45 protein-coding genes, 1 tRNA gene and 1 pseudogene are annotated in these 49,070 nt (G+C 71.0%); 20 read left to right on the forward strand and 27 right to left on the reverse strand.

What is annotated here, in order from left to right; translation table 11 throughout:
- Positions 1–527, forward strand: a pseudogene (locus G6045_RS11110) (hypothetical protein); the annotation flags it as partial.
- Positions 528–548: 21 nt separating this feature from the next.
- Here G6045_RS11110 and G6045_RS11115 read toward each other — a convergent pair.
- The gene (locus G6045_RS11115; RefSeq protein ID WP_165331714.1) at positions 549–1,088 is read right to left on the reverse strand and encodes a type III secretion system chaperone family protein; all 540 of its coding nucleotides are present in this window, start codon (positions 1,086–1,088) and stop codon (positions 549–551) included.
- Positions 1,089–1,269: 181 nt separating this feature from the next.
- On the opposite strand from G6045_RS11115, the gene G6045_RS11120 reads away from it, so the two are divergent.
- Entirely contained in the window at positions 1,270–1,713 is a 444-nt protein-coding gene (locus tag G6045_RS11120) for a hypothetical protein (protein WP_165331715.1), read from the forward strand.
- Between the two features lie 57 nt (positions 1,714–1,770).
- Here G6045_RS11120 and clpB read toward each other — a convergent pair whose 3' ends face one another.
- The gene (gene clpB / locus G6045_RS11125; protein ID WP_165331716.1) at positions 1,771–4,356 is read right to left on the reverse strand and encodes an ATP-dependent chaperone ClpB; all 2,586 of its coding nucleotides are present in this window, start codon (positions 4,354–4,356) and stop codon (positions 1,771–1,773) included.
- A gap of 196 nt (positions 4,357–4,552) precedes the next feature.
- Between clpB and G6045_RS11130 the strand changes: the two genes are divergently transcribed.
- Positions 4,553–4,957: a pyridoxamine 5'-phosphate oxidase family protein gene (locus G6045_RS11130; RefSeq protein WP_165331717.1), complete on the forward strand. Its 405-nt coding sequence runs from the start codon at positions 4,553–4,555 to the stop codon at positions 4,955–4,957.
- A 95-nt stretch (positions 4,958–5,052) separates the two neighbouring features.
- Complete coding sequence (locus tag G6045_RS11135) at positions 5,053–5,550, forward strand: O-methyltransferase (protein ID WP_165331751.1); 498 nt, start codon at positions 5,053–5,055, stop codon at positions 5,548–5,550.
- Positions 5,551–5,684: 134 nt separating this feature from the next.
- Here the strand turns inward: G6045_RS11135 and G6045_RS11140 are convergent, their stop codons facing one another.
- Entirely contained in the window at positions 5,685–6,008 is a 324-nt protein-coding gene (locus G6045_RS11140; protein ID WP_165331752.1) for a (2Fe-2S)-binding protein, read from the reverse strand.
- A complete protein-coding gene (locus tag G6045_RS11145; RefSeq protein WP_165331718.1) occupies positions 6,005–6,214 on the reverse strand; it encodes a hypothetical protein in 210 nt (69 codons plus the stop codon). The genes G6045_RS11140 and G6045_RS11145 overlap by 4 nt, the downstream gene beginning before the upstream one ends.
- Positions 6,215–6,344: 130 nt before the next feature.
- On the opposite strand from G6045_RS11145, the gene G6045_RS11150 reads away from it, so the two are divergent.
- Positions 6,345–7,346: a helix-turn-helix transcriptional regulator gene (locus tag G6045_RS11150; RefSeq protein WP_235967796.1), complete on the forward strand. Its 1,002-nt coding sequence runs from the start codon at positions 6,345–6,347 to the stop codon at positions 7,344–7,346.
- On the opposite strand, the gene G6045_RS11155 is transcribed toward G6045_RS11150, so the two are convergent.
- Positions 7,343–8,323 (reverse strand): helix-turn-helix transcriptional regulator, encoded by a 981-nt coding sequence (locus tag G6045_RS11155; RefSeq protein ID WP_165331719.1) that lies wholly within the window; start codon positions 8,321–8,323, stop codon positions 7,343–7,345. The genes G6045_RS11150 and G6045_RS11155 overlap by 4 nt on opposite strands.
- A gap of 263 nt (positions 8,324–8,586) precedes the next feature.
- On the opposite strand from G6045_RS11155, the gene G6045_RS11160 reads away from it, so the two are divergent.
- Positions 8,587–9,501 (forward strand): class I SAM-dependent methyltransferase, encoded by a 915-nt coding sequence (locus tag G6045_RS11160; protein WP_165331720.1) that lies wholly within the window; start codon positions 8,587–8,589, stop codon positions 9,499–9,501.
- Here G6045_RS11160 and G6045_RS11165 read toward each other — a convergent pair.
- The 8 genes from G6045_RS11165 to G6045_RS11200 all read right to left on the reverse strand — a co-directional run bounded on the left by G6045_RS11165 (position 9,480) and on the right by G6045_RS11200 (position 20,140).
- Positions 9,480–12,500: an AfsR/SARP family transcriptional regulator gene (locus G6045_RS11165; RefSeq protein ID WP_165331721.1), complete on the reverse strand. Its 3,021-nt coding sequence runs from the start codon at positions 12,498–12,500 to the stop codon at positions 9,480–9,482. The two genes, G6045_RS11160 and G6045_RS11165, sit on opposite strands and share 22 nt — an antisense overlap.
- A 187-nt stretch (positions 12,501–12,687) precedes the next feature.
- Complete coding sequence (locus tag G6045_RS11170; RefSeq protein WP_165331722.1) at positions 12,688–13,134, reverse strand: heat shock protein transcriptional repressor HspR; 447 nt, start codon at positions 13,132–13,134, stop codon at positions 12,688–12,690.
- 1 nt (position 13,135) lies between these two features.
- Positions 13,136–14,323: a molecular chaperone DnaJ gene (gene dnaJ / locus G6045_RS11175; protein WP_165331723.1), complete on the reverse strand. Its 1,188-nt coding sequence runs from the start codon at positions 14,321–14,323 to the stop codon at positions 13,136–13,138.
- 42 nt (positions 14,324–14,365) lie between these two features.
- A complete protein-coding gene (gene grpE, locus G6045_RS11180) occupies positions 14,366–15,040 on the reverse strand; it encodes a nucleotide exchange factor GrpE (protein ID WP_165331724.1) in 675 nt (224 codons plus the stop codon).
- Positions 15,037–16,902, reverse strand: a complete 1,866-nt coding sequence (gene dnaK / locus G6045_RS11185; protein WP_165331725.1) for a molecular chaperone DnaK — start codon at positions 16,900–16,902, stop codon at positions 15,037–15,039. The genes grpE and dnaK overlap by 4 nt, the downstream gene beginning before the upstream one ends.
- A gap of 103 nt (positions 16,903–17,005) precedes the next feature.
- Positions 17,006–17,569, reverse strand: a complete 564-nt coding sequence (locus G6045_RS11190; protein WP_206343609.1) for an arsenate reductase/protein-tyrosine-phosphatase family protein — start codon at positions 17,567–17,569, stop codon at positions 17,006–17,008.
- Positions 17,570–17,630: 61 nt separating this feature from the next.
- A complete protein-coding gene (locus G6045_RS11195; RefSeq protein ID WP_165331727.1) occupies positions 17,631–19,133 on the reverse strand; it encodes a polysaccharide biosynthesis tyrosine autokinase in 1,503 nt (500 codons plus the stop codon).
- Between the two features lie 74 nt (positions 19,134–19,207).
- Entirely contained in the window at positions 19,208–20,140 is a 933-nt protein-coding gene (locus G6045_RS11200; protein ID WP_328707730.1) for a GDP-L-fucose synthase family protein, read from the reverse strand.
- 123 nt (positions 20,141–20,263) lie between these two features.
- Between G6045_RS11200 and G6045_RS11205 the strand changes: the two genes are divergently transcribed.
- The 9 genes from G6045_RS11205 to G6045_RS11245 are packed head-to-tail and all read left to right on the forward strand — an operon-like array spanning position 20,264 to position 30,311.
- Entirely contained in the window at positions 20,264–21,067 is an 804-nt protein-coding gene (locus tag G6045_RS11205) for a glycosyltransferase family 2 protein (RefSeq protein ID WP_165331755.1), read from the forward strand.
- Complete coding sequence (locus G6045_RS11210) at positions 21,064–22,368, forward strand: hypothetical protein (RefSeq protein ID WP_165331728.1); 1,305 nt, start codon at positions 21,064–21,066, stop codon at positions 22,366–22,368. Before G6045_RS11205 ends, G6045_RS11210 begins: the two co-directional genes overlap by 4 nt.
- Positions 22,341–23,369 (forward strand): GDP-mannose 4,6-dehydratase, encoded by a 1,029-nt coding sequence (gene gmd, locus G6045_RS11215; protein WP_165331729.1) that lies wholly within the window; start codon positions 22,341–22,343, stop codon positions 23,367–23,369. Before G6045_RS11210 ends, gmd begins: the two co-directional genes overlap by 28 nt.
- Before the next feature lie 14 nt (positions 23,370–23,383).
- A complete protein-coding gene (locus tag G6045_RS11220; RefSeq protein WP_165331730.1) occupies positions 23,384–24,505 on the forward strand; it encodes a glycosyltransferase family protein in 1,122 nt (373 codons plus the stop codon).
- Entirely contained in the window at positions 24,502–25,407 is a 906-nt protein-coding gene (locus G6045_RS11225) for an FkbM family methyltransferase (protein WP_165331731.1), read from the forward strand. Before G6045_RS11220 ends, G6045_RS11225 begins: the two co-directional genes overlap by 4 nt.
- The gene (locus tag G6045_RS11230) at positions 25,404–26,888 is read left to right on the forward strand and encodes an oligosaccharide flippase family protein (RefSeq protein WP_165331732.1); all 1,485 of its coding nucleotides are present in this window, start codon (positions 25,404–25,406) and stop codon (positions 26,886–26,888) included. Before G6045_RS11225 ends, G6045_RS11230 begins: the two co-directional genes overlap by 4 nt.
- Complete coding sequence (locus G6045_RS11235; protein ID WP_165331733.1) at positions 26,873–28,045, forward strand: glycosyltransferase family 4 protein; 1,173 nt, start codon at positions 26,873–26,875, stop codon at positions 28,043–28,045. Before G6045_RS11230 ends, G6045_RS11235 begins: the two co-directional genes overlap by 16 nt.
- A complete protein-coding gene (locus G6045_RS11240) occupies positions 28,042–29,097 on the forward strand; it encodes a glycosyltransferase family protein (protein WP_165331734.1) in 1,056 nt (351 codons plus the stop codon). Before G6045_RS11235 ends, G6045_RS11240 begins: the two co-directional genes overlap by 4 nt.
- Positions 29,094–30,311, forward strand: coding sequence for a hypothetical protein (locus G6045_RS11245; protein WP_165331735.1), 1,218 nt, complete (start codon positions 29,094–29,096; stop codon positions 30,309–30,311). The genes G6045_RS11240 and G6045_RS11245 overlap by 4 nt, the downstream gene beginning before the upstream one ends.
- A 54-nt stretch (positions 30,312–30,365) precedes the next feature.
- Here the strand turns inward: G6045_RS11245 and G6045_RS11250 are convergent, their stop codons facing one another.
- From G6045_RS11250 to G6045_RS11280, 7 genes are all read right to left on the reverse strand, one after another.
- Positions 30,366–31,415, reverse strand: coding sequence for an LCP family protein (locus tag G6045_RS11250; RefSeq protein ID WP_165331736.1), 1,050 nt, complete (start codon positions 31,413–31,415; stop codon positions 30,366–30,368).
- 3 nt (positions 31,416–31,418) lie between these two features.
- Complete coding sequence (locus G6045_RS11255; RefSeq protein WP_165331737.1) at positions 31,419–32,270, reverse strand: FkbM family methyltransferase; 852 nt, start codon at positions 32,268–32,270, stop codon at positions 31,419–31,421.
- A 33-nt stretch (positions 32,271–32,303) separates the two neighbouring features.
- Positions 32,304–33,455 carry a glycosyltransferase family 4 protein gene (locus tag G6045_RS11260; RefSeq protein ID WP_165331738.1) on the reverse strand — a complete coding sequence of 384 codons (1,152 nt, stop codon included), beginning with the start codon at positions 33,453–33,455 and terminating at the stop codon, positions 32,304–32,306.
- Positions 33,452–34,189, reverse strand: coding sequence for an FkbM family methyltransferase (locus G6045_RS11265; RefSeq protein WP_165331739.1), 738 nt, complete (start codon positions 34,187–34,189; stop codon positions 33,452–33,454). Before G6045_RS11265 ends, G6045_RS11260 begins: the two co-directional genes overlap by 4 nt.
- Positions 34,186–34,995 (reverse strand): WecB/TagA/CpsF family glycosyltransferase, encoded by an 810-nt coding sequence (locus G6045_RS11270; protein ID WP_165331740.1) that lies wholly within the window; start codon positions 34,993–34,995, stop codon positions 34,186–34,188. The genes G6045_RS11265 and G6045_RS11270 overlap by 4 nt, the downstream gene beginning before the upstream one ends.
- Positions 34,996–35,109: 114 nt before the next feature.
- Entirely contained in the window at positions 35,110–36,606 is a 1,497-nt protein-coding gene (locus tag G6045_RS41385) for an MraY family glycosyltransferase (protein ID WP_235967794.1), read from the reverse strand.
- 14 nt (positions 36,607–36,620) lie between these two features.
- Positions 36,621–37,661 (reverse strand): NAD-dependent epimerase/dehydratase family protein, encoded by a 1,041-nt coding sequence (locus tag G6045_RS11280; protein ID WP_165331741.1) that lies wholly within the window; start codon positions 37,659–37,661, stop codon positions 36,621–36,623.
- Positions 37,662–37,839: 178 nt separating this feature from the next.
- Between G6045_RS11280 and G6045_RS11285 the strand changes: the two genes are divergently transcribed.
- Both G6045_RS11285 and G6045_RS11290 read left to right on the forward strand, forming a co-directional pair.
- On the forward strand, positions 37,840–39,126 hold the full coding sequence (locus G6045_RS11285) for a nucleotide sugar dehydrogenase (RefSeq protein WP_235967795.1): 1,287 nt from the start codon (positions 37,840–37,842) through the stop codon (positions 39,124–39,126).
- A gap of 159 nt (positions 39,127–39,285) precedes the next feature.
- Complete coding sequence (locus G6045_RS11290; protein ID WP_165331742.1) at positions 39,286–41,568, forward strand: (Fe-S)-binding protein; 2,283 nt, start codon at positions 39,286–39,288, stop codon at positions 41,566–41,568.
- Between the two features lie 157 nt (positions 41,569–41,725).
- Here G6045_RS11290 and G6045_RS11295 read toward each other — a convergent pair whose 3' ends face one another.
- The gene (locus G6045_RS11295) at positions 41,726–42,406 is read right to left on the reverse strand and encodes a hypothetical protein (RefSeq protein WP_165331743.1); all 681 of its coding nucleotides are present in this window, start codon (positions 42,404–42,406) and stop codon (positions 41,726–41,728) included.
- A gap of 293 nt (positions 42,407–42,699) precedes the next feature.
- On the opposite strand from G6045_RS11295, the gene G6045_RS11300 reads away from it, so the two are divergent.
- Positions 42,700–43,623 (forward strand): Yip1 family protein, encoded by a 924-nt coding sequence (locus tag G6045_RS11300; RefSeq protein ID WP_165331744.1) that lies wholly within the window; start codon positions 42,700–42,702, stop codon positions 43,621–43,623.
- 77 nt (positions 43,624–43,700) lie between these two features.
- On the opposite strand, the gene G6045_RS11305 is transcribed toward G6045_RS11300, so the two are convergent.
- The 3 genes from G6045_RS11305 to G6045_RS40855 all read right to left on the reverse strand — a co-directional run bounded on the left by G6045_RS11305 (position 43,701) and on the right by G6045_RS40855 (position 45,051).
- Complete coding sequence (locus G6045_RS11305) at positions 43,701–44,198, reverse strand: phosphoribosyltransferase (RefSeq protein WP_165331745.1); 498 nt, start codon at positions 44,196–44,198, stop codon at positions 43,701–43,703.
- A gap of 19 nt (positions 44,199–44,217) precedes the next feature.
- Positions 44,218–44,793 carry a dCTP deaminase gene (gene dcd, locus G6045_RS11310; RefSeq protein ID WP_165331746.1) on the reverse strand — a complete coding sequence of 192 codons (576 nt, stop codon included), beginning with the start codon at positions 44,791–44,793 and terminating at the stop codon, positions 44,218–44,220.
- A gap of 96 nt (positions 44,794–44,889) precedes the next feature.
- Positions 44,890–45,051, reverse strand: coding sequence for a hypothetical protein (locus tag G6045_RS40855; RefSeq protein ID WP_206343604.1), 162 nt, complete (start codon positions 45,049–45,051; stop codon positions 44,890–44,892).
- A gap of 239 nt (positions 45,052–45,290) precedes the next feature.
- Here G6045_RS40855 and G6045_RS11315 point away from each other — a divergent pair.
- A tRNA-Gly gene (locus tag G6045_RS11315) sits at positions 45,291–45,364 on the forward strand.
- A 52-nt stretch (positions 45,365–45,416) separates the two neighbouring features.
- Here the strand turns inward: G6045_RS11315 and G6045_RS11320 are convergent.
- Both G6045_RS11320 and G6045_RS11325 read right to left on the reverse strand, forming a co-directional pair.
- Positions 45,417–45,767 carry a hypothetical protein gene (locus G6045_RS11320; protein ID WP_165331747.1) on the reverse strand — a complete coding sequence of 117 codons (351 nt, stop codon included), beginning with the start codon at positions 45,765–45,767 and terminating at the stop codon, positions 45,417–45,419.
- Positions 45,768–45,990: 223 nt separating this feature from the next.
- Positions 45,991–46,170 carry a hypothetical protein gene (locus tag G6045_RS11325; RefSeq protein ID WP_165331748.1) on the reverse strand — a complete coding sequence of 60 codons (180 nt, stop codon included), beginning with the start codon at positions 46,168–46,170 and terminating at the stop codon, positions 45,991–45,993.
- 368 nt (positions 46,171–46,538) lie between these two features.
- On the opposite strand from G6045_RS11325, the gene G6045_RS11330 reads away from it, so the two are divergent.
- Positions 46,539–47,522 (forward strand): helix-turn-helix transcriptional regulator, encoded by a 984-nt coding sequence (locus tag G6045_RS11330; protein WP_165331749.1) that lies wholly within the window; start codon positions 46,539–46,541, stop codon positions 47,520–47,522.
- A gap of 18 nt (positions 47,523–47,540) precedes the next feature.
- Here G6045_RS11330 and G6045_RS11335 read toward each other — a convergent pair whose 3' ends face one another.
- A complete protein-coding gene (locus G6045_RS11335; RefSeq protein WP_165331750.1) occupies positions 47,541–48,992 on the reverse strand; it encodes a class I tRNA ligase family protein in 1,452 nt (483 codons plus the stop codon).
- Between the last annotated feature and the right edge of the window lie 78 nt (positions 48,993–49,070).

Raw genomic sequence — 49,070 nt, forward strand, 5'->3', positions numbered from 1 at the left:
GGCGAGGACGGGGGCGGGGACATCCGCGCGTCTGGCTCGGCGCCCTGCTCGCGCCCACCGGCTGGTGCGCGTACGTGCTCTGGGTCGGGTGGCGCGAGGGCGACCTGCTCGGCGGGTACTTCGGGGTGCAGGACGGCTGGGGTTCGCGCTTCGACCTCGGGCTCGCGTCCCTGCGCTTCACGCGGCACATGCTGGTCGACGGGGAACGCTTCGTGTTCCCGATGGCGCTGGTGATCGCGGCCGCCGCCGTACTGCTCTTCGCGCTGCTCGTCGCGGACCGGGCGCCGCTCGCTCTGATCGTCTACAGCGGCGTGCTGCTCCTGATCGTGCTCGGCGGCTCGGGCTTCTTCGAGTCCAAGGCCCGTTTCCTGCTGCCCGCGTTCCCGCTCCTGATCCCGCTCGCGCGCGCCCTGGCCCGTACGGCGAAAGCCCGGCCCTGGCACGCGACCGTGGTGGTCGCGGCCCTGGCCGGGCTCTCCCTCGGCTATGGGGCGTATCTCGTGGCCGTGGCCCGGATGCCGCTCTAGCCGACTGCTCGCCGCGGGCAGCTACTCGTCTTCGGGCTTCTCCGCCGAGTCGACTTCCTCGACCAGGCCGAGGTGCTCGACCAGCCAGCGGTCGAACTCGATCGCGGCGCGCACCCAGCTGACCGTGGACGACACGAAGTGCTCGAGGAGCACACCGGTGCCGATCAGGGTCTGGGCCTCACCGATGAGGCGGAGGGTGGCGGTGCCGTCCTCGTCCTCGTGGGTGTGGCTGTAGACCTTGGGCCACAGGGTGCGGCGGTTCCAGTCGTCGATCGCGTCGAGGATCTGGGTCTTGGACTCGATGGGGTGCGGACGGTCGTAGAACGTACGCACGGAGAAGACGGCCTGGTCGCCTTCGCCGCGGAACATGAAGTACGTACGGAACTCCTCCCACGGCGCGACGAGGTCACCCTCTTCGTCCACGCCGTGCTTGAGCTCCATCTGGTCCAGAAGCTGCTTGACGAGGTCCTGGTCCGGGACGACGGCGCCCGCCGGTCCTTGGCCCTGCTGCGGCTCGGGCTGGCCCCCGAAGTTCGGAATCGAGGACGGGTCGATGCTCACCGTGTATTTCCCTTCGTACGGATTGGCCCATCCTCTCCCATGCCGGGCGGGGCTTGTAAAGGCCCGCCCCGGGCGGGTCCGGGGGTTCCGCTGCGGGCTGACATGATCTGGCCGTATGGGGGTGGCGATGCGTCGTGCCGGGTGGGTGATCTGGGGGGCGTGCGGGGTTTTCGCTCTGTGCGTGGCGGGTTTTTTCGTGTGGTTTCTCGCGGAGGCCGCGCGGGAGGTGGACAAGGCGCAGGAAGATCCGTTCCGTACCACGTCGAAGATCAGCTGCGGCAAGGCGCTGACCTGGGCGCATGGCCGACTGCCGGACAAAGCGCGCGATCAGGACTGCGAGTACGCGGACTGGATGGACGACCTCGCGTCGGGCACCTTCCGGATGGAACGCGCGGAGGTCGACGCGTGGATACGGGATTCCTGGCCCGCCGCGGAGCCCGGACCGTCCTGCACCGATGCCGACCGCTGCGTGCACGTCGAGTTCGTCACAGCGGACGGTGTGCCCGCCGAGGGGTACGCCTCGCCCACGCCGGACGACGTGGTGCAGCCGGTGGCGCTCACGATCGAGGTGGTCCACGAGGACGGCAAGACCTCGCTCGTACGGTTCAGGGCCTGGACGTCGTGACGGTGGTGGCCGCCCCGGGCGCGCTGCCCGGACCGGCCACCACTGTCCGTAAGGCGCTTACTGCGCCGGCCCCACAAGCAGCCCGTCACCCGCGAGGTCCACCCGCACCGTGTCCCCGTCCTTGACCTCGCCCGCGAGGATCTCCTTCGCGAGGCGGTCGCCGATCGCGGTCTGGATGAGGCGGCGCAGCGGACGCGCGCCGTACGCCGGGTCGTTGCCCTCTTCGGCCAGCCACGCGAGCGCGGCGGGCGTGACGTCGAGCGTGAGCTGCCGCTCGGCCAGGCGCTTGGCCAGGCGGCCGATCTGCAGTTCGGCGATATGCGCGAGCTCGTCCTTGGTCAGGGCCGAGAAGACGACGAGATCGTCGAGCCGGTTCAGGAACTCCGGCTTGAAGGAGGACCGTACGACCTCGAGGACCTGCTGCTTCTTCTCTTCCTCGCTCGTCGTCGGCTCGACCAGGTACTGGCTGCCGAGGTTCGAGGTGAGCACCAGGATCGTGTTGCGGAAGTCGACCGTGCGGCCCTGCCCGTCGGTCAGGCGCCCGTCGTCGAGCACCTGGAGCAGGACGTCGAAGACCTCCGGATGCGCCTTCTCGACTTCGTCGAGCAGCACGACGGAGTACGGACGCCGGCGTACCGCTTCCGTCAGCTGTCCGCCCTCCTCGTATCCGACGTAGCCGGGAGGCGCACCCACGAGCCGGGCGACGCTGTGCTTCTCCCCGTACTCCGACATGTCGATACGGACCATCGCCCGCTCGTCGTCGAAGAGGAAGTCCGCCAGCGCCTTCGCCAGCTCGGTCTTGCCGACACCGGTCGGGCCGAGGAACAGGAACGATCCGGTGGGGCGGTCGGGGTCGGCGATTCCGGCGCGGGTGCGGCGTACGGCGTCGGAGACCGCCTGGACGGCCTCGCTCTGGCCGATCAGCCGCTTGCCCAGCTCCTGTTCCATGCGCAGGAGCTTCTGCGTCTCGCCTTCGAGGAGGCGCCCGGCCGGGATGCCGGTCCAGGAGCCGACCACGTCCGCGATGTCGTCGGGGCCGACCTCCTCCTTGACCATGGTGTCCTTGGTGACCTCCTGCTCGGCCTCGGAGGCCTCGGCCAACTCCCGCTCCAGGGCGGGGATCTCGCCGTACAGGAGCTTGCTCGCGGTGTCGAAGTCGCCGTCGCGCTGGGCGCGTTCGGCCTGGCCGCGCAGGGCGTCCAGCTTCTCCTTGAGCTCACCGACGCGGTTGAGGGAGGTCTTCTCCTTCTCCCAGCGCGCGGTCAGGCCCCGCAGCTCCTCCTCCTTGTCGGCGAGGTCGCGGCGCAGCTTTTCGAGGCGCTGCCGGGAGGCGGGGTCCGTCTCCTTGTCGAGCGCCAGCTCCTCCATCCTGAACCGGTCGACAGCGCGCTGGAGTTCGTCGATCTCGACGGGCGAGGAGTCGATCTCCATACGGAGCCGGGACGCGGCCTCGTCGACGAGGTCGATGGCCTTGTCGGGCAGGAAGCGCGAGGTGATGTAGCGGTCGGAGAGGGCGGCCGCGGCCACCAGCGAGGCGTCCGCGATGACGACCTTGTGATGGGCCTCGTAACGCCCCTTGAGTCCGCGCAGGATCGCGATGGTGTCCTCGACGGACGGCTCGGCGACCAGGACCTGCTGGAAACGGCGCTCCAGGGCGGGGTCCTTCTCGATGCGCTCGCGGTACTCGTCGAGGGTCGTGGCACCGACCATGCGCAGCTCGCCGCGGGCGAGCATCGGCTTGAGCATGTTGCCCGCGTCCATCGCGGAGTCGCCGCCGGCGCCCGCGCCCACGACGGTGTGCAACTCGTCGATGAACGTGATGACCTGGCCGTCGCTCTCCTTGATCTCGGAGAGGACGGTCTTCAGCCGCTCCTCGAACTCACCGCGGTACTTGGCGCCCGCCACCATCGCACTCAGGTCGAGCGAGACGAGCCGCTTGTCGCGCAGGCTCTCGGGGACGTCGCCCTTCACGATGCGCTGGGCGAGGCCCTCGACGACGGCGGTCTTGCCGACGCCGGGCTCGCCGATGAGCACGGGGTTGTTCTTGGTACGGCGGCTCAGGACCTGCACCACGCGGCGGATCTCCTGGTCCCGGCCGATGACCGGGTCGAGCTTGCCCTCGCGCGCGGCGGCGGTGAAGTCGGTCCCGAACTTCTCCAGTGCCTTGTACGAGCCTTCGGGATCAGCTGTGGTCACGCGGCGCGCACCCCTCGTCTTCTGAAAAGCGTCGAGCAGGCGCTTGGCAGTGGCGCCCTCCTTGGACAGTACGGCCCCGGTCTGACCGCCCTTGTCGGCGATCCCGATCAGCAGGTGCTCGGTCGACAGGTACTCGTCGTCCAGCTCCTTGGCCTGCTTCGCGGCCTCCGCGACCACGGCGAGCATGTCGCGGTCGGGCTGCGGCGGCGAGACCGTCGAACCGGTCACGCTGGGCAGGGCGCTCAGCACGCGCTCGGCCCCGTTCCGTACGGCGACCTGGTCGGCGTCGACGGCCGCGAGCAGGTCGGTGATGTTCTCGTTGTCCTGACCCTCGAGGAGTGCGAGCAGCAAGTGCGCAGGGGTCAGATCGGGGTGCCCGGCGGACACGGCGCGGCTGGTGGCCGCATTGATCGCGTCCCGGCTCCTGTTGGTCAGCTCGGCATCCACGTGTGGGGTTCCTCCTGGTGCGTCTGGTCTCTGTCTCCGGGGTCGGACTCTGACTCATCCAACGTACACAAAGTTGAGTCTATTCCGCTCAAGGTGAGGGCGGAAGGCCGGGTGGGGCCCGGGTGAGGCCCGCTGGGGCCCGTGACGGGGCACCCGGAGGCCGGTGGGTCATGCCCATGCCTTAAGTTCCCGATTCATGGCCATCGATCCGCGGAACCCCGACGCCGCCTATCTCAGCTTCTGGCGCGAGCGGCACATGTGCACCCTGACGACGCTCCGCCCCGACGGCACCCCGCACGTGGTGCCGGTCGGCGTGACGTACGACCCGGACGCCGGGGTGGCCCGTGTGATCACCAACAAGTCCAGCGCCAAGGTCGGCAACATCCTCGCGGCGGGCCCGGCCGGGGCGCGGGTGGCGCTGTGCCAGGTGGACGGCGGCCGCTGGGCCACGCTGGAGGGCATCGCGTACATCCGCACCGACGCGGAGCGGATAGCGGACGCGGTCCAGCGCTACGCGGAGCGCTACACCCGGACCCCGGCACCGAACCCGGACCGGGTCCTCATCGAGGTGTCCCTGTCACGGGCGATGGGGCGGGCCTGACGGTGGGGGCTCGCCCGGGGCCGCCGACGACGCGGCGCCCCGTCCCGGAGCGGGTGGCGGCGGCCGAGCGTTTCGCGGCGGCGTCCGGCTTCGCGATGAGCTGCACACGCGAGGTCGGCCGCCTGCTCGCCTCGGCCGCCGCGGCGAAGCCGCAGGGGGTCGTCGCCGAGAGCGGCACGGGCGCGGGCGTGGGGACGGCGTGGCTGCACAGCGGTCTTGGCGCGCAGGCGCGGCTGGTCACGGTGGAGCACGACATGGCCCTGGCCGTCCACGCGTCCGACGCCTTCGCGGACGACCCGAACGTGACGGTCCTCGCCGGTGACTGGCGCCTGCTCGGCCCGCACGCGCCGTTCGACGTCTTCTTCTGCGACGGCGGCGGCAAACGGGACGACCCCGACCTCGTCGTCGACCTGCTGGCCCCGGGCGGCATCCTGATCCTCGACGACTTCACGCCCTCCACGGACTGGCCGCCGCACTTCGAGGGCGAGACGGACGAGCTGCGCCTCTTCTACCTGACCCACCCGGCACTCACCACAACCGAGATCCTGACCACTGCGTACGCGTCGACGGTCATGGCCGTACGGCGGGACTGAAGCCGGCCGCGGACGCGAGGCGGCAACACCGCTGCACGCGAGGCAAAAACACAGCGGCGCCACCGTGTTCAGGTCCACGGTGACGCCGCTGCGGGGGGAAGCGCCTGAGCGATGTTTGACGACGGGGGATCGCGTCAGGCACTGCGGGGGGTGGCGGAAATTGGTTCGGGTTCGACCAGTTGGTGGTCGCGCTGATCGAGATTGACGAAGATCATTCCGTAGCGCACCGCACACCGCACGGGCTGCGGCGCGCCACGGGGCCGGCGCAAGCACCGGTAGGCCCGGACGTCGTCGTCCTCGTCGTCGCGCACGACCACCACGGGTTCGCCGAACAGGGTGACCATCAGCGAGTCGCCAGGGCGGGGGATGGCCGTGACGAGATCGATGAAGTGCCAGCCCGAGCGGTAGGCGGTGGCCATTTCGCGTCGGAAGGTTCTGTCGTCGGGCGGGGTTGTCACGCGCGCCCGCTCGGGGAGGCGGAGCCCCACGTCGGCTCACCCGCGAGCACACTGCCTGCAGGCGCGCTGCCCCACGTCGGTTCGCCGACGGCGGCGTTGCCCGCGGGAGCGCTGCCCCACGTCGGCTCACCATTGGCGACAAGCACACCGAGGGCGGCTGCCGCCGCGATGGCCAGAGCGCTGAGTGCACGAACCATCCTGGTCATGGCCGTTTCTCCACCTCGTTTGATCAAACTCCTTGACTCCTGCGTTTAAGACGATGGCTCAGACAGAACCCTTCCACCAGCAGATACAGGCATCATGTTCCTGTAATTCAGGACCCTGAGGGGGGTGGAAATGACGCTAAAGCGGGACGATTCAGGAAGGCATGGGAGCGAAGAAGAGCCGTGCACCGGTGCCGATCTGTGCACCAATGGCAAAGACCTGTACGCCCAGGCACTGCGTGCGGGGCGCATCAGGCGATCTGCTGTGCAACATGTGCCATGCCTGCTTCGTCTGGCGCTGTTGCGCCCCGATTCCGAGGACACTGAATGGCTCTGGCCGGTTCCCCCGTCGGTCGCACTGAACCAGCTGATTCACCCGCTGGAACGGGAGATCCACAAGCGTAGAGAGCAAGCCAGCTCCCTCGCCGACGCGTTCGAGCCATTTATGACGATCACCACGCCGGCACCGACGGCAGATCACTCGATCACGGTGCTCGACGGGTTCACGGCCATCAACGCCGCGCTCGACCGTGCGATGGACGAGTGCACCGAGGAACTGCTCGCCATACAGCCCGGAAGCGGACGTACTCCCGAGGTTCTGGAGGAAGGGCTGCGCCGGGTCGCGCCGCTGATCGAGCGCAAGGTACGCATGCGAACGCTGTACCAGCACACCGCCCGACATCATTCGGCCACCATCGGATACGTCGAGCGCGTGGGGCCGCACGGACTCGAGGTGCGCACGCTCGAGGAGATCGTCGACCGGTTGATCCTGGTGGACCGCAAGGTGGCCTTCGTACCCGCCCGGAGCGACCGCCGGGTGGCCCTCGAGCTGCGCCATGAAGGGCTGGTCAGCTATCTGGTCGGAGTGTTCGAGCAGTTCTGGCTGCTCGGCACCGACTGGGCGGAGGAAGTCCACTACCAGGCCGAACACCACGGCATCACGGGCGTGCAGCGCTCGATAGCCAAGCTTCTCGTGGAGGGCCACGTGGACGAGGCCATAGCCCGCCGGCTCGGCATGAACGTCCGCACCTGCCGGTCCCACATCGCCAAGCTCGCCGCCTCCCTCGGCAGCGGCAGCCGGGCTCAACTCGGCTATCTGATCGCGAAGTCGGGAATCCTGGAACAGGACGCTTAGACCGGCGGCACGTGCAGGCCGGTCTGGGCGATGCGGACGCCGAGTTGGGTGCGGGTCGTACAGCCCAGCGTCTCGGAGAGCCGGCCGATGTGGTGCCTGCACGTGCGGACGTTGATGCCGAGCCGCTCGGCGATGACCGCATCGGTGTTCCCCTCGGCGAGGAGGGCCGCGATGGCGTGTTCGCGATGACTGACGCCCTCGACGACACTGGTGGAAGGCACGTGCTCGGTGAGCGGAACGGCCCGGTGCCAGAACCTGTCGAACACTCCGACCAGATAGTCGATCAGGGCAGGATGCCTCACCTCCAGGGCAACCGAGCGGTCCGGACTGGCCGGAATGAACGCCACGGCTCGATCGAAGATCAGCAGACGTTCACCCACCTCGTCGAGAGTGCGGACCTCCACCGACCCTTCGAGTTGCTCCAGGTAGGTCTGCAATCCCTGCCCGTGCCGGGCGACATGGGTGTACAGGCTGCGGGTGCGCACCCCTCGCTCCTGCAGGTCCAGCGCGCGCGGCAGCGCCCCGCTCAGCTCCCGCTCCGAACGGATGCCGGACGGCTGCATGGCGCGCAGCTCCGCGGCACAGGCGGCTGTCGCCTCGTCGATGGCGAGGTTGATGCGCGGCATGCCTTCGAGCACTCTGAGTGCCGCACTCTCAGAAGCGTTCACGGCCCTGGGTACGGCAAATCGCTCAGCCACTCCGGCCAGTGCACCCGACCGTCGTCGTATCTCCCCCAGCTCCGACTCGAATTCCCGCAGCAAACGAGCGACTACCACACCGGGACTCGTGGGCAGCAGCCACTCCATGTCCGACGGATCCGGGTGCAAGAGGCCCAACTCGACCAGGCAGCGCGCATCCGTCACCTTGGACCGCGAGATCCGCCCTGCTTGCAGCGCCGCCTGATAGGCCTTCTCTCCGGCGTCGCACAATTCCTCTACGTCATGTACGTCATGCCGATGCGTATCGCCTTCGGCCACCGCCCTACCCCCAAGTCCAGTGCTCCGCGCCCATTATCCCGGGGGTCGACGTAGAACTGACGCCGCCCGACCCATCCCCCCGCCTCCCTCACAAAGAGCAGACAAGCCCAACGGGGGCCTCTCCGTCCACGAGAACCGGAACATCACGGGTGCCTCCTACAAAAGGACCGCCCCCTTCCGTCGCTCAACTGCCATGCGTGGTTTGCCCGTACGGGATATCGCATTGGTTGTGGGACAGAGGGCGCAGCCCTACGTTTCCGAGCATGCGAGCGCTCATCACCAGCAAAGCCGGCAGGCGGGCCCTGCGGCCCATCGTTCAGCTCATCGACCAGCGCGTGGAGCGCCAGGTGCGGCGGGTCATCGAGGAGTCCGGGCGGGGTGAGGTGACGCAGCAGGAGCTGAAGCAGTTGCGGAACCGGCAGCGGCCGCTCGAGCTGTTCTTCGACGGCACCGGACGCGGGGCTTCCCGGCTGCCCTCCGCGCCGCATCTCAACCGGACCATCGGCGAGTTGGCCGAGGTGACCGGGGCCGAACGCGAGGCCGCCGAGCGGACCGTGGCGCAGGCGTTCCGGCTGCTGATCGCGCTCGAGGCGCTCGGTGTCGGGCGGATCGCGGGCGGCACGATGAATATCGTGGGGAAGCTTTCGGCCGTGCCGCTGCTCGATCCGCCCAACGACGAGTTTCTGGAGATCGGGACGCTGTACGGCATGTTCAGCGCCGGGCTCAGCAGGATGATGCAACGCACCGGCCGCACCCCGGAGTTGACGATCGTCGATCCGCTGGCGGGGACGCAGCTGCAGCCCGGCGCCACCATGGGCGGCGACGCTTCCGGTGCGCCCGTGAACGGGGACGCCGTACGCGCCAACCTGCAGCTCGTCGGCGCCACCGCCCGTATACAGCAGGGGTTCTCCGAGGACCCCGAGGTGCGCGCCAAGGTCTCCGACCGCGCGTACGGCCTGATCATCGTGGACGGCGACCACTCCGCCGAGGGGGTCGCCGCCGACCTGGAGTGGGCCGAGCGGATCATCGCGCCCGGCGGCATCGTCGTACTCGACGACTTCGGGCACCCCAAGTGGGCCGGGATCAAGGAAGCGTTCGAGAAGCACATGGCCGGGGAGACCCGGTTCACGTTCCTCGGCCAGGTGGCGCACTCGGGCTATCTCCGCGCGCGCTCCTGAACGTCGCCGGCCACCCACCCCACCGCCCCGAGCACCGCCAGGGCCCGCCGCTCGGTCGGGAGCAGTTCGAGTTCCCGGGCGATGGCGAGCGCGAGCTCGGCGTGGTCCGTGGCGAGGGGCGCGTCGCCGAGGTCCCGGTGGACGTGGGCGAGGCCGATGTGGGCCTCGGCCTGCTGGTGGCGGAAGTCGCAGCGGCGGGTGATGTGCAGGGCTTCGCGCAGGTCCGATGTCGCCGTGTCGAGGCGGCCGTTGAGCCGGTGCAGGTCGGCGAGGGTGATCAGGCAGTCGGCCTCGTTGGCCGCGTCGGCTGTCTCCCGGGCCCGCTGCAGGGCCAGTTCGGCGTGGGTGCCGGCGAGATCGGTCCGCCCGCAGTCGCGGTGGATCCGGGCGAGGACCTCGTGGGCACCGGCCACACTCGGCCGCTGCTGATGGTCCTCGCACAGCCGGAGCGCCTCGGTGCCGTCGGCCAGCGCCTCCTCGTACCGGCCGAGCGCGTGCAGGGCGAGGGCACGGTTGATCCGCGGGCTGATCGTCAGGGACTCGTGCCCGCCCTCGAGACACGCCTCGATCGCCTCGGTCGTCAGCTCCACCGCCCTGTCGAACTCACCGAGATACGCATGGATGAGGCCCGCCGTGTTGAGCCCGCGCCCCAGCGAAATGGCCCCGCCGTGCGAGCGGGCGATGGCAATGGACTGCTCCTGCCACCCGAGTGCATGGCGCATCTGGCCGCGCTGTCCGTAGTGGAGCGCGAGGTTGGTCAGGATGGTGCCCACGCCGATGGTGAATCCCGCGCTCCGGTATCCGTCCAGCGCGAGATGGACGGATACCAGGGCGTCCTGGACGCGCCCGGCGTGCTGGCGCATCAGGAAGAAGCCGTGGTGCATGGCCGCCTGGGCCAGTACCTCGCCCTGGCCCTGAGCCGCACGAAGGCCCGCCGTCATCGCCGCCTCCCACTCGGCCAGGTGCCTGCGCCGGTAGAAGTACGGCCGCAGCTGGTCGGCCAGCTGCCAGGCGGTCGGATACGGGCCTGACTCGGCGGCGCGGGTGATGACCGCGACGAGGTGGGCGCGTTCGCCCTCCAGCCACGCGAGCGCCTGGTGCCGGTCGGCGAAGCGCGCGGATTCCCTACGGGGCCGGGGCAGTTGGACGGACCCGACGTAGCCGAAGGCGGTGGCCGCGTCCGCGGTCGCGAGGTACCAGGCGCACAGGCGCTCCCAGGCGGTCTCGCGGTCCGGGTCGGCCTCGGCCAGCTCCTGCGCGTACAGGCGCAGCAGATCGTGGAACTGGAACCGGTCCGTGGCGGTGCGCTGCACCAGACCGGCGGTGGCGAGTTCGTCGAGGAGGTGCTCGGCCTCGGACTCCGGGACGCCGGCCAGGGCCCCGGCCGCCTCCGCGGTGAAGTCCGGCCCCGGGTGCAGCCCGAGGAGGGCGAACAGTCGCGCCGTGCCCTTGGCCAGGGCGGCGTGCGAGTGCTCGAAGGCGGTACGGACGGCGGCCTGGCGGTCACCGGCGATGGAGAGCCTCGTCAGGCGACGGCTCCCCTCGGTCAGCTCCTGCGCGTACGCGGCCAGTGAAGTACCCGGCCTGGCGGCCAGGTTGGCGGCGGCGATCCGCAGCGCCAGCGGAAGGCGGGCGCACAGCTCCGCGAGCCGCGCGGCGGCCTGCGGCTCCGCCGCCACCCGCTGCTCGCCGAGCACACCCGCCAACAGGTCGTGCGCCTCGGCCTGTTCGAGCACCGCCAGCGGCACCGGGTGGGCACCGTGGCTGGCGGTCAGACCCCGCAGGTCGGGCCGGCTCGTCACCAGCACGGAGACCCCGGCCGTGCCCGGCAGCAGCGGCCGTACCTGTTCGGCACCGGCCGCGTCGTCGAGGATCAGCAGGACCCTGCGGTCGGCCACCCTGCTGCGGAACGCGGCCGCGCGGTCGTCGAGGGTCTCGGGGACCGCGTCCGCGTCGAGGCCGCAGGCGCGCAGCAGTCCGGAGAGCACCTCGGCGGGATCACGCGGCCGTTCGGTGGTGCCCAGGAGCCGTACGTACCACTGGCCGTCGGGGAAGACCGGCCGCAGCCGGTGGCCGAGGTGGACGGCCAGCGCGGACTTGCCGACCCCGGGCGATCCGGACACGACGACGGGCACGGCCGCGGGCGACGCGAGGAGCTCCGCCAAGTGGTCCACGAGATCGTCGCGTCCTGCGAAATCGGGCGGGGCCGGCGGGAGTTGGCTCTGCACCACCCAAGCCGGCGGCGGGGTGACGGCGGCCCGTGCGGCCGGCGTGCCCAGCTCCGCGCCCCCGTCGAGGATGTCCTGGTGCAGGCGCCGCAGGTCCTGGCCCGGGTCGATGCCGAGTTCGCCGGCCAGGACACCGCGCACGCTCCGGTAGTGGGCGAGCGCGTCGGCCTGCCGGCCGCAGCGGTACAGGGCGAGCATGTACTGGGCGGCCAGCCGCTCGTCCAGGCGGTGCAGGGTGCTGCGCTCGGCGAGCGCGGAGAGGAGCTCGGCGTGCTGCCCCAGGCGCAGCCGCCGGTCGGTGCAGTCCAGTTCGGCGGCCCACCGCTCCTTGCGGAGCGTCTCGCGGACGGCGTTGAACCACGGGGTGTCGGCGCCGGCGAACGGCTCCGCCCGCCACAGCGCGAGCGCCTCCTGGAACAGCGCCACCGCCCGCGCCTCGTCCTCGGCTTCCCCGGCCTGCCCCAGAAGCCGCCGGAACCGGTGCACGTCGATCCGCGAAGCGTCGGCGGTCAGTACGTAGCCGCCGCCCGGACCGCGGTTGATGGTCTCCGGCAGGAGCCTGCGCAGCCGGGACACGTAGCTGTACAGGGTGTGCGTGGCGCGCGGAGGCGGCCTCTCGCCCCATACCCGGTCCACCAACTGCTCGACCGTCACAGGGCTGTTGGCGTCCACGAGCAGTGCGGCGAGCACCGTCTGCTGCCGGGCGGGCCCCAGCTCGACCGGGCCGGCATCCGTCCACGCCTGCACCGCGCCCAGCAGCCGAAACTCCACCCGAGCCCCCGTCCGTCCGGCCGTGGACACGGCCCCCGCCCGGAATTCTAGGTTCCTGCGGCTGCCCCGCACGATGGGTCGTACGGTATTCGGCCGGCCGCACGCGGCGGGCAACGCGAAGGGCCGGGAGGCATCAACCTCCCGGCCCTACAAGCGAGTTGCCCCGAACGTCAGGTGCCCCGCAGGGTCAGTCCGACGACCGCTTCGGCCGCCAGACCACCAGCGCCGAGGTCTGCTGGACCTCCTGATACGGCACGAGATCGCGGCGGTACGAGGCATGCACCGCCGCCTCACGTTGCTGCATCGTGGCGGCGGCCCCTTCCAGCGCGGCGGACAGCTCGGCCGCGCGGGCCTGGAGCGCGGCGACCTGGTTCTCCAGCTCGATGATGCGCTTGATGCCGGCCAGGTTGATGCCCTCGTCCTGCGACAGCGCCTGCACCTGGCGGAGCAGATCGATATCGCGGGCCGAGTAACGCCGGCCCCGGCCCGCGGTGCGGTCCGGGGAGACGAGGCCGAGGCGGTCGTACTGCCTCAGGGTCTGCGGGTGGAGGCCGGAGAGCTGGGCCGCGACCGAGATCACGTACACCGGTGTCTCTTCGGTCAGTTCGTACGGATTGCGTCGACGGCCGTCCATCTCAAGCTCCCTTCGCGGCCTGGAACAGTTCTGCCCGGGGATCGTGCCCCTCAGTCGCCTTCGCGTAGGCCTCGAGGGCTTCACGGGCGGTGTCGGTCAGATCGGCGGGTACGGCGACTTCCACGGTGACAAGGAGATCGCCGCGGGTGCCGTCCTTGCGGAGCGCACCCTTGCCGCGAGCGCGCATGGTGCGGCCGTTGGGGGTGCCCGGGGGCAGCTTCAGCTTGACCGGCGGGCCGCCCAGGGTCGGAACCTTGATCTCGCCGCCGAGGGTCGCCTCGGTGAAGGACACCGGGACGGTCACCGTGAGGTTGTCGTCCCTGCGCCCGAAGACCGGGTGCTTGTCCACGTGCACGACCACGTACAAGTCGCCCGCGGGACCGCCCCGTTCACCGGGTGCTCCCTTGCCGCGCAGCCGGATCCGCTGACCGTCCGATACGCCCGCGGGGATCCGCACCTGCATGGTGCGCGAGGACTTGGCGCGGCCCGAACCCTTGCAGATCTCGCAGGGGTCCTGGGCGATGAGGCCCCGGCCCTTGCAGTCCACGCACGGGTCGGTGAGCGAGAAACCGCCACCGCCGCCGCGCGAGACCTGACCGGTGCCGACGCAGGTCGGGCACACGCGGGGCGTGCCGTTCTTGTCGCCGGTGCCCGAACAGGCCTTGCAGGGCTGCTGCGAGGACATCCGCAACGGGACCGTGGCCCCGTCCACCGCCTCGGTGAAGCTGAGCGTCACCTCGGACTCGATGTCCTGGCCGCGGCGCGGCTGCGTACGCGTACCGCCCGCGCCGCCGCCGCGGTTGAAGAGTCCGCCGAAGACGTCCCCGATTCCACCGCCGCCGAACGTGCCGCTGCCGCCCTGGCCCTGGGCGCCGCCTCCGAAGAGGTCGCCCAGGTCGAAGTTGAAGGAGCCGGTGCCGCCCCCGCCGGGTCCGGCACGGAAGCCTCCGTTGCCGAACAGGGCGCGGGCCTCGTCGTACTCCTTGCGCTTCTTCGGGTCGCCGAGGATGTCATTCGCCTCGGAGATCTCCTTGAAGCGCTCCTCCGCCTTGGCGTTGCCCTTGTTGGCGTCCGGGTGGAACTCGCGGGCGAGCTTGCGGTACGCCTTCTTGATCTCGGCCTCGGTGGCGTCCTTGGGGACGCCGAGGACCTTGTAGTAGTCCTTCTCGATGAAGTCCTTGGTGCTCATCCCCGGCGTCCCTCCTCACGTATACCGATGGATCCGTCCGCGTCAGCCCTCGTCCGGGCCACCGCTCTCCTTGCTGTCGTCCGCGGAAGCGGCGGACGCCTCTTCGGAGTCGGCTTCCTTGACGGTCTGCGCACCCGGCTGCGGCTCGGCCACGGCCACCCGCGCGGGGCGGATGGTGCGCTCACCGATGCGATACCCGGGCTGAAGGATCGCGACGCAGGTCGTCTCGGTGACGTCCGGCGCGTAACTGTGCATGAGCGCCTCGTGGATCATCGGGTCGAAGGGCTCGCCCTCCTTGCCGAACTGCTGCAGACCCATCTTCGCGGCGACCGTCTCCAGGGATTCGGCCACCGACTTGAACCCGCCCACCAGCTCGCCGTGTTCACGGGCGCGGCCGATGTCGTCGAGGGTCGGGAGCATCTCGGTCAGGAGCTTCGCGACGGCGAGCTCCTTGACCTGGACACGGTCCCGCTCCACACGGCGGCGGTAGTTCTGGTACTCGGCCTGCAGCCGCTGGAGGTCCGCGGTGCGCTCACCGAGCGCGGTACGGACCTGGTCGAGCTGAGCGGTGAGAGCCACTGTCGCGTCCCCGGCCGGGGCCGCCCCCTCCTCCTTGGGAGTGGGGGCGGCCTTCGACTCGGCGGCCTCGGGTGCGGTGCCTTCGGAGACGTCAGTGGGCTCGTTCTGCTCGTCGAACCCGGGGGTCTCCTCCGTCACGCGGCACCGTCCTTCTTGTCGAAGTCCGGCTTCTCGTCGTCGACGATCTCGGCGTCCACGACGTCGTCGTCAGCCTTGGCCTCACCGGGCTGGTCCTGCGGAGCCTCGCCACCCGCCGCCTGCGCGGCCTGGGCGTCGGCGTACATCGCCTGGCCCAGCTTCTGCGCGACGACCTGGACCTTCTCGGTCGCGGTGCGGATCTCGGCGGAGTCATCGCCCTTGAGCTTCTCCTTCAGCTCGGTGAGCGCCTCCTCGACCTCGGTCTTCACCTCGCCCGGGACCTTCTCCTCGTTGTCCTTGAGGAACTTCTCGGTCTGGTAGACGAGCTGCTCGCCCTGGTTACGGGACTCGGCAGCCTCCTTGCGGCGCTGGTCCTCGTCCGCGTACTGCTCGGCCTCCTGGCGCATGCGGTCGACCTCGTCCTTCGGCAGCGAGGAGCCGCCGGTGACGGTCATCTTCTGCTCCTTGCCCGTGCCGAGGTCCTTCGCGGTCACGTGCATGATGCCGTTGGCGTCGATGTCGAAGGAGACCTCGATCTGCGGGACGCCACGCGGCGCCGGCGGCAGACCGGTCAGCTCGAACATCCCGAGCTTCTTGTTGTACGCCGCGATCTCGCGCTCGCCCTGGTAGACCTGGATCTGCACCGACGGCTGGTTGTCCTCGGCCGTCGTGAAGATCTCGGACCGCTTGGTCGGGATCGTGGTGTTGCGCTCGATGAGCTTGGTCATGATGCCGCCCTTGGTCTCGATACCAAGCGACAGCGGGGTCACGTCGAGGAGCAGGACGTCCTTGACCTCACCCTTGAGCACACCGGCCTGCAGGGCGGCGCCGATGGCGACGACCTCGTCCGGGTTCACACCCTTGTTGGCGTCCTTGCCACCGGTCAGCTCCTTGACGAGCTCGGCGACGGCGGGCATACGGGTGGAGCCGCCGACCAGGACCACGTGGTCGATCTCGGACAGCTGGATGCCGGCGTCCTTGATGACGTTGTTGAACGGGTTCTTGCAGCGCTCGAGCAGGTCGGACGTGAGCTGCTGGAACTGGGCGCGCGTGAGCTTCTCGTCCAGGTGCAGCGGGCCCTCGGCGGAGGCCGTGATGTACGGCAGGTTGATCGTGGTCTCGGTCGAGGACGAGAGCTCGATCTTCGCCTTCTCGGCGGCCTCGCGCAGGCGCTGGAGCGCCATCTTGTCCTTGCCGAGGTCCACACCGTGACCGTTGTTGAACTGCTTCACCAGGTAGTCGACGACGCGCTGGTCCCAGTCGTCACCACCGAGGTGGTTGTCACCGTTGGTGGCCTTCACCTCGACGACGCCGTCGCCGATCTCGAGCAGCGAGACGTCGAAGGTGCCGCCACCGAGGTCGAAGACGAGAATGGTCTGGTCGTCCTTGTCGAGACCGTAGGCCAGGGCGGCGGCCGTCGGCTCGTTGACAATACGCAGGACGTTGAGACCCGCGATCTCGCCGGCCTCCTTCGTCGCCTGGCGCTCGGAGTCGTTGAAGTACGCGGGCACGGTGATGACCGCGTCCGTGACCTTCTCGCCCAGGTAGGCCTCCGCGTCCCGCTTCAGCTTCTGCAGCACGAAGGCGCTGATCTGCTGGGGGTTGAAGGGCTTGCCGTCGAGCTCGATCTTCCAGTCCGTGCCCATGTGACGCTTCACCGAACGGATGGTCCGGTCCACGTTGGTCACCGCCTGGCGCTTGGCGACCTCGCCGACGAGCACCTCGCCGTTCTTGGCGAAGGCGACGACGGACGGCGTGGTCCTGGCGCCCTCGGCGTTGGTGATGACGGTGGGCTCGCCGCCTTCAAGAACGCTGACGACAGAGTTAGTCGTGCCCAGGTCGATGCCGACCGCACGTGCCATTTCGAATCCTCCATACGACTTGAGTGGAACTGGCTCAAGGATGACACGGCACTTGGGCTAACGCAACAGACCTGAGTGGAGCCCGCTCAACTTTATTGTGCGCTTATGTCACCTCGCGGCCCAGAACACCGCCTCTCACGCCCAGGACGCCACTCAGCTCCCGTACGGCCTCGTCGATCCCGGTCGCGCAGTCCCGCAGGACGTCATAGCCCTGGCCCCACGGATCGGGGATCGCGTCGGCCCGCTGCGAGGCCGGGGCGACCCGGCCGCGCAGTGCCGCGACCCGGGCGACGGTCTCCTCAGGGGTCGCCCCCGCACCGTCCAGATCCGCGGCAAGCCGCAGGAACTCCTTGAGCGTGAAGCACCGGCGCATGGCCTGCGGTTCGAGCCGTACGGCGGCTTCGCGGTGCTCGCGTTCCATGCCGAGCACCAGGTCCGACCCGGCGGCCAGAGCGGCGGTCAGCGGCCGCGAGGCGAAGGCCCCGACCTCGCCGCCGAGCCCGGCGAGCACGGACCGGGTGGCGGCGTCCATGCCCTCCAGATGCCGCGCCTGCGTCCCCGCGCTGGACGCCTCGGCGTCCGGGGCCCACTTCGCGAACAGCCGCTCCGCGAGCACGGACCGATGGACGTTCCCCGTACAGACGAACAGCACTCTCAACCGTGCCACAGCGGCCCGCCGGTCACGTCTCGCCCACGAGCGCCGGTCACGTCTCGCCCACGAGCGCCGGTCACTTCTCACCCGCGAGATACGACAGGGCCACACCGCTGCGCTCACGGATGGTCCGCGGCGTGGGCATCCGGTGGCGACCGGCGGCCGGGGGCTCAGCGTCGCCGTAACTCCCGTAACTCCCATAGCCCTTGGACTTGGCGGTCGGGGTCATCGAGAAGACCGTCCCGAGCGTGCGCACTCCCACCGTGCGCAGCGCGTCGGCGGCGCTCTTGATCTGGTCGCGGGTGGTCTTCGCGGCGCGTACGACGAGCAGGGTGCCGTCGGCGAGCGGCGCGAGACCGACCGTGTCGGCGACCGGGAGCAGCGGGGCGGTGTCGACGATCACGGCCTCGTAGCGGTCGGCGAGTTCCTCGAGGACATCGCTCATACGGGTCGAGGCGAGCAGCTCGGTCGGGTTGGGCGGTACGGCGCCGCCCGTCAGGACCGAGAGCCCGCCCGGGCCCTGCTGCATCACGTCGTCGATACCGGCCCGCCCGATGAGGACCGTGGTCAGGCCCGCGTCCTGGACGAGGCCGAAGGTCTTCGCGACGCAGGGACGCCGCAGATCGGCGTCGACCAGGCAGGTGCGCACCCCGGCCTCGGTGAGCGCGAGCGCCAGGTTGGCCGCCGTGTTGGTCTTGCCCTCGCCCGGCAGCGAGCTCGTCACGACGAGCACCTTGGGCGGGTCGTCCACCTGCGTGAACTGCAGGTTGGTGCGCAACCTGCGGAAGGCCTCGGCGCGGGCGGAGTGCCCGGAGTCCGAGTTGGCCAGGGGGTGCTGAGGGGCGTCACGGTCGAACGGGATCGTGCCGAGCACGGCGTGGCCGGTCAGTTCGGCGAGGTCCGTGTGGTGCTTGAGCGTGGTGTCGAGCGTCTCGAGCAGCACGACGAGCGCCCCGGCGCCGAGCAGTCCGGCGAGCAGTCCGGCGGCCAGGTTGAGCAGGGCGTGCGGCGAGACGGGTGCGGCGGGCACGGAGGCGTGCTCGGTCACCCCGAGGTGCACGGGCGCCTGCGGGGCGGCGGCCACCGGCGTGTAGCCGCCGTCGCCCACCCGGGCCGGACCGGCGGCCGCGGCACCGCGCGGGCTCTCCAGCTGCTCGACGACCTTCGCGAAGCGGCCCGCGACCGCGTCGGCGATCTGCGCCGCGCGCTCCGGCTCCGTGTCGGAGACCGTGATGTTGATGAGCACGGTGTTGAGCGGGGCCTCCGCCTTGATCCGCTCGGCCAGCTGACGCGGCTCCACGTCGAGCCGCAGCTTGCGCACCACGGACTCGGTGACCTGGTCGGTCGCCACGATCGCGGCGTACGACTGGACCCGGGCCTGCGAGAAGGTCTGCCCCTGGTTGAGCTGGGCGGTGTCCTCGCCGCCGTGCCGGGTCGCGACGAACAGCTGCGTACGCGCTTCGTAGACCGGGGTCGAGACGGCGGTGGCGGTCCAGCCGGCCGCGATGCCGAGGACCACGACCGTGACGGCGACGGGCCACCGTCTGGCGACGATCTTCAAGAATCCGCGGAGGTCCACGGGGGTGCTCCTTGCAGGTGGGGGACGAGGCGCAGGGCGGTGCGGGTGGGCAGGAGACGGCGGGGCGATCGGTGTCAGAGGCGGGTGCGCAGCCAGTCGTAGGTACGGCGCACCCCGTCGCGCAGGGCGATCTCGGGCTTCCAGCCGAGCGCGTTGATCACGGAGGTGTCGAGCAGCTTGCGGGGCGTGCCGTCGGGCCGCGCGGTGTCCCACGCGACGGCGCCGCGGTAGCCGACGGCCTCGGCGATCAGCTCGGCGAGTTCGCGCAGCTCGATGTCCTCGCCGCAGCCGACGTTCACGGGCGCGTCGCCGTCGTAGTTCTCCAGGAGGAAAAGGCAGGCCCGCGCCAGATCGTCCACGTGCAGGAACTCGCGGCGCGGGGTGCCGCTGCCCCAGTGCGTGAGCGTCGCGTCCCCGCGCGTATGCGCCTCATGGGTGCGCTGCAGCATCGCCGGCAGGACATGGCTCGTGGTGACGTCGAGGTTGTCGTTCGGCCCGTAGAGGTTCGTCGGCATCGCCGAGATGTACGGAAGGCCGTACTGCCGGCGCATCGCCTGGACGTGCAGCAGGCCGGCGATCTTGGCGATGGCGTACGCGTCGTTGGTGGGCTCCAGGGCGCCCGTGAGCAGGGCCGATTCGGGGATCGGCTGCGGGGCGAGCTTGGGGTAGATGCAGCTGGAGCCGAGGAAGAGCAGCCACTCGACGCCGAACTCGCGGGCGGCGTCCAGGACATTGACCTGGATGCGCAGGTTGTCGCTGAGGAAGTCCACCGGCCGGGCGGAGTTGGCGGCGATCCCGCCGACGCGGGCCGCGGCGAGCACGACGACCCGGGGGCGCCGGTCGGCGTAGAGCCTGCGCACGGCGTCCCGCTCGCGCAGGTCGACCCGGTCGGATCCGTACAGCATCAGGTCCTCGAACCCCTCGGATCTGAAGTGCCTGACGAGCGCGGACCCGACGAGTCCACGGTGGCCGGCGAGGTGCACTCGGGCGCTGCGAGGGAGTTGCACGCTTTGCGTCCTATCGGATCGTCCCGGTATGTCCCAACCATGAGATTAGTCATGTATGCGGCATTCTCCCGGTAGCGCCCTACCCGAGGAGCTCTAGTGGTGCAACCGCTGGTGGCCGTTCTGATGACCAGTCACAACCGCTGTACGACAACCCTGTCGGCCCTCACCGCCCTTAAGCGGCAGTGCGGCCTGCCGCCCGGCACGGACGTGCAGGTCTTCCTGGTCGACGCGGGCAGCACGGACGGCACCGGCGAGGCGGTACGGCGCGCGCACCCGGACGTGCACGTCATGGACACCGACGACAGCGTCTTCTGGGGCCACGGGATGCGGATCGCCAGCCGCAACAGCCGGGCCGCGGGCGGACCGGCCTTCACCCACCAGCTGTGGCTCAACGACGACGTCGTGCTCGACGACGACGCGCTCGCCGTCCTCCTGGCGGCCGCCGAGAAGGAGCCGGAGGCCATCGTGGTGGGCGCCGTGCGCGACGGCGCCGCGACGACCTACTCCGGGCGGCGGGGCCGGGGGCTCGACCTGGTCGAGCCGACCGGACGGCTCGAACCCTGCGACACGTACAACGGCAATGTCGTCCTGATCCCGCGCACGGCACGCGACCGCGTCGGCGATGTCGACAAACGCTTCCCGCACGGGATGGGCGACTACGACCACGGCTTTCGCGCGCGCAAGGCCGGCATCCCGGCGCTGGTCGCGCCCCGCCACGTGGGCCGCTGCCCCCGCAACCCGCCCCGCACCGGCTCCCGCGAGCCGGGCATCGGCGTGCGCGAGGCCCTGCGGCGCGTGACCTCGGTCCGCGAACTGCCGCCGCGGGCCTGGTGGGTGTACTGCCTGCGCCATGCGGGGCGGCGGGCGCCGGTCCTGATGGTGTCGCCGTATGTGATGACGGCGGTGCGGGCGGGGACGGGGCGGTGAACCTCACGACCGCCTGTGCGGGAATCCTCCTGGTCGGGCTCCTCACCTGGAGCGTGCACCGGTGGCCGCTGTGGGGGCTCGCCCTGTTCACCGTGCAGCGCATGCTCTGGGAGGGGCTGACCAACGACATCGCCCCGCTCGTCGAGTCCGGTATCGGGCTGATGCCGTCGGACGTGGTGTGCGTCGCGCTGGTGGCCAGTGCGACCGTCCGCCTCGTCGGCGCGGCCCACCCCGGCGGCCCGGCCCGGATCGCCCTGGTCGCCCTGGCGGCCCTCGTGATGCTGTCCCTGCTGCGGGGTTTCCTGACGTTCGGCGTCGCCCAGCCGGGCAACGAAGCCCGGGCCGCCTTCCTGCAGGTGTGCTGTGTCGCGCTGTTCGCCGCCACCTTGCCGGACCCCAAGGCGGCACTGCGGGCCGTGGCCCGCTGCTGGGTCGTGGTCGCGATGGTGCTGTGTGTGCTCGCGACCGTGTGGTGGGGCGACATCGGCATCGGCTCCAGCTCGACGGTCGTGTACGTCGGCGGGGAACGGCGCGACGCCCGGCCGCTGGGCTCTCCGGAGGCGCTCTTCATCGCCCAGGCCGCGCTGATGCTCCTGTGCGGCGTGGTGTGGCCACGGCTGCGCTGGCTGGCCTGGCCCCTGCTCGCGACGGTGGTGCTGCTGCAGCACCGTTCGGCCTGGGTGGCCGCGGCGGTGATGCTGGTCGGCTTCGCGCTGTCGCGCAAGGCACGTGCCCGGTTCGGCCTGCGACCGCTGATGTGGCTCGGATCCGCCGCGCTCGTCGCCCTGCTCACCCTCGCGGCCACCGCGGGCGGCACCCTCTGGAGCGAACTGGCCGCCTCGGGAACCGACGACAAGACGCTCGTCTGGCGGTTCAACGGCTGGGCCGAACTGCTGCCGCATCTGGGCACCCTCGTCGACTGGCTCATCGGCCTCCCGTTCGGGTCCGGCTACCTCCGTGAAGTCAACGGGATGTTCATCAACCTCTCGCCGCACAACCACTACGTCGCGACCCTCCTGCGGCTCGGCCTGCTCGGCGTCCTCCTGCTGCTCGCGATCCACGCGGCGGTGTGGAAGGCGGTGGCTGTGCACCCGCACGGCGGGCTCTTCCGCGTCGTGCTCGCCGGTCAGCTCGTCTTCCTGATCACCAACACCTCGTACCCCGAACAAGCCCTGCTGCTGGGGGTCCTGATCGCGTGCGCGCGCCCCGCCGCGCCGGTCACCCCCCTGCCCGCACTCCTGCCCTCCCCGTCGCACGCACCGCTGGAGCAGTCATGCCGCACCCCCGCCGTACCGCGCTGATCACCGGAATCACCGGCCAGGACGGCTCGTATCTGGCCGAACTGCTCCTGGAGAAGGGCTACGAGGTGCACGGCCTCATCCGCCGCTCCTCGACCTTCTCGACCACCCGGATCGAGCACCTCTACCAGGACCCGCACGAGAGCGACGCCCGGCTCCGGCTGCACTACGGCGATCTCGCCGACGGCTCCCGTATCACCACGCTCCTGGAGCAGATCCAGCCCGCCGAGGTCTACCACCTGGCCGCCCAGTCGCATGTGCGGGTCTCCTTCGACGAGCCCGAATTCACGGGGACGACCACGGGGTTGGGCACCACCCGGCTCCTCGAGGCGATCCGGATGACCGGGCTTCCGTGCCGCTTCTACCAGGCGTCCAGCTCCGAGATGTACGGCATCACGGCGCCCCCGCAGTCGGAGTCGACGCCCTTCCACCCGCGCTCCCCGTACGCGGCGGCCAAGGTGTACGCGTACTGGATCACCCGCAACTACCGCGAGGCGTACGGGATCCACGCCGTCAACGGCATCCTGTTCAACCACGAGTCACCGCGCCGCGGCGAGACCTTCGTGACCCGCAAGATCGCCCGGGCCGCCGCCCGTATCGCGCGCGGTGAGCAGGAGCTGCTGCACCTGGGCAACCTGGAGGCCCGCCGCGACTGGGGCTACGCGCCCGAGTACGTGGACGCCATGTGGCGGATGCTGCAGACGGACACCCCCGACGACTACGTGGTCGCCACCGGCACCAGCTACAGCGTCCGCGACTTCCTGACGTTCTGCTTCGAGCACGCGGGCCTCGACTGGGAGCGCCATGTCCGCTTCGACGAGCGGTACTTGCGGCCCGCCGAGGTGCCGGACCTGATCGGGGACGCCTCGAAGGCCGAGCGCGAGCTGGGCTGGAAGCCGGCCGTCCTGACCCCGGAGCTCGCCCGGATCATGACGGACGCGGAGCTCGCCGAGGTGCCGGGAGCTCGCACTCCTGCCACGCCCGTACGTCAGACCCAGTCCTGAACCGGAGCCGTGTCATGACATCGCCCACCGTTCTGCACCTCACCAATGACGCGCAGCCCGAGGTCCACCTCGGCTTCGGCAAGGCGTTCGGGGATCTGGCCGCCGACGGGCTGCTCACGCATGTGCCCGCCGCACCCGTGGCCCTGCTCTCCCGGGGACGTGACGAGGCGCTGGCCGAGATCCACCGAGTCGCCGAACAGGCACGCCCCGAGCTCCTTTTCGTCCGGACGCCCGGCCGCTTCCCCTGGACCGATCAGGACGTCGCCGGCCTGCTGCGGCGCCTGGGTTCGCCGACCGTGGTGCTGTGGGAGGGCGATCCGTGGGGCGGGCGCAAGGCGGTGCCCGCTTCGCTGGCCGCCTGGCTGCGTCATGCCGACACCGTGTTCACGGTGGGGCTCGGCATCCAGGCGCGCGTGCTCGGACAGCACACCGCACGGCCGGTGCGCTACATCTCGCAGACCGTTCCTGAGCGGTTGTGGACGGACACCCCCGTGCCGGACGCGGACGACGTGGCGTACGACGTGATGCACATCGGCAGCTGCTTCGTGCGCTTCGGTGTGCTCGAACGCATCGACGGTGCCCGGCAGCGCAGCCGCATGGTGCGCTCGCTGCAACGGCTGCCCGGCTGCCGGTTCGCCGTGCACGGCAATGGCTGGCGCGGGCCCGGCGCTCTCGGTCCGGTGCCGTTCGACGACCAGGTGCGGGCGCTGCGCAGCGCCCGGATCAGCGCCAACTGGGACCACTTCGCGGGCCGCGACGGCTACTTCTCCAACCGGCTGCCGATCAGCCTGTACGCGGGACGTCCGCACGTGACCACGCGCCCCCTCAACACACCGTGGCTGCCAGGACCCGAGCACGGCCTCCACTGCGTCGACTCGCCCGCCGAGGTCGTGGACCGCGTCGCCGACCTGCTGCGCTCCGACCCCGGCGAGCTGCACCGTGCCGGCCTCGCGGGACACGACTGGGTCCGCACCCGGCTCACCAACGGCAACGCCCTGCGGTACATGCTCGGCGCCTACTTGGACGTACCGCCGCCGCCCGCCGATCCGTGGGAGGCGATCGCCGCCATGGACCCGCTGCCGGCCGGCGGCGGGCGCACCGGACGGCACGAGCTCGGGAAGGGAGCCCGTACATGAGCGCCACCGCCCTCGCCGCCCTGAAGAACAACGCGGCCGCACCGGCCCTGCTCCGCACCCGCGACGCGCTGATGCGCTCCCGTGCAGTGCAGCGCGCCGTGCGCACGGGAACGCTGCGCGGATACATCCCGCAGCACGTCTGGGAGCACCTGCGGCCCACCGGCGTCTGGACCGTGCACGCTCCGGACGGTGCGCCGTTCTGGTACGCGTGCGATCCGGACGACGTGCTCGCGGGTGTCGTCGTCTGGTCCGACCTCGCGGTGTGGGAGGAGGAGACCCACCCGCTGCTCCACCAACTGGCGCGCACGGCACGCGGATTCCTCGACGCGGGCGCGTACGCCGGGCTCTACACGCTGCTCGCCTGCCGGGCCAACCCCCGACTGCGGGCCGTGGCGGTCGAGCCGAACCCGGTCGCGCAGCGGATCCTGCGCCGCAACATCGCCGTCAACGCTCTCGAGGACCGCGTACGCGTGGTCCCGAAGGCGCTCTCCGACGCACCCGGCACCGCCCGGCTCGCCCTGCCGCCCCGGATCACGATGGCATCCCTGGAGCGGACGGCCGACAGCACGCACGGGGTCGACGTGCCGGTGACGACCGGGGACCAGGCGGTGGGCGAGCAGCCGATCGACCTGGTGAAGATCGACGTGGAGGGCTTTGAACCGCAGGTCCTTCGCGGGCTCGCGCGCACGCTGGAGCGCGACCGTCCGGTGCTGTTCACCGAATGCCTGGACGCCCGGGCCCTGGAGCAGGTCACCGCCACAGCCCGCGAGTTCGGGTACACCTGGGTCCGCCACCTCGGCCCCGAAGGACCCGCCCCCGTGAGCCCCGGCATGTCCCCCACGGCCCACCACCGCAACTTCCTCCTGGCCACCGGACCCGTCCCCGGAGCAGGCCGGGCATGACCAGTGCGCCCGCCGCCCACCGCATCGGCGCCGTGCTCGGCTGGAACTACGGTGGCGCCCTCGCCTCCGTCCTGCTGCAGCTGGGCTACACGGCATGGACGGCACGCACGGCTTCGCACGGTGCCTTCGGCGCGTACGCCATCGGCCTGACGCTCACGCAGCTGCTCGGTCTCTTCGCCCAGGCGGGTCTGGCCACCTGTGTGCTGCGTTCCGTGCGGCTGACCAGGGCCGAACTGCGGGCGGCGCAGCGGATCGCGCTCGTCACCGGACTGGTGTGCTGTGTGCTGGCCGAGGTGGCCGCGCCCCTGCCGGCCCGGCTGTTCGCGCTCCCTGAACTCACCCTCGCCCTGCGGGTCCTGGGTCTGCAGTTCCTGCTGCTGCCGCTCGGCACCGTCCTCCTCGCCGCACTGCGCCGCGAAGGCCGCCCCCGTCAGGCGACGGTGGCCGAGCTGACCGGGCAGGTGGCCGGGTGCGTGGTGTCCGTGGCCCTGCTCAGCCGCGATGCCGGACCCGCCGCGCTCGCCGCCAACCCCCCGGTGGCGGCCCTCGTGACGTACGCCGTCGCCCGCGCCTCCGCCGCCTCGCTGCAACTGGTCCAAGGGGATGCGGTACGGGCGCTGCCGCTGATCCGGCTGTCCGGCTTCCTCACCCTCTTCGCCCTGACCCGGTCCCTCGCGGGCAACGCCCCGCTGTGGTGCGCGGGGCGGCTCCTCGGCCCCGGGGCGGCCGGTCTCTACTCACGCGCCCAGCTCCTTGCCGACGTACCGCTGAACGTCATGGTCAAGGGCCTCAACCAGGCGGCGGTGCCCGCGCTCGCCGAACGCCGGGGCCAGGGGCGGGAGATCCGCACCGCCGCGGGCACCCTCGTCGACTCCGCCTCGGTGGGGCTGCTGGCCTTCGGCGCACTGGCCGGCGCGGGGCCCGCGGCGCTCGGCCTGCTGCTCGGCCCCGGCTGGGAGGGGGCGGCGGATTTGGTGCCCGCCCTGTCGCTGCTCGCCGCGCTGCAACTGCTCTACGCCGCCGGATGCTCCCTCGATCTCGCCCGCGGCGCCCGCCGTGCCATGGGCACCCACCAGGCCGCCGTCCTCGTCGTCACGGCGGCCGGGCTGCTGCTCGCCTGGCGGTGGCCCTCCCCCGTCCTCGTCGTCGGCGCCGCGGTCGCCGGGCTCACCGCCGGGCACACCCTGCAGCTCGTGGCCTGGCGACGGGCCGGCCTCATCGAGCTGCCGACCGCGCTGCGCAGCCATGCCGTGCACGCGACCGCGGGCTTCTGCCTTGCCCTGAGCGGCGGTTGGGGAGCGGCGCGGTTTCCGGGGGGTGCGGCGCTGCCGGCCGCACTGCTCGCGATGGTGCCGGTCGCGGCCGTGCTGTGGCTGCTCCGCGACCAGGTGCCCGCCTACCGCGCGGCCCGGCGGCTCGGACTGATCCGCGCACCAAGGCCCCGTACGGAAAAGGAAGAACCCGCATGCGTATCGCCCTGACCGGCCCGGTCGACCTGGCGCCCCTGCGCGAGGCCCTGGGATGCGCGACGCCGGAGGTGTACCCCGGCCCCTCCACCGGCTGGCTGGCGCGCACCTGGTGGGAGCAGGGCCATGAGGTCACCGTCGTGGCGCTCAGCTCTCAGGTGGGCGAGCAACACACGTACGGGGACGGGTCGTTGCGGCTGGTCGTGGTGCCGATGCGGGAGCGCGGCCGCGCGCGGGACATGTTCCGCGCCGAGCGCCAAGGGCTCGGCGCGGCGCTGCGGGAGCAGCCGGTCGACGTGGTCAGCGCGCACTGGACGTACGAATTCGCCCTGGGCGCCCTCGCCTCGGGCCACCCGACCTGCGTCACCGCACGGGACACCCCTTGGCGCTACGCCTGGGAGATGCGCAGCGCCTACCGCTGGTGGCGGCACACGATGGCCGTGCCCGCGACGTGGCGGGCGACCGCCGTGAGCGCCAACAGCCCGTACACCGCCGCCCACTTCCGTCGCTTCCTCGGCGTACGCCGCCCGATCGAGGTCATCCCGAACGCCGTACGCACCGACGCGCTTCCCTCGGCCCGGGCCCCCGAGCCCGGCACGGCGCCGGTGTTCGCGACCGCGTCCCAGGGCTGGGGACGCTGGAAGAACACCGCGGCCGCGCTGCGGGCGTTCGATCTCGTGCACGAGCAACTGCCCTCGGCCCGTCTCCTCATGTTCGGGGCGGGACACGAACCGGACGGACCGGCCGCGACGTGGGCCCGGGCCCGCGGGTTCGCCGCCGGGGTGGAGTTCGCCGGCCGGCTGCCGCACGCCGCCATGCTCGAGCGGCTCGCGGCCGAGGCGCATGTCCTCGTGCACCCGTCGCGTGTGGAGTCCTTCTCCATGATCTGCGCGGAGGCGATGGCCCTCGGCATCCCCGTGGTGGCGGGACGCAGGAGCGGGGCGGTGCCGTGGGTGGTCGACCGGGCCGGTCACCTCGTGGACGTCGACCGTCCCGATCTGATGGCCGAGGCGATGCTGCGGCTCGCGCTCGACGAGGAACACCGGCGGGAACTGGGCGAGTTCGGCCGTACGCGCGTGCGCACCCACTTCTGCCTGGACGACACCGCCCGGGCGTACACCGACTGGTTCGCCCGCACGCTCCGCCTGCCCGCTGTGGAGGAAGCCCGATGACCGCACCGCCGCTGGTGCTTCAGCTCAGCAATGACGTACGCGACGACGGACCCGACAACCGCTTCGTCCGCGCCTTCGCCGAGCTCGCCGCCGAAGGCCTGCTCCGCCACCGCTACCTCGCCCCGGCGGTCACCCCCGTCGATCTGCGCGAGCTCGCCGAGGCGGAACCGCCCGCCCTGGTCCTGGTCCAGTCCCCGCAGTCACGCGCATGGACGGAGCGGCAGATCGACGAACTGCTCGGCGCACTCGGCGGGCCCCCGGTCCTCGCCTGGGAAGGTGACGCGTGGGGCGGCCCGCTCAAGCGGCCGCGGCAGAGCAACCTGCGGTGGCTGAGGCGCTCTTCGGCGATCCACAGCGTCGCCGTGGGCGCGCAGGCGGACCTGCTGCACTGCGCCACCGGAGTGCCGGTGCACTACGTCCCGCACGCGGCGCCGCTGCGCTTCTGCGCCGACGGCGAGGACCCCGGTCCGCTCACCTCCCGGGTCGCCTTCCTCGGCACCCGGCGCACCTTCCTCGGCGTCGAGCTGCTGCCCGACGACGGCGAACGCCTCGCGCTGGTGCGGCTGCTCGCCCGCACCGAGGGCTGCGACCTCGCGGTGTACGGGCGCGGCTGGGGGCGGAAGCCGTACGCGTACGGCGGCGTGCCGTTCCTCGGCCAACTCGGCGTCATGCGCCAGGCATCGGTCACGGCCGGCTGGGACCGCTACCGCCGCCACACCGGCTACGCCTCCGACCGCCTGGCCATCTCCCTGTGCGCCGGCCGCGTCCACGTCACCTCGCGCCAGCCCGGTCTCGACTGGCTGCCGGGGCCCGAGGACGGGCTGCACCTGGCCGACACCCCGGAGGAAGCGGCCGACACCGTACGGCAGTTGCTGGCCCAGGAGCCCGAGGAGCTGCTCGCGCGTGGGGCACGAGGGCGTGCCTGGGTACGCGAGCACCTCACGGAGACGCACGTCCTGCGCCACATCCTCTCGCCGCACCTGGGGCTCGCGGCCCCGCCTGCCCCGTGGGTCCGCACCGCCCGCACATCCCCTCTGAGGCAGGCACGATGAGCACGGCCCGCCGCCTTGCCGCCCCCCTTCTCCTGGCTCTGCTCCTCACCGGCTTCCACAGCGCGAACGCCTCGCAAAGCTGGGGCTTCAACAACGACAGCTACCGCTACAGCCGGGCCGCCCTCGAGTTCCTCGGCCTCCCGCGCGGGGAAGCGCAGGTGAAGGCACGGGACGCCTACTGCGCCTCCCGGTCCGAGCTCACGGCCTGCCTTGCCGCGAACCCGCAAGGCGTGAAACCCGACCACCCCCGCTACGAGCGGATCTTCGACACCCGGCCCGGCTACCCGCTGCTCGCCGCACCCTTCATCGCGGTGTTCGGCGCGCTCAAGGGCCTCTGGGTGCTGTCCTTCCTCCTGACGGCGACCTCCGGCCTCCTCACGTACACCTTGCTGCGCATCAGCGGGCTGAGCCGCCTGCCGTCCCTCGCGGGCGAGGCCGTGCTCCTGACCGGCGGCCTCGGCTACTGGGGTACGCGCGCGCTCGCCGACAGCCTCGTCACCCCGTGCCTGCTGCTCTGCGGCATCGGCTCGGTGTACGTCCTCATGGGGCGGCGCAGGGCCGGACTCGGGGCGCTTCTGGGCGGGCTCCTCGTCCTGGCGCTGACCAAGTACTCGACGGCCCTGCTGCTCGCGGTGACGCTGGCTGCCGCGAGCGCGTTGTACGCATGGCGCACGACCCGGCACGTCCCACGGCGCTTTGCGCCGACGACGCGGACCGGCGAACGGCACCGCGCCTGGACGACCCTGACCGTCGCATCGGCGGGGGCGGCCCTGTGGATCGGGGCCGTGACCGCGCTGCTCGGCCTTCCGGCGGCGAGCGAGACCATGCAGGACACGCTCACGCGCTACTTCACGCGCCCCGACGTCCCCGATCCGGTGCAGGGGATGCTGGCGCTCGAAGTGACGTACTGGCCCACCTGGTTCCACTACAACGTCGGCTTCGCCCTGTTGCTCGGCCTGTGCCTGTGGGCCCTGTGGCGCCACCGCCCCCAGCTCCTGCCGATCGCCCTGGCGACCGGGCTCACGGGTCTCGGCACCGCCTTCGCCCATCCCCTGCTCGAGGAACTCGACCGCCTGTGGGTCGTCGCGTGGGTGCCGGTGGCCCTCGGTGTTCCGGTGCTCGTGCAGACCCTGGGCAACCGCGGCGGGGCGCTGCTGCCCCCGGCGCGCTCCGCACCTGCCGCACGGGAGCCGGACCGGACGCTCACCCCCTGAGTGTCCGGTCCGGGCTCCGCTCAGGACTTCTCTGCGCTCAGGACATCTCTGCGCTCAGGACTTCTCGAAGTACGGGCGGTCGCGATGCCCGTCCTTGTCGTACGCGTTGTAGAGGTGCCGCGGCAGTGGCCTGTCCTCACGCAGCGCCTTGAACAGGGCGCGCGCCTCGTCCTCGACCGGCTCGTAACGGCCGATGTAGTCCGGGTGTTCGGTGGCGGGCAGCGTCACCGTCCTGATCGCCTGCGGCGGCAGGCTTCGGGCGCCGCTCAGGAGCGAGTACAGCTCGGCGGGCGAGTCCATCCCGTCGTCCGCCGTCAAGGACGAGGTGACGGCGTCGAGCACGGGATAGAGCCTGGTCGGCGAGGTGAGCGTGCCGGCGTCGATCACCTTGCGGCTCAGGTCCTGCATGAACTGCTTCTGCCGCTCGATGCGCTGCAGATCGCTTCCGTCGCTCACCCCCAGACGCGTCCGTACGAAGACGAGCGCTTCCTTGCCGCTCAGGAGCTGCCGTCCCGGCCGCAGGGTGACGCCGTAGTCCGGGTCGTCCACCGACTCGTGCACGGTGGCGGGCACGTCGACCTCGACTCCGCCGACGGCGTCGGTGACCTTCATGAACCCGGAGAAGTCCACCACCAGGTGATGGTCGACGCGGATGCCGCTCATCTTCTCGAAGGTACGGATGGTGCAGGACGCACCCGCCCGCTCGTAGGCCCAGTTGAACTGGGCGTATTCGGCCGCTGTGCGATTGCCTTCGGCCGTCAGACAGGCGGGGATGTCGACCATCAGATCGCGCGGGATGCTCGTCATCGAGGCGGAGCGCCGGTCCGCGGACAGATGCAGCAGCATCGTGGTGTCCGCCCGGGTCGAGCCCCAGCCGGCCTGGCTGTCGGTGCCCAGGAGCAGGATGTTCTGCGCCTTGCCCGCCTTCGCGGGGCGTGAGCCGTGGTCCGCGCGCAGGGCGCGGGCCGTGGCCTCGTCGGTGCGGATGTTGCTGTCGAGGCGCGCGTAGAGCAGCCCGCCGGCGAGGACGGCCAGGACGAGCAGGCCCCCGCATACGTAGGCGGTACGGCGCAGCAGGCGGGAGCGGCGGGAGAGTTCGGTCATCGCTCAACCGCCGTGGGTGAAGAGGAAGTTGGCGTAGAACGCCGGCGGGACGAAACCCTCACCCGCCGGCACGGCGCCGCCCCGGCCCAGATGACGCACCGTCCGGTAGCCGAACTCCGCGGCGGTGGCGCGCAACCGCTCGAGGGCGGGGCCGTCCAGGCACTCGGCGATGATCGCGGGGCGGCGGGTGGTGAGCAGCCCCGCCATACCGCGCAGGATCTGCGGCTCGAACCCCTCGACGTCGATCTTCACCAGATCGACGGGGAGATCGCCGGCGATCGCGTCCGCCGTGCTCACCTCGACCTCGACACTGTCCACGGCGGCGGGCTCCTCGTTCAGGGACGCCGCCGTGGTGTCGTACGGGATGGTCAGGCGCGCGCGTCCGGGTACGTCGGAGAGCGCCTTCTCGACGACCGTCACGCGGTCGCCGAGACCGTTGAGTTCCAGATTGCGGCGCAGCATCGGCTGCGTCGCCGGGTTGGGCTCGAAGGCGAGGGCGCGCAACCGGGGGTTCGCCTGGCAGGCGAGCAGGGTGTAGATACCGGAAAAGGCGCCGATGTCGAGGAAGCAGCGCGCGGAGCGGGCCAGGTCGAAGAGCACCGGCTGGGTGCTCTCCTCCCAGTCCCGCAGATCGGTCCACACCACCCAGCGGGCCATGATGTCCCGTTCAGCGGCTTCGTACTGGAACTCGCTGCCGTCCGGGGCGTGTACGGTCCAGCGGCCGGTGGGCTGCAGCCTGCGCCAGACCTGTTGCGGCACCATGCCGCGCAGTGCCGCCGCGCGGGTGGCGCGCTGCAGACCGATCGGCAGGCGTACGGTGCCGCGGCTGGTGCGCACGGCTTCTAGCAGGCTCATGGTCGGCGGCTCCTCGGATGTCGCGTACGGGGTTCACTGAACGGGCTGCGGCGTCGGCCGCAGCCGGCGCCGCTGCCCGGTCAGGGCGAGCAGTCCCTCGGCGCCGCGGGCGAAGCGGACGGCCATCTCCTCGACGGTGTAGCGCTGTGCGTCGCACCGGCAGGCGCGGCGCAGCCGCGCCAGCTCCCGCGGCCGGCAGAGGAGTTCGACGACTTCGTCGGCGTAGGCCGGGTCGTCGACCACGAGGGCGTTGCGGCCGTGCTCGAGATAGCCGAACTCCGGGCCGTGGTAGCGCCAGGGCGTGGTGACCAGCGGGGTGCGCAGGGCGAAGGAGTCGACGGCGCACAGTCCCACCGCGCCGGGCATCAGAAGGACGTCCGAGACCGCGCCGAGCCGCGCCTTCCCCTCGGCGTCCACGGGCCCGACGTACACGGCGGACGGGCAGGACTCGACGAGCGCGCGCTGTTCTCCGGTGCCTGCGACGAGCAGCCGGAATCCGGGCAGCCGGGCGGCGATCCGCTCGGCTGCATCCAGCAGGAACGGGATGCGCTTGAGCTCGTCGACCGCCCCGATGAACAGTCCCGTACGTCCCGCCGTCAGGCCGTACCGCTCGCGCAGGGCCTGCGCCTGGGCCTCGCAGACCCGGTCGCGTGCGGCGGTGAGCGCCGTGGCGTCCAGGGTGTTCTGTACGACGGTGATGCGGTCGGCGGGCACTCCCGCCTGCCGCGCGTACTGTCCGCCCGCCTCGGTGTAGGCGAAGAACCAGTCGGCCCGGCGGGTGAGTCCGGCCTTCGCCCGGTGCTCGACGCCGGTGTGCGCCGAGACATGCGTATGCCCGTGCCCCCACAGGCCGACGGGCACCCGCCGGCGGGCGAGCAGCGGATAGACCCGCAGGTTGTGCAGCGACTGGGGGACGACGAGCGCGTCATGGGTACGGGCCAGCTCGCCGAGGCCGTGGTGCCACAGGAGTTCACGGCCGTGGATCTCGATCCTGCGCTGGCGCAGCTCCACGGCCCCGGGCATCCGCAGCTCGTCGCCGCGTGCCACGGAGATCCCTGACGCCCGGCCGTGCGCGACCGTCAGGCCGACTCCGCGACCGTCCAGTTCACGGCCCAGATGCTCGAGGAACGGCAGCCGGTACGCCGTCAGATACGGCAGCACATAGGCGATCCGTGGCTTCGTCATACGACGGCCTGCTCCTTGAAAAGGACCAGATCGCACTGCAGCATCTGCCCGCTCGCCGGATCGGTGAAGCCCGGGACGACCGACATCAGGGTCATGCCGAACTTCTTCTGGGCCTGGGCGAGCGCGTCGTTGAAGAGCAGGCCGCCCTCGTACAGCGGGACGAGGGAGGTTTCCAGCTGGAGGCCGGCGATCTCGTCGGCGATGTCGCCGAGTCCGCGCAGGACATGGGCCTCGAAGCCCTGGACGTCCAGCTTGAGGAAGATCCGCTCGCCGGGGGCCGTGACCTGTTCCCACAGGCCGTCCAGGCGCCGGACCTCCGCGTTCTGGCGGCCGGTGTACGTGGCGTGCGGGGCGGCGTCGCGGTGGCGCGGGAGCATCGGCAGGACGGAGCTGGATGCGCCGGAGTTGCCCGCGACGTTCATGACGGTGGTGCCGTCGGTGTCCCCCAGCGCGTACGGCAGGACCGTCCAGCGGTCGTCCTCCTGGGAGGCGGCAAGCAGATCGGTGCGCGGTCCGGTGAGCGGTTCGAAGGACACGATGCGGCCGTCGAAGCCGGCGGCGCGCAGCATCGTGCCGTAGCCGCCCGCGTGGGCGCCGACGTCGAGCACGGTGTCGATCTCGAAGCGGCGCAGGAGCTGGACGAGTTGAGGTCCCGACCAGCTGCCGGGGTAGCGGCAGATGTCGATGCCGAAACGCTGGACGGCGCGGCGGGTGCGGTGCAGCAGGGTGGTCATGAGCGGGGGCCCTTCGTCGGGGTACGGAATGCCGCGAGCAGGAAGCGCGGATGTCCCCAGAGCACCCGCCGCCACAGCCGCCGTGGTTCGCTGCACAGCCGGAACAGCCATTCCAGGCCGGTGCGTTGCATCCACCCGGGCGCCTGCGGCTTGTTTCCGGAGACGAAGTCGAAGGCGGCGCCGACCGCGACGTACACGGCCGGGTGCAGGGCCGCGAGGCGGGCGGCCTCGTGGTCCTGCTTGGGGGTGCCGAGGCCGAGCCAGACGATCTGGGCTCCGGACGCGGCGATACGGGCGCTCTGCGCGGCGCGTTCCTCGTCGGTGAGGTCGCGGAAGGGCGGGGCCTCGGTGCCGACGATCCGTGCGCGCGGACAGCGCGTCTTCAGCTCCGCGGTGAGGGCGTCGAGGACCTCACGGGTCGAGCCGAGGAGGTAGTGGCGCAGGCCCACCGCCTGGCCCGTGGCGAAGACGTCGAGGAAGAGGTCGGGCCCGTAGACCCTTGCGCGGGGCAGCGTACGGTCGCGGTGAACGAGACGGTTGGCCCACACCACGCCTTGTCCGTCGGGCAGGTTGAGGGCGGCCGTACGAAGGAGGCGGTGCAGGTCCGGGTCGGTGTCGGCGAGGGCGAGCGTGTACGCGTTGCACAGGTGCACATCGGCGGCCGCGCCCTGCGCCGCGAGCCGGACGACCGCGGCCGCACCCTCGTCCGGCGTGATCGCCGCGATGGGAACGCCCGCACAGGGGACGGTGGCGGCGGCCACGGCCGGGGGCAGCGCCGACGGAGGGCCGGTGTGGAGAGCGGTCATGGGCGGGGGCCCCTCTGGCCTAGGTGATGGCGTCCGCGTGCCGGCATGTCAGCCCTCTGGCCTCGGTGATGGCCTCGGTGATGACCTCGGTGATGACGTCCGTGTGCCGGCATCTCAGCCCCTCGCCAGGTCCGCCGTCGTGTGCCGTGCGCCCGGCTGGGCGCGGCGCGCGGCGAGGACGGTGCGGGTCAGGGCGGCGAGCCCGCGGCGCGTACGGCCCGTCGGCGCGGCGGACTTGGGGCCGCGCTGGGGCGCAACCGGACGTCCGGCGGCGGGAGTTGAGGATGTGCGGCCGGCCCCTGCGGGCAGGGGCGGGCGGTTGCCCCCTGCCGGCGCGGGCGAGCGGCCGCCGCCGGGCACGAACGTGCCCGCCGCGGGGGTGCCGCTGCCGCGCGTCGCCGGCACCGGCCGGGTGCGGGAGGCCCCGCCCGTGCGCAGCGCCAGCGTGCGCGGTCCGTCGGCCGTGCGGGCCGCGGCCGCCACGGTGCGCGGACCGCCCACCGGGCGCTTGCGCACCGCGGTCGCCGAGCGGGGCGAGCCGGTGGCCCGCACACCCGCGACAGGCATACGTCCCGCACCCGCGGCACCGGGACGCGTCGCACCGCTGACCGCCGTACGCCCCGCACCCCCGAGCCGCGCATGGGCCCCGTACACCGGGACCTTGAGAAGAGCCCAGAGGCCGCCGACCACCGCGAGGAGCAAGGGAGTTGCCGCGCTCGGGCCCGCCACGCCCCGGTGCATCAGGAACGCCGTCAGCGTGCCCGCGAAGGCCACCGCGCCGAGCACCACCGCGGCCCCCGGCACCGTGAACCCGACCCGGCGAAGGCGGTGGGCGGTGTGGTCGGTGCCGCCGAGCAGCAGCGGACGGCCCGCGCGGCGGCGCGAGACGATGACCAGGGCGGTGTCGGCCGTGACGACCACGGTCAGGGTCAGCAGTCCCGCCGCGGTGGGCAGCACCTCGTGCCCGGTGTGCACCGCGACCGCGGCCGAGGCGAGCAGGAAGCCCGTGAACAGCGAGCCGCAGTCGCCGAGGAAGATCTTGGCCGGATGCCAGTTGTGGCCGAGGAAACCGCCGAGCGCCGCGGCCAGCACCGTCAGGACGAGGGCCAGGTCGGCCCGCCCTTCGGCCGCCGCGCACAGCGCGAGGCCGAGCGCGGTGACCGCGCCCACCGTGCCCATCGCGCCGTCGGAGTTGTCGAGCAGGTTGAACGCGTTGGTGACGAAGACGATCCACGCCACGGCGCAGAGCCCGGCCAGGAACGTCAACCCGCTGTCGTACACGACGAAGAGCGCGGCCGCGCCCTCCACCACCAGGCGGATCCGTGCGCCGAGCGGCCGCATGTCGTCGAGGAGACCGAGCACGGCGACGGCCGAGGCGGCCCACAGGAGCCGTTCCGTGCCGGGGCCGAGCGGGGCGTACCCCGTGCAGCTCACCACGAGCGTGCCCGCGGCCACCGCGACACCGCCGAGGTGCGGGGTCGGCCGGCTGTGCGCCTTGCGGGCGCCCGGCCGGTCCAACCGGCCTGTGCGCAGCGCGAGTACGCGGACGAAACGGGTGAGCAGTGCGGTCAGGAGCACGGCGGCAACGGCCGCCACGAGGGTGTAGAGCATGGAGTTCAGTCCTGTCAGGCCCTCGGCGCGGAGGCGAGGTCCGAGGGGGCCGGGCGCGGGACACCCGGGGTGTCGGGCTTGTGGCGGCGCATCTCGGCGATCGTCGTGTCGAGGATCTCGTCGAGTCCGAACCGGGGCGCCCAGCCGGTGAGTTCGCGCAGCCGGGTGGTGTCGGGGACGCGGCGTTCCATGTCCTCGAACCCGCTCGCGTAGACCTGCTCGTACGGGATGAGCGCGATGGGTGAGGGGCTCTGCGTGCGGGCGACGACCCGGGCGGCGAGTTCGGCGATGGAGGTCTCCTCGCCGGTGCCGACGTTGAAGATGCCACCGACCGCGCCCGGGTGGTCGAGGAGCTTGAGCAGCGCGTCGACCACGTCGGCGACATGGGCGAAGCAGCGGCGCTGGCGGCCGTCGCCGTGCACGGTGAGGGGTTCGCCGGCCAGGGCCTGGCGCACCAGGCGCGGGATGACCATGCCGTACGCGGGGGACTGGCGCGGGCCGACGGTGTTGAAGAGCCGCACGACCGCGACGGGCAGGCCGTACTCGTGGTGATGGGCGAGCGCGAGGATCTCGTCGACGGCCTTCGCGGTGGAGTACGACCAGCGCGCGACGCCGGTCTGGCCGAGGATCCGGTCCGCGGTCTCGGCGACCGGGCCCGCGCCGTTCTTGCCGTAGATCTCCGAGGTGGAGGCGAGCAGCAGCGGACGGTGGTGGCGGTGGGCCGCGGCGATCACGTTCTCGGTGCCGCGGATGTTGGTGACGAAGGACTTCAGCGGCTGCTCGACGATCAGCCGCACCCCGACGGCGGCCGCGAGGTGGATCACGGCGTCGCAGCGGCCGGTCAGATCGGCGACGAGTTCGGGCTGCAGGATCGAGCCGCGCACGAAGCGCAGCCGCGGATGGTCCATGACCGCGGCGAGATTGGCCAGGTCCCCGGTCGAGAGGTCGTCGAGCACGACCACGGAGTCGCCGCGGGCGAGCAGGGCCTCGGTGAGATGCGACCCGATGAAACCGGCACCGCCGGTCACCAGGTACGTCGTGGAGTCGCTGGCCATGAATCCGCCCGTTCTGTTGCGGTATCGGGGTGATGCAGCACGCACGCACCGGGTTCGAGCGCTCCATAAGCTAGTTCGCTATGTCCCAATATGTGGTGAATAACACGATCCGCTTCATTACATCTGACCGAAACACCTGATCGATCTCGATCAGATTCAGTCGAATTGAGGACAGCTCATGCAGCAGCGCATGGCCGTATCGGAAACCCCGTCGTCCGAGCGCGTCGTGGTCATCGGCCTCGGCTACGTCGGCCTGCCGCTCGCGCTGCGCGCCGCGGAGACCGGTCTGCGGGTCGTCGGCATCGACACGGACCGGCAGCGGATCAAGCGGCTGGCCATGGGCGATTCGTACGTGGAGGACATCGACTCCGCGCGGCTGCTCGCCGCGCTCGACGAGGGCCGGCTCCGGGTGACCGCCGATCCGGACGCGGCCGAGGGCTTCGACGTCTGTGTGATCACCGTGCCGACCCCGCTGCTCGACGGCGCCCCCGACCTCTCGTACATCGAGAGCGCGGCCCGTGCGATCGCCCCGCACATCCGCACCGGTTCGACCGTCGTCCTGGAGTCGACCAGCTACCCCGGCACCACCGAGGACGTGCTCGCGCCGCTGCTCGAAGCCGGCAGCGGTCTGCGCCCCGGCCGCGACTTCCACCTCGGTTACAGCCCCGAGCGGATCGACCCGGGCAACTCCCGCTGGCGGCTCGAGAACACGCCCAAGGTCGTCTCGGGCGTCGACGAGCAGTCCCTGGAGGCCGTCGAGGCCTTCTACGACCGGATCGTGACCCGCACGGTCCCGGTCACCTCGACCCGCACCGCCGAGCTGACCAAGCTCCTGGAGAACACCTTCCGGCAGGTCAACATCGCCCTGGTCAACGAACTGGCCCTGTGCGCACGGCCGCTCGGCGTGGACATCTGGGAGGCGGTGGACGCGGCGGCCACCAAGCCCTTCGGCTTCATGCCCTTCTACCCGGGGCCCGGCGTGGGCGGGCACTGCCTGCCGGTCGACCCCTCGTACCTGTCCTGGCAGGTGCGGCAGCAGCTGCAGCACGACGTCCGGTTCGTCTCGCTCGCCCAGGAGATCAACGACGGGATGCCGGAGCAGGTCGTCCGCCGCGTCGAGACCGGTCTGGGCCGCCCGCTCACGGGCCGGCGGATCCTGCTGCTCGGGCTCGCGTACAAGAAGAACACCGGAGACGTACGCGAATCCCCCGCCGTCGACATCGCCGAACTGCTCCTGGCCCGCGGCGCCCGCGTCCGCGCCGTCGAGCCCTACGCCGATCCGTTCCGGCTGCCGTCCGAGGTGCTGTGCGTGGAGCTCACGGCGCCGGAGCTGCGCGAGGCGGACGCCGTGATCATCGCCACCGATCACGACTGCTTCGACTACGGCCTTGTGACGCGCGAGGCCGGTTACGTCTTCGACACCCGCAACCGGTGCGCCGGCGCGCAGAGCGTCGAGCGGCTGTAGCGGGCCCCGCGGCCCAACCAAGGCAGACCTCAGCGACACAGATCACCGTGAGCCTGGCTACATTGCACCATCGGAAGTGGGTAGGCTCAGACGAGCCGGGTAAGTTACCGCTTAGTAATCTTCACTGAAGCCCCCGCCTCGCAGGCCCGAGGAGCCCTCATGCAACTCGCCGCGATCATCGTGTCGTTGGTTCTGACCGTGATCGGCGTCGCGCTCATCGCACGCGCCATCGGCCAGTTCGTCCGCTACTTCAAGCTGGGCCAGCCGCTGCCGGCGGGCACCCGCAAGGACAATCCGTATCAGCGCAGTGTGACGCTGGTACGGGAGTTCCTCGGACATACCCGGATGAACCGCTGGGGCATCGTCGGGTTCGCCCACTGGTTCGTGGCGATCGGCTTCCTGACGCTGCCGCCGACCCTGGTGCAGGCGTTCGGTCAGCTCTTCAAGGCCGACTGGATGCTGCCGGTCATCGGTGAGTGGCTGCCGTTCGAGATGTACACCGAGTTCATCGGTGCGATGACGATCATCGGTATCGCGATCCTCATCACGATCCGGGTGTTCAGCCTGCCGACGCGGCCCGGCCGCAAGTCCCGCTTCCAGGGCTCGAAGGCCGGCCAGGCGTACTTCGTCGAGGCCGTCATCCTCACCATCGGTCTCGCGATCTACGTCCTGCGCGGACTCGAGGGCGCGCTGCACCACGTCGAGGGTTACGAGGCCGGGTACTTCGCCTCGTATCCGCTCGTGCTCGCCTTCAAGGGCCTGAGCCTCGGGGTGCTGCAGAACCTGGTCTACCTGGTCGCGATGATCAAGATCTCGGTCTCCTTCATCTGGATGATCGTGGTCTCGCTCAACACCAACATGGGTGTGGCCTGGCACCGTTTCCTCGCCTTCCCCAACATCTGGTTCAAGCGCAACGCGACCGGTGAGGTCGCGCTGGGTGCGCTGCAGCCGATGACCTCCGGCGGCAAGGCGATCGACTTCACCGATCCCGGTGACGACGACGTGTTCGGTGTCTCGCAGGTCGAGCAGTTCAGCTGGAAGGGTCTGCTCGACTTCTCCACCTGCACCGAGTGCGGCCGCTGCCAGTCGCAGTGCCCGGCCTGGAACACGGGCAAGCCGCTCTCGCCCAAGCTCCTGATCATGTCGCTTCGCGACCACGCGCACGCCAAGGCGCCGTACCTGCTTGCCGGTGGCGGCAAGGACATGGAGGGCACCGAAAAGGCTTCCGCGGAGCAGCTCGCGGAGGTCCCCGCCACGGCTCTCGCCGAGGCCGAGCGCCCGCTGATCGGCACGCTCGAAGAGAACGGCGTCATCGACCCCGACGTCCTGTGGTCCTGCACCACCTGCGGTGCGTGTGTCGAGCAGTGCCCCGTCGACATCGAGCACGTCGACCACATCGTCGACATGCGCCGCTACCAGGTGATGATCGAGAGCGCGTTCCCGTCCGAGGCGGGCACGATGCTCAAGAACCTGGAGAAGAAGGGCAACCCCTGGGGTCTGGCCAAGAAGCAGCGCCTCGAGTGGCTCAAGGAAGTCGAGTTCGAGGTGCCGGTCGTCGGCAAGGACATCGAGGACCTGACCGAGGTCGAGTACCTGTACTGGGTCGGCTGCGCGGGCGCTCTCGAAGACCGCGCCAAGAAGACCACGAAGGCCTTCGCGGAACTCCTGCACATGGCGGGCGTCAAGTTCGCGATCATGGGCGGCGACGAGAAGTGCACCGGTGACTCCGCACGGCGTCTCGGCAACGAGCCCCTGTTCCAGGAGCTCGGCATGGAGAACGTCATGTCCCTCAACGCCGCGTTCGGCGAGGAGATGGACGACGACGGCAAGGTCACCGAGGAGTCCCGTAAGCCGAAGTCGGCGAAGAAGATCGTCGCCACCTGCCCGCACTGCCTCAACACGCTCGGCAACGAGTACCCGCAGCTCGGCGGCGACTACGAGGTCATCCACCACACGCAGCTGCTCCAGCACCTCATCGACGAGGGCAAGCTGATCCCGGTCACGCCCGTCGAGGGTCTGATCACCTACCACGACCCGTGCTACCTGGGCCGGCACAACAAGATCTACACGCCCCCGCGCGAGATCATGTCCGCCGTCCCGGGCCTGCGTCAGCAGGAGATGCACCGCCACAAGGAGCGCGGCTTCTGCTGCGGCGCCGGCGGTGCGCGGATGTGGATGGAGGAGCGGATCGGCAAGCGCATCAACACCGAGCGCGTGGACGAGGCGCTGTCGCTGAACCCCGACATCGTGTCGACCGCCTGCCCGTTCTGCCTCGTGATGCTCACGGACTCGGTCAACGGCAAGAAGAACGACGGTCAGGCCAAGGAGTCGCTCCAGGTCGTGGACGTGGCCCAGCTGCTGCTCGACTCGGTCAAGACCCCGGTGGATCCGGCGGGGTCGCAGGAGACCGAGGACGCTCCGGAGCCGGAGCCGGTGAAGTAACGGCTCGGACAGCCGAGTTGCCCGCTCGGACAGCCGAGCTGCCCGTACGAAAGAAATAGCTGACTCGTACGAAAGAAATGACTGAGGGGCCGCCCCGTGCCGGCCCCTCAGTCAGTTTGTGGGATGCCCTCCGGACTCCGCCCGGGCTCCGCCGGCCTCAGCTCGCGCGGCGCCGCAGCACGGCAAAGCCCAGGCCGGCCGCCCCTGCCGCGGCGATGCCGCCGCCGGCGGCGACCAGGGGGGCGCTGACCGGGCGGGAGGCCTGCTGCTCCTGCGTACCGGCGCGGACGCGGCCGAGCGGTGTGGTGACCTGGCTCTTGTACGAGGAGGCGCGGGCGCCGCCGGGGTGGTCGGCCGAGTGCTTGTCGGCCGAGCGCTTGTCGGCCGAGTGCTTCTCGATGAGCCGGCCGTGCATGTCGTACACCCAGCTGCAGCCGCGCCCCCGGCCGTCGATCACGACGAACTTGGATGCGCCCCCTGCGCGTCCGCCTCGTCCGTCTCGTCCGTCTCGTCCGTCTCGTCCGTCTCGTACGAGCTTGTACGTCCAGCCGTCATTGACGGTGCTCGGGCTGCGGGGGTCGACCGAGCCGAGGAAGCCGCCGTTCGGCATCGCGATATCGACCCGGAGGCCCTCCGCGCCGCTGTGGACGAACCTGGCGGTGCGGCCGTCGGGCATGGTGATGCGGGTGCCGTCGGACTCCTGGACGGACGCGGAAGCCGCGTACGCGGTCCCGGCCGGCAGCGCGAGCACGGCGACAACACCGGCCGGCACGGCCAGCGCGGCGACGGCTCCGGTGCTGACGGCTGCGGCGCGGATGGCGCGGCGGGTGACTCGCATGACGTCCTCGTGGATCTCGTACGGCGGTCGCGGCCCGTGCGGGGCGACCTCTTCGAAGGTACGAGGGCGAGATCCGCGTAAGCCGTACGTAATGTAACGGACGCCCCGAAATTGGACCTCAACTATGTAAATCAGCCCGTATTCAACGAACACGGTGCCGCCCCGCACGGGCCGGACGTCAATACGGCCACCCCCTCAGGGACCCCCTAGGGGTTGTCACAGCTCAGCCGCAAAGGGACCGCATTGTGGCCGCCCCGGCCCCGGGCACAGCAGAACCAGGTACGTTCGATGACGTGGCTGGATTCAGGATCGGCCGCGGCAACCGGGGCAACCGTCCCCAGTCCCCGCGCCCGCAACACAACCCGCAGCAGCCGCCGTACGGACAGCAGCAGCCGTACGGCCGCCCCGCCGCGCCTCCGTACCCTCAGCAGCAGCAGTACCCCGGCGGGTACCCGCAGCAGCCCGGTCAGCAGCAGTGGCCGCAGGCCGGCGGTCACCCGGGGCAGGGGCACGGTGCGCACGGGGAGCCGGAGTACTTCGGTGACCCGTACCAGCAGCGGCAGGACCCGTACGCGGCGCACAACAACCCGGGTCACACCCAGGCCTTCTCCGTCGGCGAGGACCCGTACAGCCAGGGCGGTACCTACCGCGCCGGCGCGGCGCCCGCGCCGATCGGGCCGCGGCTGCACTGGAAGCAGCTGCTCAGCGGGGTGATCCTGCGCCCGAACCAGACGTATCTGCAGATGCGCGACCACACCATGTGGGTCCCGGCCGTCCTGGTCACGTTCCTCTACGGACTGCTCGCCGTCTTCGGCTTCGACAGCGCCCGCGAGGACGCGATCAACGCGACGCTCGCGACCAGCGTCCCGATCGTCCTGACGACAGGTGTGGCGATCGTCCTCAGCGCCTTCGTGCTCGGCGTCGTGACCCACACCGTGGCCCGCCAGCTCGGCGGCGACGGCGCCTGGCAGCCGACGGTCGGCCTCTCGATGCTGATCATGTCGCTCACGGACGCGCCCCGCCTGATCTTCGCGATGTTCCTCGGCGGTGACGCGCCACTGGTGCAGATCCTCGGCTGGGCCACCTGGATCGGCGCCGCGGCGCTGCTCACGACGATGGTCTCCAAGTCCCACGACCTGCCCTGGCCCCGCGCCCTGGGCGCGAGCGCGATCCAACTGATCGCGATCCTCTCGATCATCAAGCTCGGGACGTTCTAGGGCTTTTGGGCGCGAAAGGGGCCGGCTGATCCGATCAGCCGGCCCCTTCGCTCATGCGCGCCTATACGCGCCCAGTGCTATGCGTCCAGCACCTGACCGTCCCGCTGCACGACGGGCGGCTCCACGCTCCAAGGGAAGTTGATCCACTCGTCCGTGCGCTTCCATACGTACTCGCACTTGACCAGCGAGTGGGACTTCTCGTAGATCACGGCGGAGCGGACCTCGGCGACCGTGTCGAGGCAGAAGTCGTGGACGAGCTTCAGGGTCTTGCCGGTGTCGGCGACGTCGTCCGCGATCAGGATCTTCTTGTTCGAGAAGTCGATCGCGTTGGGCACCGGGGCGAGCATCACCGGCATGTCGAGGGTGGTGCCGACGCCCGTGTAGAACTCCACGTTGACCAGGTGGATGTTCTTGCAGTCGAGGGCGTACGCCAGACCGCCCGCGACGAAGACGCCGCCGCGCGCGATGCTCAGGACGATGTCGGGGCGGTAGCCGTCGTCGGCGATGGTCTGCGCGAGTTCGCGGACCGCCTTGCCGAAGCCGTCGTAAGTCAGGTTCTCGCGTACGTCACTCATGCTGTTCTCGAACCTGTTCTCAGACCTGGGTGCGGTGGAAGTTGAGGAAGGAGCGGGAGGCGGTCGGGCCCCGCTGTCCCTGGTAGCGGGAGCCGTAGCGCTCGCTGCCGTACGGGAATTCGGCCGGCGAGGAGAGCCGGAACATGCAGAGCTGGCCGATCTTCATGCCCGGCCAGAGCTTGATCGGCAGCGTCGCGAGGTTCGAGAGTTCGAGGGTCACATGGCCCGAGAAGCCGGGGTCGATGAAGCCGGCCGTGGAGTGCGTGACCAGGCCGAGGCGGCCGAGCGAACTCTTGCCCTCCAGACGGCTGGCGAGATCGTCGGGCAGCGTGATGACCTCGTACGTGGAGGCCAGCACGAACTCGCCGGGGTGCAGGATGAACGGCTCGTCGCCCTCCGGCTCGACCGTCCGCGTCAGATCGGCCTGCTCGATGGCGGGGTCGATGTGGGGGTAGCGGTGGTTCTCGAACACCCGGAAGAAGCGGTCGAGGCGCACGTCGATGCTCGACGGCTGCACCATGGATTCGTCGTAGGGATCGATGCGTACCCGCCCGGCATCGATCTCGGCCCGGATGTCCTTGTCTGAGAGAAGCACGTCCCGAGGATACGCAGAGCGCGCGGGCCCGCCGAAATCCCGGCGGACCCGCGCGCTGTTGCTCGGTGTCCGTGCCCAGTGTTGCCTGGGCTGCGTTCAGTGTTGCTTGGCCGCTTCCACCGGCACGGCATGCCGGAGCCGGGCGCAGCGAGGACAGCGGATCAGCCGTCCGGGGCCGAGACGATCGGCCTGCTGCATCGGAAACGAAACGGTGCTGAACACGTGCCCCTCGGCACAGCGGACGACGGTGCGCTCCATCAAGTCCTCGGGTCCCTTCCCCACGTCGTGACGGCGAAAGCTCACATTACGGGATGAAAGGGACGCTGCTCCAGGCGGCACTCCGCTCTCCAACGGTACGCCTCAACTCCGGTACCCCGCACCCGGTTCCACCTCCGGGCCGCCGGGCGGGCGAACGCCGACGGCCCCCGGTCTCTGCACCGGGGGCCGTCGATGGGGTATCGTGTGCGACGATGCGCTGGTCATCGGCCGCGTGTCATGCGGGTGTAGTTTAATGGTAGAACATCAGCTTCCCAAGCTGAGAGCGCGAGTTCGATTCTCGTCACCCGCTCCAGTAGAAACCCCCAGGTCCTGGACCCGGGGGCTTTTTGTTGTCCGCGCCGCTGCTAGCGCTCGAGGACCGTGAGTCGGAGCGCGAGGGATGGGGAGTCGGGCTTCGGGAGGCGTGCTGAAAGGCGTTGGGCGATGCCGAGGGATGCGGGAGCGTGCACGATCAGCCGGCGCGGGGGCTCCATGAGGCAGGCGATGGCGGCGAAGACGTCCAACAGGGCGTTGGAGAGGCCCGTGGCCCCGGTCAGGTCGACGGTGATGTCGTCGCGTCCCTCGCTGAGCAACGCCGCCAGGTGCTGAGTGACCAACGCTTTGCGTGCGCCTGTGGCTTGCCCGTACAACCACACGGTGGAGGTGTCCGGGTCGACCTTGACCGGCACGGAATCAGTGCGTGATGTGGCATCCATGCTGCTCCGAGCTGCGATGCGGGAAGGGCGCGGAACCACCGCGCAGGGATACCGCTGGCGGTGGGCTCTCCCGATCCCAGTTCTCGGCGCCGGATGGTCGCTTCGATGCGCTAACAGCGGCGCCCATCTACGGAGTTCCGCCCACGGTACGCCTCGCGTCACTCTCCGCGCATGGCTATGCACGCTTGCGCTGATGGAGGTCTGCCACGCCGGCGCGCGAAGGTCAGCTCCAGCCGGGCTCTTCGGTGGTCGAGGCGGCGGAGGCGGCGGAGGCGGCGGAGGCGGTCGTCGTGACGGTCCGGTCCGGCGTGGTGGGTTGACCGGTGGAAGCCGTGGCGTTGCCGCCGAGGGAGAGCACGACGAGGGCGGCGGTGACGGCGGTCATGACAGCGGCGCGAAGCATGGGGTCCTCTTGGGTGTGTGGGCTCGACAGTCCGAGTGAGCCGGGCACCTGGGGTGGCCCGGCCCGACTGATCCTGCCGGGCCGACCGCCGGACAGACAGGGAAATCCACCGGCACGAAGGATCACGGCACAAGCATGCCAACGGCGGCCCCGCCGACATCGGCCCCGCGAACGTCCGTCCCCCGGACAGGGATTGCACCGCCACCGGCGAATGATCAACACTGTGCGTCGGCATCGATGACGATGAGTGTCGATGCCGCCGTGCGACAGGGGGGAACCTGCCGCGTCGTAAGGAAGAGGCCGCCGACGACGTCGGCCTTCGCCGTGCACCGCCGTGTTCCGCGGTGCCCGATCGAGGAGCCGTGCGCATGCTGACGTCGTTCGGACTCACGGAGCACACCGACCGTCTCTACCGGTTCGCTCTCGGCCGGCCCGGCTGTCCGGTGCGGCAGGCCGCGGCCGAGTTCGCCCTGCCGGAGGCGGAGCGGGACGAGGCGCTGGAGGAGCTGACCCGGCTGGGGCTGCTCGCACCGTCCTGGCGGTCCGACGGCCGGCTGCACGTGGTGAGCCCGAAGGCCGCCATGGACACCCTGCTCGCCTTACAACAGGCCGAGATCGCCGAACAGAACCGTGCCCTGGCCCGCAGCCAGGCCGCGGCCGAGATGCTGCTCGCCCAGTACTCCGCACAGCACGGCGACGAGGAGGAACTGGCGGTCGAGCAGTTGCAGGGCGTGGACGCGGTCCGCGCCCGGATGTCCGACCTGGCCACCCGGATCCGTACCGAGTCCCTGGCGTTCATGCCCGGGGGCGCGCAGCCTCTCGCGGGTCTGCAGGCGAGCAAGGGCGCCAGCGCCGAACTGCTCGAACGGGGCGTCAAGATCCGCACGGTGTATCTGGACTCCATCCGCAATGCCCCCGGGACGCTGGAGCACGCCCAGTGGCTGACCCTGCGGGGCGCCGAGGTGCGCACGGTGCCCGCGCTGCCGATGCGGCTGTGGATCGCCGACCGGGAGTTGGCGATGGTGCCGATCGATCCCGCGGACAGCGCCGCGGGTGCGGTGCTCCTGCGGCAGCCGGGTGCGGTGGCGGCGTTCCTCGCGCTGTTCGAGGCGGTGTGGGCCACGGCGGTGCCGTTCGGCGAGGCTCCCCGCAAGAGCCTGGACGACCCTCTTTCCCAGCCGCGTGAACTGCTGCGGCTGCTCGCCCAGGGGTATACCGACGAGGCCGCCGCCCGCCGGCTCGGCATATCGCTGCGCAGCGAACGGCGGTTGATCTCCGAGCTCATGGAGAAACTGGATGCGCAGAGCCGCTTCCAGTTGGGGCAGCGGGCTGCGGAGCACGGGTACATCTGAGGTCCCGTGTCCCGTGCATCACGGCCGCTCGTGGAAATAGACCGGGACGGATTCGGGGAGCTTCGTTCCCGGCGGTACGAGGCGGTCGGTTTCGGCTGCGGACCAGGGCGGGATCCCGGACTCCTCGTCCAGGGGGATGCCCAGGTGCCCGGCGAGGAACACGGACCAGTCCGGCATCAGCGGGGCCGCCGTCACCGCGCAGGCGGCGAGGAGTTCGGCGTGCGCGACGAGCCTCGCCTCGTACGCGGACCTGAGTTCCGTACCGCCGAGGAGCCGCAGCTGCCGGAGGTCGGCGACCGCCCGGTCCACCGTGGTGGCCAGCGCTTCGGCGGCCTCCTGCGGGGAGAACGTCTCGGCTGCCAGCGCCTTTCGGGTACGCCGGACCAGCTCGCGCCGCTCGGCCGCCGGCGGCCCGTGCGGGGCGGCCCCGGGGACGACGCTCCCGAAATCCTCGGCGAGCAGGTCGAGGACCGTGTCGGTCCAGGCGTCCAGACCGTGGGCAAGCACGGTGGAGACCGTCTCCGCGTACTCCCGCTCGAAGGCGGCGCTCCGCTCCGGTACGGAGCCGGTGAGGCAGAGGTGGAAGCGGAGCGCGTCGGTGTTCGGTGGCGTGGTTTCGGTGGAGGGCGATGCGGGCGGTGGAACGGTCTCGTCCACGATGAGGTGAGGGGTCAACGCGCCTTGCGGTAGCGGGTGTTCGGCCGTGTCGGGGGTGTTGACCGACGCCAGGGCAGGGCGCAGTACGGCGTGCAGGAAGGCGCGGCCCGGGCCGGCGAAGTCGACGACCTGGGCGGGGCCGCCGGAGACCTCCGACTCGCCCACGGCCTCCGCGTATCCGGCGAGCTCACCGAACCAGTCGGCGATGACCTGCCCCTCCCAGCCTGCCGACGGCACCGGTATGCCCTGAACGCCCTCGCAGCTCACCGGGACGGCGGGCAGCGTGCCGCTCACCACCTCGGACAGATAGCGGCGGAGCGCCGGCGGGCGCCGCTCCCCGGGGTGGGTCCCCAGGTGTGCGCGCCGTTCCTCCAACGGCAGGACGAGCCTGCGCCGTTGGATCCGGGTGGGGGCCGCACCGCACGCGGCACACCGTGGTGCGGTGAGTCCGTTCGCGTCCTGCGGCCGTCCGCACGCGGGGCAGGACATGCCGTCGCAGCGCGCGGCGCAGGACCAGCAGCGGCCGCGTACCTCCGTCTCCTGCAGGAACCGGCTGCACGGTCCGCACCGGAAGACCGTCACCTCCCGCTCCTGCCACGCTCCGGCCTCCGCGAGGAGGCGGAAGAGCCGCTGTACGCGCTCGGGGCGTGGCGCGGTGCCGTGTCCGGCATGACGTACGCGGTGGCCGCTGCGGCGCAGATGGCGTTCGAGCACGTCGGCGCCGAGCAGCGCGGAGGACTGCCCCGGGTGCGGTCCGGCGGCGGATACGGCCGGTCCGCTGGTGATGACGTACGACATGGCGTGCGTGCTCATGGCGGGATTCCTGGGTCCGGAGGAGGAGAAGAGGAGAAAGGGGAGGAAGAGGAGCAGGGGGGAGGGGAGGAAGGGAGG

The organism is Streptomyces mesophilus, assembly GCF_011044995.1.
Classification (GTDB): Bacteria; Actinomycetota; Actinomycetes; order Streptomycetales; family Streptomycetaceae; genus Streptomyces; species Streptomyces mesophilus.

Excerpts from the sequence above, each read along its gene's own strand:
- G6045_RS11330 (WP_165331749.1), top strand. The coding sequence starts at position 46,539 with ATGCTGACGTCGTTCGGACTCACGGAGCACACCGACCGTCTCTACCGG.
- dnaJ (WP_165331723.1), bottom strand. The coding sequence starts at position 14,323 with ATGAGCACCAAGGACTTCATCGAGAAGGACTACTACAAGGTCCTCGGC.
- G6045_RS11130 (WP_165331717.1), top strand. The coding sequence starts at position 4,553 with ATGGCCATCGATCCGCGGAACCCCGACGCCGCCTATCTCAGCTTCTGG.
- dnaK (WP_165331725.1), bottom strand. The coding sequence starts at position 16,902 with ATGGCACGTGCGGTCGGCATCGACCTGGGCACGACTAACTCTGTCGTC.
- G6045_RS11235 (WP_165331733.1), top strand. The coding sequence starts at position 26,873 with ATGCGTATCGCCCTGACCGGCCCGGTCGACCTGGCGCCCCTGCGCGAG.
- G6045_RS11145 (WP_165331718.1), bottom strand. The coding sequence starts at position 6,214 with ATGACCAGGATGGTTCGTGCACTCAGCGCTCTGGCCATCGCGGCGGCA.
- G6045_RS11170 (WP_165331722.1), bottom strand. The coding sequence starts at position 13,134 with ATGGACGGCCGTCGACGCAATCCGTACGAACTGACCGAAGAGACACCG.
- gmd (WP_165331729.1), top strand. The coding sequence starts at position 22,341 with ATGCCGCACCCCCGCCGTACCGCGCTGATCACCGGAATCACCGGCCAG.
- G6045_RS11270 (WP_165331740.1), bottom strand. The coding sequence starts at position 34,995 with ATGACCGCTCTCCACACCGGCCCTCCGTCGGCGCTGCCCCCGGCCGTG.
- G6045_RS11230 (WP_165331732.1), top strand. The coding sequence starts at position 25,404 with ATGACCAGTGCGCCCGCCGCCCACCGCATCGGCGCCGTGCTCGGCTGG.
- G6045_RS11295 (WP_165331743.1), bottom strand. The coding sequence starts at position 42,406 with ATGCGAGTCACCCGCCGCGCCATCCGCGCCGCAGCCGTCAGCACCGGA.
- G6045_RS11220 (WP_165331730.1), top strand. The coding sequence starts at position 23,384 with ATGACATCGCCCACCGTTCTGCACCTCACCAATGACGCGCAGCCCGAG.
- G6045_RS11305 (WP_165331745.1), bottom strand. The coding sequence starts at position 44,198 with ATGAGTGACGTACGCGAGAACCTGACTTACGACGGCTTCGGCAAGGCG.
- G6045_RS11320 (WP_165331747.1), bottom strand. The coding sequence starts at position 45,767 with ATGGATGCCACATCACGCACTGATTCCGTGCCGGTCAAGGTCGACCCG.
- G6045_RS11290 (WP_165331742.1), top strand. The coding sequence starts at position 39,286 with ATGCAACTCGCCGCGATCATCGTGTCGTTGGTTCTGACCGTGATCGGC.
- G6045_RS11335 (WP_165331750.1), bottom strand. The coding sequence starts at position 48,992 with ATGAGCACGCACGCCATGTCGTACGTCATCACCAGCGGACCGGCCGTA.
- G6045_RS11325 (WP_165331748.1), bottom strand. The coding sequence starts at position 46,170 with ATGCTTCGCGCCGCTGTCATGACCGCCGTCACCGCCGCCCTCGTCGTG.
- G6045_RS11280 (WP_165331741.1), bottom strand. The coding sequence starts at position 37,661 with ATGGCCAGCGACTCCACGACGTACCTGGTGACCGGCGGTGCCGGTTTC.
- G6045_RS11160 (WP_165331720.1), top strand. The coding sequence starts at position 8,587 with ATGCGAGCGCTCATCACCAGCAAAGCCGGCAGGCGGGCCCTGCGGCCC.
- G6045_RS11285 (WP_235967795.1), top strand. The coding sequence starts at position 37,840 with ATGCAGCAGCGCATGGCCGTATCGGAAACCCCGTCGTCCGAGCGCGTC.
- G6045_RS11250 (WP_165331736.1), bottom strand. The coding sequence starts at position 31,415 with ATGACCGAACTCTCCCGCCGCTCCCGCCTGCTGCGCCGTACCGCCTAC.
- G6045_RS11265 (WP_165331739.1), bottom strand. The coding sequence starts at position 34,189 with ATGACCACCCTGCTGCACCGCACCCGCCGCGCCGTCCAGCGTTTCGGC.
- G6045_RS40855 (WP_206343604.1), bottom strand. The coding sequence starts at position 45,051 with ATGGAGCGCACCGTCGTCCGCTGTGCCGAGGGGCACGTGTTCAGCACC.
- G6045_RS41385 (WP_235967794.1), bottom strand. The coding sequence starts at position 36,606 with ATGCTCTACACCCTCGTGGCGGCCGTTGCCGCCGTGCTCCTGACCGCA.
- G6045_RS11255 (WP_165331737.1), bottom strand. The coding sequence starts at position 32,270 with ATGAGCCTGCTAGAAGCCGTGCGCACCAGCCGCGGCACCGTACGCCTG.
- G6045_RS11240 (WP_165331734.1), top strand. The coding sequence starts at position 28,042 with ATGACCGCACCGCCGCTGGTGCTTCAGCTCAGCAATGACGTACGCGAC.
- G6045_RS11205 (WP_165331755.1), top strand. The coding sequence starts at position 20,264 with ATGACCAGTCACAACCGCTGTACGACAACCCTGTCGGCCCTCACCGCC.
- G6045_RS11225 (WP_165331731.1), top strand. The coding sequence starts at position 24,502 with ATGAGCGCCACCGCCCTCGCCGCCCTGAAGAACAACGCGGCCGCACCG.
- G6045_RS11260 (WP_165331738.1), bottom strand. The coding sequence starts at position 33,455 with ATGACGAAGCCACGGATCGCCTATGTGCTGCCGTATCTGACGGCGTAC.
- G6045_RS11135 (WP_165331751.1), top strand. The coding sequence starts at position 5,053 with ATGAGCTGCACACGCGAGGTCGGCCGCCTGCTCGCCTCGGCCGCCGCG.
- G6045_RS11245 (WP_165331735.1), top strand. The coding sequence starts at position 29,094 with ATGAGCACGGCCCGCCGCCTTGCCGCCCCCCTTCTCCTGGCTCTGCTC.
- G6045_RS11150 (WP_235967796.1), top strand. The coding sequence starts at position 6,345 with ATGACGCTAAAGCGGGACGATTCAGGAAGGCATGGGAGCGAAGAAGAG.